Consider the following 57,671-nt stretch of genomic DNA (forward strand, 5'->3'; position numbering starts at 1 on the left):
TCTTCGAATACAAACATCCGCTTCTTGATTTCTTCTGCAAGTTCCGGATCCTGGATTTCAAGTGCATCAAGGATAGTTTTCTCAGTGGCTCTATCCACTCCATTGAGAACTTCAACCACTGCATCTACGCCACCTGTATCCGAGTAATCCTGAGTAACAGTTGAAGAAAGTTTACGTTCAAGAACGGCTTCAATTTCACTGATAACTTCAGGAGAAGTCGACTCCATGGTCGCAATCCGTTTAGCGATGTCCGCTTGTACTTCTTGTGGTAAGGAAGAAAGGATCATACCTGCTTGCTCTGATTCCAAGTAGGACAAAATGAGTGCAATCGTCTGCGGATGTTCGTTTTGTATAAAATTTAAAATCTGGCTTGGTTCGGTCCTTCTAGCAAAGTCAAACGGGCGAACTTGTAGAGATGACGTCAAGCGGTTAATAACTGCTTGTGCGTGTTCTTTGCCCAACGCTTTCTCAAGAACTGTTTTCGCATATCCAATTCCGCCTTGAGAAATATAATCTTGAGCAAGGGCTATGTTGTGAAACTCTTCAATGATTTCTTCTTTGACTGACGACTCGACTTTCCTGACCCCGGAGATCTCGAGTGTTAATCGCTCAATTTCTTCTTCAGTTAGATGCTTGTAAATCGCAGCGGATACTTCAGGACCGAGAGAGATCAAAAGGAGAGCTGCCTTCTGCTTCCCGGACATATCTTTATCTTTTTTTACCATGTCTGACCTCTCCTTAGTCCTCTGCTATCCAAGTGCGTAGCAATTTCGCGAATTCTTCCGGTTTTTCTTTCGCCATTTTTTCAAGTTGTTTTCTGCGCAAGGTTCCTTCAGTTTCAACTTCACCATTGATGTCACTGACTTCAATCGCTTCCAATTGCTCCTCCAGTGCCCGCGCTTCTTCTAATGCAAGTGCTTCATCTTTACGTCGTTTTCTAATATAAATAATAACTAGCGCAATTATTACTAGGACAAGCACTCCACCTACAACATAAACCCACCAAGGAATAACAGTACGTTCTGCATCGAAATCAGCTTGCTTACCGCGAATCGGCTGTATCGATACCGCGATTTTCTCGGCTAGTTGTTCTTCAGTCAGTTCTCCTGCCGAACCTTTGTCGATAGAGGTTCTTACAATCGTTTCAAGAATTTTTTTGACGTCATCTTCAACACCTGGTTCCAAAGATCCAGGGTCATCTGCAGTTGGTGGTTCAACCATTACTTGTAAACCAATGTCTCGGATTTTATAAGGACTTTCGACAATATTTTTACGAATACGATTCACTTCGTTATTGATTGTCTCTTCCACTCGTTCATAATCTCCGCTACCAGTGGAACCTTCAACAATTGTTGTTCGGTTATCGGTCGGATCCTCTCCTTCAGGGATACCGCCTGGTGCAGCACCATCGCCCGTAAATGTTTCTGTTATACGCTGTACACTAAGTGCGATTCCTTCCATACTTTCTTCGTCAACCGGTGTAACCAAATTCTCTTCACGTTTTTCCTGTTGGAAATCGATATCCGTTGTTACAGATACTACGACTTTGTCTTGTCCCATCATGGACCCTAGCATCATTTGAACTTGACGTTGAAGATCCCGTTCAATCGATTTCTTGATCGTCATTTGGTCGGCAACATTTGTGCCGAACTGATTATTCTCTTGGTTCAAATCATAGTATTCGAAGTACTGGTTCATTACTACGATATCTTCCGGAGCTAAGTTTGGAATACTTTTAGAGATCAAGTTGTACAACCCTTTAATCTGTTGTTCACTGAACTGCTGCCCTGGCTCTGTCTGTAAGACAATGGATGCACTGGCTGCTTGCACATCTTCGTTCACGAATACCCCTTGAGTTGGCAGAGTAATCATGACTTTGGCGTCCTGTACCCCTTCAATTCCAGTAATTAGTTTCGCAAGTTCATTTTGCATCGTTGCAAGCTTAATCATATTAAACTCGTTATCAGTGGTTCCGAAGCCTGCGTTTTCAGAGAAGAACGAGTAGTCGATTCTTCCTGAATTCGCTAGTCCTTGAGACTCTATCGAAACTAGTAAATCATCCACTCGCTCAGCAGGCACTAGTATCGAGGTACCACCTGGTGCGATTTTGCTCGGCACAGCTTGTGCATCTAACTCTTCTTTTATTCTACCAATATCCGATCGAGAAAGGTCTTTGTATAACGGAACAAACGTCGTACGAGATAGGAAGAAAGTAAGAAGTGCTGCAACAATGAGAATTGAAGCAGCAGTGCTAATGTACAAGATTTTCTGTTTTTTTGTCCGGTTTGACCAAAACGCTTGTAAGTCGTTTTTGATCTTTGTCACTCTCTCTTTCATTCTGATCCTCCGGTCGGCAAACGTCATCCGTACTCATTCTAATGAATAACGCCATATTTTTCTTACACTGGCATGCGCATAACTTCTTGATAGGCTTCAATTACTTTATTTCGAATTTCCATAGTGGCATTCAATGCGACTGAAGCTTTTTGTGCAGTAATCATTACATTATGTAAATCTACATTTTCACCACGGACCAATTTTTCAGTCATGACATCAGACTGAACTTGAGCAGAATTCACATTTTGGATAGCATCCTTTAAAAAGTTACCGAACTTTTGTTGGGATTCAAATGTTGTAGGTGAGGTTTTTGTTGCATCAGGCGAAAGGCCCGGCGCTACCGCCAAGATTGAAGAAATTGCCATACGCACTCATCCTTTCATCCTCTTATTTTCCAATTTCAAGTGCTTTCATTAACATCGCTTTGTTTGAATTAAGTACCGTAATGTTTGCCTCATACGAACGAGTCGCTGACATCATATCGATTGTTTCTCTCAATGGATCGACATTAGGCATTTCTACGTACCCTTCTGCATTTGCATCTGGGTGTGTAGGATCAAAGACTTGCTTAAACGGAGTTTCTGTATCTTCTTGAATTTTCGATACAGTGACCCCATTGCCGATTCCCCCTCTGTCACGAGTGCCCATCGCTGCATTTAAGAAGTTTGAAAACTGACCTTGTTTCGGCTGAAATGATACAGATTTTCTTTGATAGGGTTGCCACTCACCGTCAACTAGTTTACCTCTAGTTGTATCTACATTCGCCATATTAGAAGATATAACGTCCATACGAAGCCGTTGTGCCGTTAAAGCAGAGGCAGAAGAATTCAAGCTATGGAAGATCGACATGATTACCGTCCTCCCTTTATAACATTATTAAGTGAATTGAACTTGCTGCTAATTCTATCCGCAAGAGCATTGTAATAAATTTGGTTCGCAGCTAGATCCGCTTGTTCCTTATCCATATCCACGCCATTGCCGTTTTGGTTATAACTAAAATTTGCATAGGTATGCTTTGTTCCACCAGTTGCAGTTGGAGCAAACTGTAGGTGTCTCTGATCCGTGCGATAAGCTTCAAGCTGAGCCGTCTTCGCATCGTTTAGGTAATTTTGAAAGTCCACTGTTTTCACTTTGTAATTTGGCGTGTCAACATTCGCCACATTTTGCGAAATTGCTTTAGATTTGTCAGATGAGAAATTGAGTCCTTTTTCTAAAGCGGAAATCGTTCCTCCAAAAAGGTCCATATGATACTCCTCCTACGTATATTTATTAGAAATCTATTAAATTCGACATAATCTATCAAAAGCCAACAATTAATACCCATTGTAGCGGATAGTGAACCATTTTGTCTATACAAATTATATAAAAATACCAGAAGTTTTGCTTACAATTTCGCATTTGTTCACAGGAAATACCCTTTTTATTAGTGCTAATGTACCCTTTATGTACATTACTTAAATCTGAATATTAAATTAATTTTTTGATTAATTTCCTAAGAGTTTTAATATTTGTCTAATATATCCCCTAAATAAATATTATTTACATAAAAAAAACAAGTAAAAGCGAAAACCGCTTTTACTTGCCTTAAATTTATTTTCAACTTGACAGGTTATGATTTTTGTTTTTCAAGCTCTTCTAGGAATTTGCTGTTCAACACTTTGATATAAGTACCTTTCATTCCTAGTGAACGTGATTCAATTACTCCAGCACTTTCAAGCTTACGTAGCGCGTTTACGATAACTGAACGCGTAATTCCAACTCGGTCAGCAATTTTAGAAGCAACTAGAAGTCCTTCATTTCCGTCTAGCTCATTAAAGATATGCTCAATTGCTTCATGTTCACTATATGAAAGTGAGTTGATAGCCATTTGAACGACCGCTTTACTGCGAGCTTCTGTTTCGATTTCTTCAGATTTCTCTCGAAGAATTTCCATTCCAACAACAGTTGCACCGTATTCTGCAAGGATAAGGTCGTCTTCTTTAAAGTCATCGCTCAAACGCGCAAGAATAAGTGTTCCAAGACGTTCACCGCCACCAATGATTGGAACGATTGTTGTTAATCCATTTTTAAAGAGTTCCTGGTTTTCAACAGGGAATACAGTATATTCACTACCAATTCCAATGTTTGGTGATGTTTCACGAATTTCAAAAAGCTGTTTTGTGTAAGCTTCAGGGAATTTACGATCTTCAAACATTTGCTTCATGCGCTCGTTTTCAATTTGGTGATGGATTTCAAGACCAAGTAGCTTTCCTTTTCGACTCACGATGAATGCGTTACAGTCAATTACTTCACTAAGTTGCTCAGCCATTTGTTTGAAGTTCACTTGCTTACCTGCAGTTTCTTGAAGCATGGCATTAATCTTTCTCGTTTTTTCTAACAGTGTCATTATATTTTCCTCCTCATTATTTGGGAACTGATAAGAATATTCTAAAGGTTTTTAATTGTTAATTAAACTATTTTGACTTTGTCACAAGATAAAATGTGACAAATCTTTGTCTTTGACGATTCCTTGTAACTTTTCGTCAACATATGTTGGCGTAATTTTAATACTTGTTGGACCAATGTCTGATGCTTCAAACGAAAGTTCCTCAAGTAGACGTTCTACAATTGTATGAAGTCGTCTTGCACCAATGTTTTCTGTATTGTCATTCACGTCGAATGCAATTTCAGCGATTCGATCGATTGCATCGTCTGTGAACTCTAATAGGACGTCCTCTGTTGCTAGAAGTTTCTCGTATTGTCGAACAAGAGAGAAATCTGGCTCTTTCAAAATCCTGACGAAATCTTCTTTGGATAATTTGTCTAATTCTACACGAATCGGGAATCGACCTTGCAACTCGGGTATAATATCAGACGGTTTAGCCATATGGAAAGCACCAGCAGCTATAAATAAAATATAATCGGTTTTCACCGGTCCATATTTCGTATTCACAGTTGAGCCTTCTACAATTGGTAAAATATCACGTTGAACACCTTCTCGGGAAACATCGGCACTTGATGAGCCGCCACTCTTGCTTGCGATTTTATCCATTTCATCGATGAAGATAATTCCAGATTGCTCCGTTAGCTGGACTGCCTGTCGTGCAATCTCGTCATGATCAATTAGTTTGTCCGCTTCTTCAGCTTCTAATACTCTTCTTGCATCTTTTACAGAAAGTTTTCTTGTTGTTGTTTTTTTCGGCATAAGTGAAGAAAGAGCATCCTGCATATTCGACCCCATTTGTTCCATACCAGAACCTTGAAGCGCATCAAACATGGAAGGCTGTTGGGAAGCAACTTCCACTGTTACTTGCTCTTCTTCAAGCTTTCCTTGTTTCAGCAAGTCAGCAATTTCACTGCGCTTTCGTGTCATCTCTGTAACTTCTTCATGCTCTTCAGCGTCACTCTCATTCTTTTGCCCACCAAACAGCATTTCAAACGGATTTTGCATAGATCCCTTCTTTTTCTTTGAAGGAACAAGCAATTCGACTAAGCGTTCTTCTGCTTGAACTGCTGCTTGGCCTTTCACTTGAGCGCGCTGTTTTTCTTTGATAATCCGGACACCAGTTTCAACGAGGTCACGCACCATGGATTCAACGTCTCGTCCAACGTAACCAACCTCCGTAAACTTCGTTGCTTCGACTTTTACAAAAGGCGCATCCACGAGTTTTGCAATGCGACGCGCGATTTCCGTTTTCCCGACTCCGGTTGGTCCAATCATCAAAATGTTTTTCGGGATGATTTCGTTTTTTTCTTCTTCAGTTAACAAGTTACGTCTATAGCGATTTCGTATCGCAACCGCCACTGCTCTCTTCGCCTTATCTTGCCCAACAATGTAACGATTTAAAAATGCAATCATTTCTTTTGGCGTTAGTTGTTGTGAAGTCATTCCCCAAGCACCTCCACGATAATCTTGTCGTTTGTAAATACACAAATTTCAGAAGCCGTTTCAAGTGCTGCGCGAGCAATCTGTTCAGCAGTCAATGACTCCCCTGCATATTTTGCAAGTGAACGTCCAGCGGCTAAAGCATAGTTTCCACCTGACCCAATCGCTAGAATGCCATCATCAGGCTCGATTACTTCACCTGTACCTGAAACAAGAAGGAGACTCTCTTCGTTCATCACAAGTAGCATTGCCTCTAGTTTACGAAGTATCTGGTCGCCTCGCCATTCTTTTGCAAGTTCTACAGACGCACGCTGTAGATTACCGTTGTACTCTGTCAATTTATCTTCAAATAGATCGAACAGCGTAAATGCATCAGCGACAGACCCCGCAAATCCTGCAAGTACGTTTCCGTTAAATAATCTGCGGACTTTTTTTGCGGTATGTTTCATAACTACACTTTCTCCCATGGTCACTTGACCATCACCAGACATTGCACAAACTCCCTTATGCCGAATGGCAAAAATCGTAGTTGCATGAAATTCCATTTAAATTTCCTCCTAAGCACGCGGATGCGTATTCATATAGGTTCTTCTTAAATGCTCTTTCGTAGTATGGGTGTATATTTGTGTCGAAGACAGATCACTGTGTCCGAGTAGTTCTTGGACAGTTCTCATATCCGCCCCTGCAGATAGTAAATGGGTCGCAAACGTATGACGCAACATATGGGGATAAACATTTGACTGGATAGATGCTCGCTCAACAATGGCATCTAGCACATGCCTGACACCACGTTCAGTAAGAGGGCCACCTCGTAAGTTTACAAATAATCGATCATGTTTAGTACTTTTCATAAGTAAAGTCCGGCTATTTTCAATGTATTGCTCAATCGCCGACTGCGCAAAGCTGCCGAATGGGACATAGCGCTCTTTTCTGCCTTTCCCCATTACGCGAACAATACCAAGATCGTTGTCGATATCACTTAAACAGATTGATGTAAGTTCACTTACTCGAATTCCTGTAGCGTAGAGAATTTCCAGTAATGCTCGATCGCGCATGTCTCTAGGTTTCTCTCCTAGGCATGCAACAAAAAGCTTTTCAAGTTCCTCAACATAAAAAAAAGCAGGAAGCCGTTCTTCCTTTTTAGGGTGGTGCAGTAAACGGAATGCTGTGTCATTAATGTCATATCGGGAATTGGCAAAGCGAAAGAATGAACGAACTGAAGAAATCTTTCTCGAAATGGTTGCTCTCGATAATTCGCGCTCATACAGACGCGACGCAAAAAGCCGTGCTTCTTGATATGTAATGCTCTCTATCGTAAGAATACCTTCAGTTTTTAAGAACTCAAGAAATTCATCTACATCTTTTTCATATTCCGATACAGTGTGGACTGAATAGTTCTTTTCCAAACGAACGTACGTTATATACTCGTTACGCATTTGGATTGTCTTTTCATCCATAAAACACACCTCCCGAAAAATGAATAAATAATCATCATTTAAACGCTTGGCAACTAGCGTATTCGATTACCCAAACTAATTGAAAATGCTGATTACTCCTTAAATTCAAATTCATCCACGGTTTACTATACACGATTTACAGGTATTTCTACAACTATGAGGCACTAGGAAGTCTGACCTCTACACATTCTTTTTCTACATTGCCACTAAAAGTTCACAAAACCCTCATATTCACACAATAAAAAGAAGAAGAAAGGCAATACCTTCCTTCTTTACACATTTCTTATAGTTGGTTGTCCATCTTGAATGTATCAAGTGCTTCGAGTGCCCGATTCGCATGTCTTTCAGCTCGCTCTAGTTTAGAACGGACTCGCTCTCCTAAATCTGGGAATAATCCAAAGTTCACATTCATTGGCTGGAAGTTCTTTGAATCTGCTTCTGTAATATATCTCGCCATGCTTCCTAATGCTGTCTGGTGAGGAAGAACATAGAGCTCTTCACCTAAAGCCAGTCTTGCTGCGTTCATACCTGCCACTAGACCAGCTCCTGCAGACTCTACATATCCTTCAACACCTGTCATTTGACCTGCGAAGAATAGATTTGGATTGGCTTTTAGCTGATAGGTTGGCTGCAACACTCTTGGTGAATTGATGAACGTGTTCCGATGCATCACGCCGTAGCGTACGATTTCAACATTTTCAAGACCTGGTATGAGTCGCAAAACTTCTTTCTGGGCGCCCCATTTCATATGCGTCTGGAATCCGACAATGTTATACAGAGTTCCAGCAGCATCATCTTGGCGAAGCTGTACGACGGCTTTTGGACGTTTACCGGTTTTCGGATCTTCTAATCCAACTGGCTTCATCGGTCCAAATAATAGCGTCTTCTCACCTCGACTCGCAAGAACTTCAACAGGCATACAACTTTCGAAGTACACTTCTTTTTCAAATTCTTTAAGTTCCGCTACTTCCGCATTAACTAACGCATTGTAAAATACATCAAATTCGTCCTCATTCATCGGACAATTGAGATATGCAGCTTCTCCTTTGTCATAACGTGATTTCAAGTACACTTTGTCCATATCGATAGAGTCTTTTTCAACGATAGGTGCTGCCGCATCATAAAAGTATAGATACTCTTCACCCGTCAGCTGGCGAACTTTTTCAGCCAGGGTGGGAGAAGTGAGTGGACCGGTGGCAATCACTGTTATGCCTTCAGGAATCTCCGTTACTTCTTCATTTATGACTTTCACAAGTGGATGATTGCGTACTTTTTCCGTTACGTGTGCTGAGAACTCATGACGATCGACGGCAAGCGCTCCACCAGCAGGAACAGAGCAAGCATCCGCTGCTGCAATAATGATAGAGTCTAGACGTCGCATTTCTTCTTTAATGACGCCTACAGCATTCGTCAGCGCGTTTGCACGTAATGAGTTACTGCAAACGAGCTCTGCGAATTTGTCTGTATGGTGTGCTGGAGTTTGTTGAACAGGTCGCATTTCGTATAAACGGACCTGTACCCCGCGACTTGCAATTTGCCAAGCCGCTTCACTTCCCGCAAGTCCTGCTCCGATGACATTTACAATTGGTGTCACATTGAACCCTTCTCTCTAGCTAAATTATTCTTGTGGTTTCTCTTTATAATCACATTCCGTACATTGGATTTGCAATCCTTTTTTCAGACGTTTTTCAACAAGAGTACTTTCACATTTCGGACATGGTCTAGAAATTGGTTTATCCCAAGAAATATATTCGCATTCAGGATACCGATCACAACCATAGAAAATCCGGTTTTTCTTACTCTTCCGTTCGACGACTTCCCCTTCTTTGCAAAGCGGACATGTTACGCCTATCGGTTTAATAATCGCTTTTGTATTACGGCAATCCGGGAAGTTTGAGCAGGCCATGAACTTACCATAACGACCCATTTTATAGACCATTGGAGACCCACACTTTTCACAATCTTCTCCGGCAGGCTCATCTTTAATCTCAATTTTCTCCATTTCTTCATCTGCGACTTTCAAATGCTTTTCAAAGTCTTTGTAAAACTCATCGATGACCGTAACCCAAGGGATTTCCCCGACTTCTATATGGTCCAGACTTTGTTCCATTTTAGCCGTAAACTCTGCATTGGTGATATCTGAGAAGTATTGGTTGACCGCTGCGTTGACAATCCCACCTAATTCAGTAGGAACAAATCGTTTCGCATCTAAAGTGACATAGCCTCTTTTTTGAATAGTATCCAATGTTGGCGCGTATGTCGATGGTCGTCCTATCCCTAGCTCTTCCAAAGTTTTCACAAGACGTGCCTCGGAATAACGTGGAGGTGGTTGCGTGAAATGTTGTTTCGGATCAATCGACGCACACTTGACCGTTTCCCCTTCCGTAAGCGGAGGTAGGACATTATCCTTTTCTTCTTCCTTATCATCATGACTCTCAATATACACTTTCATGAATCCTTGGAATTTTACCTGTGATCCTGTTGCTCGGAACTGTACGTCGTTGTTCAGTAAGTCTACAGTCACCGTATCAAGGATGGCAGGTGCCATTTGACTTGCAAGAAAACGCGACCAAATGAGTTTGTATAATTTCAACTGATCTTTTGATAAAAACGCTTTCATCGCTTCAGGTGTACGTAGGACAGATGTTGGACGGACGGCTTCGTGAGCGTCTTGTGTCTTCGCAGCTGAAGACTTGCTAGCCGCTTTTGTTTTACGTGTAAACTCTTCACCATACATCGTCTCAATATGCGATTTCGCTTCAGCTTGGGCCGTCTCGGATGTTCTCGTCGAATCCGTTCGCATATACGTAATGAGACCAACGATTCCTTCTTTACCGATTGTAATCCCTTCGTACAATTGCTGGGCAATCATCATCGTTTTCTTCGCACGGAAGTTCAACTTACGTGCTGCCTCTTGCTGTAGAGAAGACGTTGTAAATGGCACAGCAGGATTACGTTTACGTTCTTTCTTCACGACTTGGTGTACCTTAAAGTCATCACCGTCCAAGTTAGAGAGAATCTCGTCGACTTGACTTTTGTCTGTCAGTTTGACTTTCTTACCAGCTGTTCCATAGAAAGAAGCCTCAAAATCACCTTCTTTTTTACTGAACCCCGCACCGATTGACCAATACTCTTCAGGTTCGAAGGATTTAATTTCTTCTTCGCGATCAATAATGAGCTTCAAAGCCACAGATTGAACACGACCTGCTGACAAACCTTTCTTGACTTTCTTCCATAGAATCGGACTGATATTATAGCCAACAAGCCTATCAAGAATACGACGCGCTTGTTGGGCATCTACTAAATCCGTATTGATCGGTCGCGGATTTTTAAACGATTCTTTAATTGCATCTTTTGTAATTTCGTTAAAGACCACGCGACAGTCGGAATGATCATCCACACCAAGCTGATGCGCAAGATGCCAGGCAATTGCTTCCCCTTCTCTGTCGGGGTCAGCCGCGAGAAAGATTTTTTTCGCTTTTTTTGCTTCTTTTTTCAAATCTTGTAGGATCGGGCCTTTTCCCCGAATCGTAATATACTTCGGTTCATAGTTGTTTTCCACATCGACCCCCATTTGACTGCGGGGCAAATCTCTTAAGTGGCCGAGGGATGCGCGCACTTTGTATTTCTTTCCTAAATAGCGTTCAATTGTCTTTGCTTTTGCTGGTGATTCCACGATTACTAGGTAATCTGCCATTCTAATGTGCCCCCCTTAAAGAGGTTCTTTGTATTTATTCATCTAAAAGAATATCTGTTGCAAAATGTATAACAGTTTTCATGGAAAAGCAACTATTTTAGTAAAAAGACATTTCTCTCGTCAAGATTCGACAAGAGATTCCATGATTTGAAAGCCGCTCCAGATCGGTCGTGCTCCTTCATCTAATAATTTGTTCGGCCCTAATGACAATGGCGAGTCTATGGGTCCAGGAACAGCAAATATTTCTTTTCCATGATCGAGTGCATGCTCAATTGTACTCATCGTTCCGCTCTTCACTGCTGATTCTGTAATGACAATGGAGTTGGACAGTCCACTTATAATCCTGTTTCTCATTGGAAACGTCCATTTAGCAGGTGGATGGTATGGCGGATACTCAGTTATTAAAAGGTGCTCTTCTGCAATAGTTGTTGCAAGTTCTTCATTTTCTTTCGGATATAGATGAAGGAATCCATGTCCAAGTACAGCTATTGTCTGACCACCATATTTTATGGCTGCTTGATGAGCCATTGTATCTGCACCTTTCGCAAGTCCTGAAACAATTACAGATCCATGTTGGACGAGTGGTGGGACAATCATCTTCATAGCACAGACCGAGTATCCCCCAGCTTTGCGGGAACCAATTATTGCAACTTTACTTGGTTTTTTCAGTAAACCCGGATCACCTTTTGTATAAAGAACAGCAGGTGGATCTATTAACTGTTTTAGTCTTTCAGGATAATCAGGATGTGTATAAGGAATGGGGATTATTCCTTTTTCGAGAAGCAACTCTAGGAGAGGGAGTGGGGTTAGTTTGGCAAGTTTCAGGTTCAAGTTTGTGCGTTGTTTTTGTGATAAATTAGGAACGTATTTTGGATCATAGTTATTTTCAAGCAATCTAGTAAGCTGGGGATAAGGGACAGGCAATGCGTAGTGAAGTTTCAAAAGCTGATGTTCGTGTGCAGATAGCTTCATTAAATACCTCCTCTTTGTATAGAAAAGATGCAGCGTACTCATTGAATACGCTGCATCTTCTATCTTAGTGGGTTTTACACTTTTCGTATAGCCCTTTTTCTTTAATTACTTTAATCAATGTCTCACCGATAACAGATGGCGTTTCTGCAACCTCTACGCCAGCGTTATTGAGCGCTTTGATTTTTTCGTCAGCCGTTCCTTTACCGCCAGAAATAATGGCACCAGCATGGCCCATACGCTTTCCTGGAGGTGCTGTTTGTCCACCGATGAATCCTACAACCGGTTTCTTCATGTTGGCTTTGATCCACTCAGCTGCTTCTTCTTCAGCAGTTCCGCCGATTTCACCAATCATAACAACTGCGTACGTGTCTTCATCTTCATTAAATTCTTTCAATACGTCGATGAAGTTCGTTCCATTGACTGGGTCTCCACCAATACCAACAGCCGTCGTCTGACCGATACCTGCTTCAGATAGTTGGTGAACCGCTTCGTACGTCAATGTACCAGAGCGTGAAATTACGCCTACGTGACCTTTTGTGTGAATGTAACCTGGCATAATACCAATTTTACATTCTTCTGGTGTAATAACACCAGGACAGTTCGGTCCAACAAGACGTGTCTTTTTACCATCCATGTAACGCACTACTTTCACCATGTCCAAAACAGGAATGTGCTCTGTAATACAGATTGCCATATCAAGTTCAGCGTCTACCGCTTCCATGATTGCATCTGCTGCGAAAGGTGCTGGTACGTAGATTACGGAAACATTAGCGCCAGTTTCTTTGACAGCTTCTTCCATTGTATTGAATACAGGAACGCCATCAACTTCAGTGCCGCCTTTACCTGGTGTTACACCTGCAACGATTTTAGTTCCGTATTCAAGCATTTGCTGGGTATGAAATTTTGCAGTCCCGCCAGTGATACCTTGGACGACTACTTTTGTATTTTTATCGATATAAATACTCATCGTTTGTCCCTGCCTTTCTTAGCCTACGATTTCAACAATCTTTTGCGCGCCGTCTGCCATTGAGCCAGCTGCAATAATATTAAGCCCTGATTCGTTCAACAAAGCTTTACCTCTTTCCACGTTTGTTCCCTCAAGGCGAACAACTAGTGGTACTTCAAGGCCGACTTCTTTCGCTGCAGTGATAACACCTTCAGCGATCACGTCGCACTTCATAATTCCGCCAAAGATGTTAACGAAAATCCCTTTAACATGCTCATCTGAAAGGATGATTTTGAACGCTTCAGTTACTTTTTCAGCAGTCGCGCCGCCCCCAACGTCAAGGAAGTTTGCGGGTGATCCGCCGTAGTAATTGATCGTATCCATTGTAGCCATAGCAAGTCCAGCACCATTGACCATGCAGCCGATGTTGCCGTCTAGTGAAATATAGCTCAAGTCATACTTGGAAGCTTCGATTTCTTTTGCGTCTTCTTCTTCGAAGTCACGCAACTCAACGATGTCCTTATGACGGAACAACGCATTGTCGTCAAAGTTGAATTTCGCATCAAGTGCAAGCACCTGGTCATCACCTGTTACAACAAGTGGATTAATTTCAACGATGGATGCATCTTTTTCTACGAATACTTGGTAAAGACCTGTCATGAATTTCGCTGCTTTGTTCACAAGATGTGCAGGAATGTTCATGTTGAATGCCATACGGCGTGCTTGGAATCCTGTCAATCCAGATACCGGATCAATGACTTCGTGGAAAATCTTTTCAGGAGTCGCTTCTGCAACTTCTTCAATATCCATTCCGCCTTCTTCAGAACCCATAAGTGTTACACGGTCCGTAGCTCGGTCTACAACAAGACTGATGTAGTATTCCTTTTTGATGTCTGCGCCTTCTTCAATAAGTAAACGCTTGACTTCTTTTCCTTCTGGACCCGTTTGGTGAGTCACCAACGTTTTGCCAAGAAGTTCTTTTGCGTAAGCACGTACTTCGTCAAGATTTTTAGCAATTTTGACTCCGCCTGCTTTTCCGCGACCACCTGCATGAATTTGCGCTTTCACGACAAATACTTCAGTGCCAAGTTCTTTCGCTGCTTTTACTGCCTCTTCTGGAGAAAATGCTGCAATCCCTTTTGAAGCTGCAACTCCATAATCACGAAGCAGTTGTTTCCCTTGATATTCATGGATATTCATCTTATATCCTCCAATCAAACTGATAACTATTCTTTACTGCGTACTCTATTGTAGTAAACTTGTCATACTATGTCCATATTTGTACTCGTAAAGTGCGAAATTTCTGTTCTACTACAGTCTTAAACTGTTTATTTTCCGCTTTTTGAACGATCTAATCTGTAAACATAGGCCAGAACTTCCGACACCGCTTGATATAGCTGGTCAGGAATCGTCTCATTTACTTCTAACTGACCGAGTAATTCTACTAGACTTGGATCTTCTTGTATAGGAACACCATGTTCTCGAGCTTTCTCGAGTATATTCTCCGCAATTTGACCTTTTCCTTTGGCCGTCACTTTCGGTGCTTCGTTGAGCTCAGGCAAATAGGTCAACGCGACCGCTTCACGGCGCTTATATCGCTTTTCACTCATATCCGGAAATCGACTCCTTGCGTTCCGCTACCTGTAGACAAGCTAGACTTAGTCGGAGTAATCACTTCTTCTTGGAATTGTTTAAAACGGACAGCGGAAAGACGATATCCTTCCTCATCTAATCCTTCTGCTAGTCTATCTTCAAGGACCGCTCCGAGCATTTTCAATGTAGGATCTTCATTGAAAATAGTTAATGTCACGACTTTGTTTTGTACTTGCATATCGACCACTGTTTTGTGGATTGCTTCTAGATCTAAGTAAAACAAGACACGCGCATGATCCGGATCAATCTTTCCATCTTCTTTCATCCGCCCATTCCACTCAATCGTTGCGTCAATTCACTTCCCCTGTAAGTGAAGTGGAACTTGCATGATTATCTGCTGTTGTACACCAGATTCAGTCGATTGTAGAGGCTGACCATTCAATCTTGAAACGACTGTTTCTGCTGCTTCCCGTAGAGCTGTTCCTGCCATACCTTCTTGCAAAAGTGCAACAAGCTGAGGTTTTAGGGAATCCTGAATTTGTGATATATGCAGTTCTTTTGATGCAAGACCCGCTTCGTAGTGAACACCCAGCTTTACTAAAACAGATTGTATCGCTTGTTTAATAGTACTGCCTGAAAGTTCTTCACTTGTTGCCGCTTCTGCTGCAGCTATGAAGGATTGAATGACCGGCGCATTCGATTGCATAGCTTGTTTAACAAGTGCAGGGAGTTTGTCTAGCCCCCCTTGAGCATCCAGTGCTGCTTGTAACAGAGCCGGCATCCCCGTTTGCAATGGAGTGGAACTTGAATTCACAGACGACTGAGCGGGATTTTGGCTAGGTAACATTTGTTTTGTAGCTTCACTGAATAATGTCTCACTAAACTTCGCAAGTAAGGCGCTTGCCGTCTCATTAGTTCGAGAATGAGCTGATAAAAAATTCGTTAACTGGCCTTTAACGCCTACAGGCAATTCCGTTTGTTGAATGATTCGTTGGAGTTCTGCGGATGCTCCTACAGGTAACTTAGTTGCACCTGTCATTACTTGTTGAAGTGCTGTTAATAACTGCTTAGCGTCTATTTTAAGAGCATTTTCCGATGGTATCGAGGTACCCAAAGTAGTATTGGTTTGTTGCGCCGCTTGTTTTTCAACAGTCGGCATTTGAGATTGGGTGTTTTGAGATGAACTGACAAGCTTCGCTAACACAGTAGGTAGATTGGCAAGGGATGTTTGTGCTGGTAAGATACCTGCTGCTTTCAGTAGTTGAACAGCTTGGAACCGAAGTTCAGGAGGAGCTGATTTGTCCAGTGCAGCCGAAAGTGTTTGCGCCAACAGTTTTCCCCCATTAGCTTCCATTAAAGGCTGTTTTATTTGCTGAAGAATCGTTTGGATATCCATCTTTTGAGTGCTGGGTATTTTGTTATCCGAACTGACTGCCTGCTGAAGTGCATCAAGGACACCTTGAAGTCCCTCTTTCGTTTCAACTCCCATCATCGCATGAAACAGTTGGGGGGTTATAGGTAGCTTGAGGGACACTAGCTTCCCTATAGATTGAAGGGCTTCCTGCTGTTGTCCAGGTGATGTTTGCTTCAGAAGTGTTTCACCTGCAATCAATGATTCTCGCGTGATAGGAATTTGCTGCTTCATGAAAAAGTCCACAAGTTTACGCATTTCAGGTGTCTTAGTAAGTTGTAAGGTGTCGAGCAAACTGCCGATTTTCGCACTTTGACTCTCCCCTTGCGTATGTGGCCCAGAGATTAGTTTCAACTGCAATTCAGGTTCAGTCGCCTTCACTTGAAAATAATAAGAATCTCCTGCCTTTAGCGGGACTTCTAATTTTGCATTCAGCTTTTGGTTACCAATTTGGACTTCTGCCATTTCACCTGGATATAGTTGTTTAATCGTCCCATGGAAAAGTTGTCCTTCTCTTAGTTGAGCGGGTTGTGATGGCTGTACATTTCCTATGTTGGCTGGGTTGAGATTTTGTGTTATTGACGGATTGTTCATCTGTTAGCCGCCTTTCTTGCGATCATTGTCTTGATCGGTTCAAATGTTTTCCGATGGTGAATGCTTGGACCATAATCCTGGAGCGCATCCAAGTGTTCTGGCGTACCATATCCTGCATGTTTATCAAAACGATACATTGGATATTCGCCGTGTAATTCATCCATCAACTGATCTCTTGTCGTTTTCGCAAGTATGGAAGCAGCAGCTATCGCTAAACTTTGAGCATCTCCTTTAACAATCGAGGCAGATGGACAGCTTACAGTTAGTGGCATCGCATCTGCAAGGACTTGATCGGGTTCAATAGGCAATGTGCGAATTGCCTGTTCCATCGATTCGCGTGTCGCTGCATAAATATTGATTTCATCGATTCGCTTTGCTGATTGCACATGAACAGACCAAGCTACCGAGATTCGTTTGATAATTTCTGCAAGGCGTTCACGTTCTTTCTTAGGGATTTGTTTAGAATCATCCAATCCGATCAGCTCGTCTGCTTCAAGTGGAAGAATAACAGCTGCTGTCACAACAGGACCTGCTAAAGGTCCCCTTCCAGCTTCGTCAGTCCCCGCTACTTGAGCACCTTCAAATGGCGCATACGAAGCATCAAACTGCTGTTTCTCTATGTGGCTAGCCATAGCAGCGCAGCGTTTATCATACGCTCTATTCCAGCTAATAAGCGCTTGTTGTACTCCTTTACGTTCATCCTTTGTCAACTCTGCCATCCACGGCTCAGGCTCGTTCGTTTCTTTTAGTCGTAATTTAATCGCTTGTATTGTTTTCACACGCTCACCTTCCATCCCTCTTCAACTCCATACTTCATTTATCGGCTACTCCACTGATTTTTAGATATACAAAAGCCGAAGCCGGGTGCCGGCTCCGGCTAGATCACTCTTGTTCTTCAGTCCAGTCGAATGTTAACCTTCCAAAATTACCTGTTCTGACATCTTGTATGATTAGCTCTGCAACTTTATCGTAGTCAATTTCTCCACCAGTTGTATACGCTTTACGCCGTGCTCCCACTGCTTCGAACAGCTCTGCTGTGTTGTCCTCTACAGTATCAAAGCCATATCGTTCTTCTAACCGCTCTGAATAACGATTGGATAAGAATGTTAATCCGTACATCGCTAAATCTTCCATGTTTACAATCGTATCTTTAATAGCACCCGTCAGCGCAAGTTTTTGACCTGTCTCAGGATCTTCAAACTTTGGCCATAGAATTCCCGGTGTATCGAGAAGCTCTAATTCTTTTTCGTACTTAATCCATTGCTGAGCTTTTGTGACGCCTGGCTTGTTTCCTGTTTTCGCTATGTTCTTATGAGCAAGTCTATTGATCAGCGTTGATTTTCCAACGTTCGGAATTCCAACAATCATCGCTCGAATTGCACCTGGTCTGATCCCACGCTTTTTCATCCGCTCAATTTTAGGCGCTAACACTTCTTTAGCTACCTTCGTTACTGCCTGTAGTCCTTTGCCTTCAAACGAGTTAATTGCGACTGCACGAATGCCTTGCTCATCAAAATATCGGATCCATTTAGCAGTTTCATGTTCATCCGCCAAATCCATTTTGTTTAGTATTAGTATTCTTGGTTTTTGATGAATGACTTCATCAATCATCGGGTTCCGAGAAGACAATGGAAGCCGTGCATCTACAAGTTCAAATACAATATCTACAAGTTTCAACTGTTCAGTTACTTCTCTTCGGGCTTTCGCCATGTGACCGGGAAACCATTGAATGGTCATCTGCTCCCCCTACTTTCTCAATCCACTAGTCCGATATCATCCATCGGCCAGAAAACAAATTTTGTTGTACCTATAATTTCATCAATATCAACGGCACCAATATGCCGTGAGTCATTACTTTTTCTTCGATTATCCCCCATTACAAACACATGCCCTTCAGGAACGGTTTGCTGTTGAATCTTCTCTTCCAACGTAAAGTCTTCAGTTAGTGTGCCTTCTGTAATTTCTTTTTTATATGCATCCAGATAAGGTTCTGGATACGCTTGATCATTTATATAAAGAACATCATCTTTATACTCCACGGTATCACCAGGTAGTCCAATGACGCGTTTAATATAATCTTTCTGTTCAGGTGCATGGAATACAACTATATCGAAACGATCAGGCTTGCCAATCGAATAACTGATTTTGTTCACAATCATTTTGTCGCCGTCTTCCAGTGTTGGCATCATGGATACTCCATCTACAACAATCGGCGTGAAGAGAAAAACACGAATGACCGCTGCAATTCCAAATGCAATAAGTAGCGCTTTCACCCATTCATAGGTTTCATTTTTCTTTTTCTTTTCATCCATGCCAATGCCCCCTGTAGTCTATTAAACCTATTGTACCTTCAATTCGACTTAGAGGCAAAAAGAAAGGAGGCCGTATAAACGGTCTCCTGATCTTTCTATGCTTATCGAAGTTCTTTGATACGTGCAGCTTTTCCGCGTAGGTTGCGAAGGTAGTACAACTTCGCACGACGTACTTTACCACGACGAGTGACTTCTAATTTTGCGATTTTTGGTGTGTGTACAGGGAATGTACGCTCCACGCCAACACCGTTAGAGATTTTGCGAACTGTGAATGACTCACTGATTCCGCCTCCACGACGCTTAATAACGACACCTTCAAATAGCTGAATACGCTCGCGCGTTCCTTCAACGATTTTTACGTGCAAACGCACTGTGTCTCCCGGACGGAATGCCGGTAGATCGCTTTTAAGCTGATCTTTTGTAATATCTGCAATTAGTTGTTGCATGATTTTTTCTCTCCTATCCTTAGAGGCTCTTGCGATGAAAGACCGCAGCGGAACATCAGTTAAGTATGTGCTTACATAGAAGCACGTATATCATATTAGCATAAACCGTAGTTGTGTGCAACATTCACCGGTTAGATTTCAGTCGCTTCAATATCTTTTCTTGTTCAGGAGACAACGACATGTTGTCTAACAAATCAGGGCGACGTTCGAGTGTACGTTTAAGTGATTGCTCCGTACGCCACTTGTCAATTTCACCATGGTTGCCCGATAGTAAAACATCTGGCACAGAAAGACCTTTATAGGTAGCTGGACGTGTATAGTGCGGATGCTCAAGCATTCCAGTTGAAAAAGAATCTTCCACGGAAGAAACATTATTCCCTAGCACTCCCGGAAGCAAGCGCACGACGCTATCAATAATCGCCATCGATGCAATTTCACCGCCAGTTAATACAAAATCTCCGAGTGAGAGTTCGTCTGTCACAAGATGTTCGCGAATCCTCTCATCATATCCTTCATAATGGCCACAGATGAAAACAAGGTTCTCCTCTAACGCCAGCTCCTCAGCTTTAGCCTGGGTGAAACGTTCTCCCTGGGGACACATCAGAATGACTCGAGGCGGCTTTGTAGCATCCTTTGTGACAGCTTCAACCGCATTGAAGAGCGGTTCTGGCTTCAATACCATCCCCGCACCACCACCATACGGATAATCATCCACTTTGTGATGCTTATTCTCGGAGTAGTTTCGGAAATCAGTAACTGAAAATGAGACAGCTTTGTTCTCTTGGGCTTTCTTCAGAATCGAAGTATGGAGGACCCCTTCGAACATTTCTGGAAACAACGAGAGAATATTGATGTTCATCATGAAAGAAGCCCTTCCATGACCTCAATCGTAATTTTCTTATTTTTGATATCGATTTCTTTGACGATCTCTTCAATATAAGGAATGTAGTGGGGTTTCCCTTGAGCTGGTGTAACTGTCCACACATCGTTTGCGCCGGTTTCTAATATGTCTGTAACGGTGCCGATTGAGTCCCCTTCGAGAGTGACAACATCGCATCCTATAATTTCGTGATAATAGAATTCGTTTTCCTCGAGTTCACCAAGTTGTTTCTCTGATATTTTCAGCATCCCGGTTTTGTATTTTTCTACATGGCTAAGGTTGAAGTGATTTTCAAAAGTGAGCAAGTAGAAATTTTTGTGACGGCGGGATCCAGAGATTTTGAGCTTTATCGGTGTAGTTTCGTTTGGCATGAACAGGGATAGTTCACTACCGACTGCAAAGCGCTCTTCAGGAAAGTCTGTCCGAGGTGTGACACGAACTTCACCTTGTACTCCGTGCGTATTGACGAGTTGCCCGACGTTAAACCATTGCATGGTTCATTCACTTCCTTTGTTCATTTATAGGGTGTTAAAAATTCATTGATATAGAAAAAGAGAGGAACCGAGGCTCCTCCCTTTACGCAGTGTTAGTCAACGATATCAAGGTAAACTCGTTTACCTCGGTGGCTGCCTGCAGCTGATGTAACAATTGTCCGTATCGCATCTGCGACACGTCCTTGCTTTCCAATGATCTTCCCCATATCTTCAGGGTGGACAGAAAGTTTGTAGGCAACCCGATTCGTTTGCTCATCCTGTTCGACGTGAATCGCTTCGGGATAATCGACTAACGGTTTTACGATTGTCTTAATCAGCTGCTCCATCAGCGCACCTCCTGATTACTTGCTAAGTTTTACGTTATGGAATTTCTCCATGATGCCTTGTTCTGACAACAAGTTACGAACTGTATCAGATGGCTTAGCGCCTTTCTGCATCCAATCCAAAACTTTTGCTTCGTCAATTTTCACTTCAGCCGGCTTTGTAAGCGGGTTGTAAGTTCCAACTGTTTCGATTTGACGGCCATCACGAGGAGCTCGTGAATCTGCTACTACGATACGATAGAAAGGTGATTTCTTTGCACCCATACGTTTAAGACGAATTTTTACTGACATTTTTAGTTGCACCTCCGAATAGTTTCACACAAGATAGTATATTATCAAGCTTTTTGTTGTTTGTAAAGTGTTTTTTCTTAACACCTTGTTTTTTGAATGGAATTACTTAAAAAAAGCATCCATTCCCGGCATTTTCATCTTCTTTTTACCACGTTGTTGTGCCCCGGTCATCTGCTTGACCATCTTTTTCATTTCTTCAAACTGCTTCAGTAATCGGTTGACCTCCTGGATCGAAGTGCCTGATCCTTTTGCAATTCTTTTTTTACGACTTGCGTTAATCATCTCAGGGGTAGTGCGTTCTTGCGTTGTCATCGAATAGATGACTGCTTCCACTTTCCCCATTTGGCTCTCATCGACTTTGGCATTGTCGAGGCCTTTGATTTTATTAAAACCTGGCATCATTTTCAAAATCTCGTCAAGTGGCCCCATTTGCTTCACTTGTTGCAACTGGTCTAGGAAATCATCCAAAGTAAAGGTTTGTGTGCGAAGCTTTTGTTCAAGTTCTTTCGCTTTGTCTTCATCGACATTTTCCTGAGCTTTTTCAATGAGAGACATCACATCACCCATGCCAAGAATCCGTGAGGCCATACGTTCAGGATGGAACGGCTCAAGCGCATCCATTTTTTCACCCATACCGACATATTTGATGGGCTTTTGAGTAACTGAACGAATTGAAAGTGCTGCACCACCACGTGTATCTCCATCAAGCTTTGTAAGAGCGACACCTGTAATACCAATCGCATCATCAAAGTTTTTTGCTACGTTTACTGCATCTTGACCAGTCATAGCGTCTACAACGAGGAATACCTCATCAGGCGATGAAAGTTCACGAATATCTTTCAACTCTTGCATAAGAGTTTCATCAATGTGCAATCGTCCTGCCGTATCAATAATTACAACGTCATTGTGATCCTCATCTGCTTTTTTGAATGCTTGGCGAACAATTTCCACGGGTGAGATATCTGTCCCCATAGAAAAAACAGGAATCGTCAATTGCTTCCCTATCGTTTCCAACTGCTGGATTGCTGCAGGACGATAAACGTCTGCTGCGACGAGTAATGGAGATTTGTTGTTCCGCTTTCGCAACGAATTTGCAAGTTTCCCAGATGTCGTTGTTTTACCGGCACCTTGTAAACCAACCATCATAATGACAGTTGGAGACTTACGAGCAAACTGAATAGCTGTTTGCTCTTCTCCCATCAACTTTGTGAGTTCATCTTTTACAATTTTCACGACTTGTTGCCCCGGCGTCAGACTCTTCATGACGTCTTGACCAACCGAACGCTCACTTACTGTCTTTACAAACTCTTTTACGACTTTCAAATTGACATCCGCTTCGATTAATGCAAAGCGGACTTCTCTCATCATTTCTTTTACATCAGCTTCACTAATTTTACCCTTGCCTGTGATTTTCTGAAGCGTCCCTTGCAGGCGCTGCGCTAATCCTTCAAAAGCCATGCATAGAGCCCCCCTAGTCGTGTTCTTTAATTTGTTGTAATAAAATTTGCACTTCATCTGTCAGCGCTTTTTCAGTGGAAAGTCGCTGTTCGATCTGCTCGATTAACTCTGAGCGTTCTTGAAATTTATTGAACAACGAAAGTTTTGCTTCATAGTCTTCAAGCATCGCTTCTGTTCTGCGGACATTATCATAGACAGCTTGTCTGGACACTTCGTACTCCTCCGCAATTTCGCCTAATGACAAATCATCGAGGTAATACAGTTCCATATAAATTCGCTGCTTATCAGTCAACAGCGATTGGTAAAAATCAAAGAGGAAGTTAACACGGGTTGTTTTCTCTAGCATGCACAATTCCTCCTCAGACCTTCTCTTAATAGTAGCCCTTACCTCATTCTCCGTCAAGGTATTTTACTTGTCTTCAACTTCCTGATCGGCCTCTAATTCCAGTCCGTCAGCAAAAAGACCGTACACATACTTCTCAGGGTCGAAAGGCTGTAAATCATCTATACCTTCACCTAACCCTACAAACTTAACAGGGATGTTCAACTTGTTACGGATTGCTAGAACGATACCACCTTTTGCAGTTCCATCAAGCTTTGTAAGAACAATCCCTGTCACGTTTGTAGCTTCTTTAAACGTTTCAGCTTGGATTAATGCATTTTGCCCAGTTGTCGCATCAAGTGCGAGTAGCACTTCATGAGGAGCACCTGGAATTTCTCGATCTATGACGCGGTGAACTTTTTGCAATTCATTCATCAAGTTCACTTTGTTTTGTAAACGACCAGCTGTATCGCAAATCAGGACATCAACATTGCGTTTTTTTGCAGCACTAACGGCATCAAACATAACAGCAGCAGGATCCGATCCTTCAGACTGCCGAATCACTTCAACCCCAGCACGTTCTCCCCAAACAACAAGTTGGTCAATAGCTCCGGCGCGGAATGTATCACCCGCTGCAAGCATGACGGTCTTTCCTTCAGCTTTCAAGCGGGAAGCTAGTTTACCAATTGTCGTAGTTTTTCCTACGCCATTTACTCCTACCATGAGCAGGACTGTGATTCCGTCTTCTTGGATATCTAAGCTGTTGTCACTTTCACCTTGAGAATTATAGATTTCAACAAGTTTTTCAGAGATAACCGTTTGAATTCCAGCTGTATCTTTAATATTCTTACGTTGAACTTCAACCTTCAGTAGGTCGATCAATTCCATTACTGTTTCATATCCAACATCCGCTTGTAGCAAGACCTCTTCTAATTCCTCGAAAAACTCTTCATCGATTTCACGGAAACGGGCAACCAAATCATTCACTTTAGACGTGAATGAATCGCGAGTTTTAGTTAACCCCTCTTTGAATTTACCCGTTACTGAATCATTCGTGCCTGTGATTTTTTCTTTCATTTTCTTAAAAAAAGACATCATTCTCACATTCCTTTATAAAATTATCGTGTGCTTAACGCAGTTTCCGGAACCTCGGACATTTTTACTGATATGAGTCGGGATACGCCAGATTCTTGCATCGTAATTCCGTACAAAACATCGGCTCCTTCCATCGTCCCTTTTCGGTGAGTAATGACGATGAACTGAGTATCCTCAGAAAACTTTTTCAAATAACGGCTATACCGAATGACATTTGCTTCATCCAATGCCGCCTCGACTTCGTCCAATATACAAAATGGTACTGGACGTACTTCGATAATGGAAAATAACAACGTAATTGCTGTCAAAGCACGTTCTCCTCCTGAAAGAAGGCTCAGATTCTGAAGCTTTTTTCCCGGTGGACGAGCGATGATATCCACACCCGTTTCGAGTAGGTTCTCCGGATCTGTTAAAACTAGATCTGCTTCCCCACCGCCAAACATTTCCTTGAAAACGGTACGAAAACGTTGTTGTACCGCGTCAAACGTGGACTTGAATCTCGTTTTCATTTCCATATCCATTTCTGACATCGCTTCTTCTAGAGTCGTTTTCGCTTCAAGTAAATCGTTTCGTTGGTCAGTAAGGAAAGTATGTCTTTCGAGCACTTCTTTGTACTCTTCGACAGCTCCCGGATTCACTGGACCTAAGGATTCAACCTCTCGTTTCAACTGTTCCACACGAGATTTCACATCGGACGCATTGAAATCTTCAGGAACTTCATAATCAGGGTGAAGTCCGTAGTCTTCAAGCAAACGGATGAGCACGGACTCCAACTTCACTTCATTTCTAGAAAACGCGACATTCAAATTGCCAAGTTCAGAAGAAATCATCCGAATCTGGTCAGAAATCTGTTTTAGTGCGGTCTCCTGCTCGTCACAAGAATGTGCAAGTTGATCCCGTTCCGTCCGCTTAGCGAGTAGTTCTGATTTCACTTCAGTTACAATATTTGTCTCTGCAGCTATTCGTTGTTCAATTTCTTCAGGTGTTAGAACTTCTCCTTCTTCTTGACCTGACAAAAATTGAAGTTCTTCTTCCGTTTGAACAAATTTGCGTTTTGCATCTTGGAGTTCTTGTTCCGCCGAGGTTGCAAGAGACGATCGGTTGGTCACTTGTTCACGCAAAATCGCAGTTTCCTCCCGCAGTTCACTATAACGCTCCCGAAGTGCTTGCTCTTCGTTGCGACGATCTGCAGCGAGACGTTCTAGAGAAGCAACTGAAGTTTGAATTTCTTGTTGCTGTGCTGTCAAACGGTCACGCTGTAGCTGAAGTTCCTCTCGTTTCACAAACAATGAACTACGCGTATCCTCGGATCCTTTTCGCCCTGCTTCAATCGTTTTCCATTCAGAATCAGCAGTTCGGATTTCAAAAGTCGTCTCTTGAAGACTTGAGTCGAGACGAGTAATCGCGAGCTGTAGTTCATCCGTGTTTTGCGCGGCTACCGAAGCTTTTTGCATCTCACCAGCAATCGTCAGTTTGATAGCACTTAACTTTTCCTCCGCGGCACCAATCGAACGATTCAACTGATCAAGTTGACTCGTTAATGTTTCTAGTTCAGCTTTACGGGAGAATACGGTCGATTGTACTTTTGAACCCCCTCCTGTAAGTGAACCTCCAGCATTCACAACATCCCCATCGAGTGTGACAATTCGGAATCGATAGCCAGAAAGTTTAGCGATTTCAGATGCACCATTCAGTGTTTTTGCAACTATGGATGCTCCGAGCAAATTCGCCGTAACATTTCGATAAGCTGATTGCACTGTTACAAGTTGGTCAGCTGTACCAACAAAGTCGGGGTGATGATTGACTTTGGATAAAACATCTTTCGGAACAAAGCGAGCCTTCATCACATCGAGCGGCAAGAACGTTGCGCGCCCTGCATTCTTCTTTTTCAAGAAGCCGATGGCAGCTCTTGCATCTCGCTCAGTTGTCGCGATAATATGTTGCATCGCACCGCCGAGCGCGGTCTCTACAGCTTTGATATATTTTTTATCGACAGATATCAATTCTGCTACAGCGCCTTCTATTCCTTGGAGTGTTCCCGCTTGTTTAGCCACAAGCACTTCTTTAACACCCGAATAAAATCCAGAAAAATCAGCTTCCATACTCTTTAAAGCGCGAAGTCTTCCTTGTAGTTCGTAGCGCTTATTAACAGCTTGCTGATGCATTGTTTTCGTTTCTTCAAGCTGGGTCTCTGTTTTTTTAAGCTGCGTTCGATTCGTTGCTACCTGTTTCGTCGCTTCCTCCATATTTCGCTTAAGCTTGCCAAGTTCAGCAGTTTGCTGTTCTTTCAGTTCATGAAGTGTGTTGAGTTGAGATCGAAGCGCTTCCGTTTGCTTGCCAGTCTTTTCCGATGAATACTGCTCACCTGTGAGACGTTCTTCAATATGTTTCAACTCATTGCGAACAGTGGCTTCTTCGTTTAACACTTCAATATATGTCGATTTAAGATTTTCAATTTCTTGTTCAGTTTCAGCAAGTGAACGTTTCAATTTTTTTGAAATCGACGTCATTTCTTCGGTCTTACTAGATAATTGAAGTTCAGTTTCATGATTATGTTCTGTGAGTTCTGCTTTTTTCGCTTCCAGTTGGAAAAGCAGTTGCTTTAAACTTTCCAAATCCGCTGTTAGACGCTTAGAGCGATCTTTGACGTTGCGTTGTTTTTCCAGCGAAAGAAGTCGTCGTCCTTCCCACTTCTCAGCTTCAGAACTTGAAACAACATGCTGTTCTTGAAGTTCTGAAATCTTTTTATCTAAAACAGAAAGTAAAGATTTAGCTTGTTGCAGTTGTTGCTCAGCGATATTCGCTTCTTTTTCCAGTTCAAGTTTGTTTTTTGTCTTAATTTCCACAACTGTTTTGTTATTCAACAGTTCCGTTTGTAGGTAGGATGCCTCAACATTGAGAAGACGCACATCGGCTTCTCTCAGTTCAGTCACAAGCTTCCCATGACGCTCAGCAGCGCGGGCATTCGCAGCGAGCGGTTCCATCCGGTCATCCAGTTCTTTTAAGATATCTAAAATACGATCCAGATTATCATCTGTTTCAATAAGCTTGAATTCTGCTTTCTTTTTACGCATCCGATATTTCAAGACGCCTGCAGCTTCGTCAAATATGCTTCTCCGGTCTTCAGGTCGACTATTCAAGATTTCGTCAACCCGGCCTTGTGAGATGATTGAAAATGCTTCTTTCCCTAGACCCGAGTCTACGAAAACATCGTTAATGTCTTTTAGACGACATGCCTGCCCGTTCAGTTGAAACGAACTCTCTCCCGAACGGAACACTCGTCTACTTACACTGATTTCAGTATAATCGAGCGGAAATAGCCCTGTTGTGTTATCTAAAACCAATGTCACTTCTGCAAAGTTCAAAGGTTTCCTAGAATCACTGCCGGCAAAAATAACATCTTGCATTTTTGCACCTCGCAACGATTTGGCAGATTGCTCACCGAGTACCCAGCGAATAGCATCGATGATATTACTTTTTCCACTCCCATTTGGACCAACGACGGCCGTGACACCAGGTACAAATTCAATGGATACTTTTTCCGCAAATGATTTAAATCCGATAATTTCAAGACGTTTTAAAAACACGTTTAGCTCTCCTCTTTCGTATGCTCATCCAGTAACTGCTGGATCGCCTGACGAGCCGCTTCCTGTTCAGCTTCTTTTTTCGATCTCCCAATACCTTCTCCAAGTTTTGCATCTCCAAGCTGTACGTACGTGAGAAACTTTTTCGCATGTGCAGGACCTGATTCTTCAACAATCCGATAGTTAAGCTGCCCATGATTTGTCTGTTGGACAATTTCTTGTAATCGGCTTTTGTAATCCATCACATGCGAAAAAGCTCCAAGTCCAATTTTTGGGAACACCGTACGTTCTAGAAAATCAATTGACACTTCAAATCCTTGATCGAGATATAGGGCTCCAATGAATGCTTCGAACACATCTGCTAGTAGGGCAGGTCGTGTGCGTCCGCCAGTTAGCTCTTCGCCTTTTCCTAAAAGGATATAATCTCCAAAGTTAAGTTCGGTAGAGAACGTCACGAGAGACGGTTCACAAACAATTGCTGCACGTAACTTCGTCAGCTCTCCTTCACTTTTGTTCGGTTCAGTTGCAAACAAATATTGCGACACAGCCAGTTCAAGCACAGCATCTCCTAAAAACTCCAACCGTTCGTTGTCCGAGAATTTCTTGCCTCGATGCTCATTCACATAGGATGAATGGGTAAAGGCATTGTACAGCAAGAGTACATTCTCAAAGCGAACTCCAAGTCGTTCTTGCAGTTCCTCAAACTTTTTCCGAACCGCTACTGGTAAAACGGTCTTAGCTGGCTTATCTTTAACTTTTTTATTCGTCGTCATTCAATAAATCCGCCCTTCTTTAACAAGTTCCTCTTTATTCTACCCTGTCCGCTAGCGTAGTGCAAAATAGAAAAGAGACACTCCCGACCTTATGTGAAGGGTCGAAAGAGTCTCTGTGCTATACTCATTTAGTTTTTTCTTCGATATATGAGACAGCACTTCCAACAGTACTGATTTTTTCAGCATCATCATCAGAAATTTCCATGTCGAATTCGTCTTCTAGTTCCATAACCAATTCAACAACATCCAATGAGTCTGCACCAAGATCATCAGTGAAAGAAGCTTCTGGTTTCACTTCGCTTTCATCGACACCCAAACGGTCGACAACTACCTTTGTAACACGCTCTAAGACTGTAGCCAATATATTTCACCTCCTTTCAAAGTAAAAAGCGGAAGTAGCCGTTTAGGGCGACGGGCGTTGGAGGAAGGAAACAGCAGGACGCTCTTTGTCCTGTTTTTCCTTCCGAAACGACCCCGAGCCCTGGCTACTGTAGCTGGATTAAGAGATTAGCGTAGGCAGCCTGGTTAGGGGCGACAGGTGCTGGAAGAGAAACCGTCAAGGTGCTCTTTACCTTGTCGGTTTCTCTGAAGCAACCCCGAGCCCCTGGCTGCCGGAGCTAGATCGTAAAAAGCGGATGCAGCCGGTTAGGGCGACAGGCGCTGGAGGAATTGAACAACAGGACGCTCTTTGTCCTGTTTTCATATTCCGAAGCGACCCCGAGCCTCTGGCCACCGGAGCTGGATCGTAAAAAGCGGATACAACCGTTTAGGACGACAGGCGCTGGAGGAATTGAACAACAGGACGCTCTTTGTCCTGTTTTCATACTCCAAAGAGACCCCTAGCCTCTGGCCACCGTTGATTTCCGTTGCAGGTGGACGCTTTCCGAGGGGCATGATCTCTGCCTCCTCAGTCGCGTTGCTCCTTGCGGGGTCTTCGATCTTCGCATTCCCCTCAGGAGTCGCCACCTTCCCCATCAATCAACTAGCATCAAGTTAAAAAATTCCAATTCATGAGATTAAAAACGCACCCATCTTACATCACCATACCGCCATCTACATTCAATACTTGTCCAGTTACATAGGACGCATCATTTGATAAGAAGAAAGCAACGGCTTTTGCGACATCTTCTGGGCGCCCTAACGATCCTAATGGAATCCCGCTGAGCAACTGATTTTTCGTGTCATCGCCTAATGCATCTGTCATATCTGTTGTGATGAATCCAGGTGCTACTGCATTGACCGTGATTCCACGAGATGCAAGTTCTTTTGCTGTCGTTTTCGTCAGACCGATTACGCCAGCCTTCGCAGCTACATAGTTTGCTTGACCTGGGTTACCTGCAATTCCAACAACAGATGCCATATTCACGATACGACCTGACCGTTGCTTCATCATCTGTCTAGATACCGCTTTCGTGCATAAGAAAACACCTTTTAAATTCGTATCGACAACCGCGTCCCACTCGTCTTCTTTCATACGCATGAGCAAATTATCTTTCGTAATCCCTGCGTTATTGACGAGGAGGTCAATCGACCCGAATGTCTCAAGGGTTTGATCCATAAGGGCTTTCACACTTTCCGACGAGGTCACATCCGCTTGAACAGCAATCGCTTTTCCGCCATTTGCTTCGATTTCCTGAACGACTTGCTCAGCTCGCTCCTGACTTCCGCTGTAGTTAACCGTCACATTTGCCCCTTCACGAGCGAGTAATAATGCTACTTCACGCCCAATCCCTCTAGACGCACCTGTTACGACCGCCGTTTTCCCTGCAAACTTCCCCATTACGACCACTCCTTCGACGCTTCTACCACTGCATTTAGTGTCTCTTCATCGTATACTGGCCAAACCGTTGCACTTCTGTCTATTTTACGAACAAGTCCGCTCAACACCTTACCAGGACCACACTCTATGAATTGCGTTACCCCTAATTCAAGCATTTGACGAACGGATTCTTCCCATCGGACAGGTGACGATAACTGTTCGATCAGCAAACGTTTTACTTCACTACTTTCTGTTACGGGTTGAGCCGTTACATTAGCGATGACTGGAACTTTTGCTTCATTCATATCTATACTTTCTAGCACTTCACCGAGTTTCCCTGCTGCTGGACGCATTAGTTCTGAATGGAACGGACCACTAACCTCAAGCATGAGGGCACGTTTAGCTCCTGCCTCTTTCAAGCGGATACACGCCTCATCCACTCCTGCTTTTGTTCCAGAAATAACAACTTGTCCTGGGCAGTTGAGATTTGCTGGCTGAACTAGATTCCCTTCAGCAGTGACCGCTTTCGTCACCTCAGTCAGTGTTTCTAATTCAAGTCCAAGGATCGCTGCCATTGCCCCTTCGCCTGCAGGCATTGCTTCGTTCATGTATAATCCACGTTTGTGCACCGTTTTCACTGCATCTTCAAAGGTAAGAACCCCTGATGCGTAAAGCGCTGTATACTCTCCCAGACTATGACCTGCCGTATAAGAAGCCTGAATTCCCGCCTCTTTCAAACGGTCAGATATCATTGCCCCAACAGTTAACAATGCTGGTTGAGCATTATATGTGACTGTCAATTCTTCCTGTGGTCCGTCTGTTATTAATCCGCTTAATCCGAATCCTAATTCGCGATCTGCTGTTTCTAAAAATTGCTGACTTCCATCTTGTGCTGCTAATTCAACACCCATGCCCACTTTTTGGGAGCCTTGTCCTGGGAATAGAAACGCTACCTTTGTCATCGTGTCTCCTCCTTTTTAATGGTTTCACGAATTGTTTCACTCACGTGATGTTCCGCCATGATACGTGCCTGACGGATTGCATTTTTCACTGCATTTGCATTGGAGGATCCATGTGCTTTTATTACCGGGGCGTTCAGACCGAATAGCCCTGCTCCACCATACTCTGTATAATCCATTTGCTTTTTCAAGCCACGCAAATCGTCTTTTACAAGTGCTGCAGAGATTTTCGTTTTAATGGAAGATGCAAACACATCTTTAATCATAGAAAACAAGCCTGAAGCTGTTCCTTCAATCGTTTTCAATACCATATTACCTGTAAACCCATCCGTCACGGCTACATCTGTGGTACCTGTCAACAAATCACGGGCCTCAATATTGCCGATAAAGTTAAGTGGTGCTTTCATCAATTCATCGTATGTAGCTTTTGTTAGGTCGTTACCTTTTCCTGCTTCTGTCCCGATATTCAACAAGCCAACTCGCGGATTTTGAATACCACGAACTTTTTCTGCATAAATACTTCCCATAATTGCATATTGAACGAGTTGACTCGGTTTCGCGTCCGCATTCGCTCCAACATCAAGCAAAACAAATCCCTCACCGCCAATCGTCGGAAGAGTCGGTGCAAGAGCAGGCCTTTCAATACCGTCAATTCGACCGACGATAAATAACCCAGCAGCCATCAATGCACCTGTGTTTCCTGCTGATACACAAGCATCTGCTTCACCGTCATTCACAGCTTTCGCCATGCGGACCATAGATGCATCTTTTTTTCGTCGGACCGCTCTTACAGGTTCATCATCCGATGTAATGACCTCGCTACAAGGATAGACGGTTAAACGGTCATGTGCTGTTAAATAAGGCTTCATTTTTTCCTCGTCGCCAAATAGCTGTATATGTATATCGTTATATTCTTGAAGACTTTGCATTACGCCTGCGATGATTTCTTTAGGGGCATGGTCGCCACCCATCGCGTCTACTGCGATTTTCATTCAACTTCCTCCTGACTCGTTCCAGTGGAGCGATACATTTGAAATTCACCACTGAAGACCGTCTCATCTCCAACTGTGGAGGTCACTTCGACAAGAGTCCGTTTGTCCTTTTTTTCACGGACAATAGCTCGAGCTATGACACGATCTCCTGCTTTAACTGGCTTGACAAAGTGTAGCACAGACTTCGCCGTAAGTGCGAGCTCATCGTCAAGAACAGCAACGGCAAGTGAATTCGCTTGTCCGAACAAATGGTGTCCACGGGCAATACCACTTTTTTGGAACACATGATGTGGTGTAATATCAAGAATCGATATCGCTTTGCTATCCATTTCGATATCAATGATTTCTCCGATCACTTCTTCTTGTTGCAGCGCTTTTACTTTATCCGCAATTGTTTCAGTAGCCGCAGTCCTCATGCGTTCCCTCAATTCAGGAATTCCACATTCAAGACGATCCAGCCGAATGGTCTGCACGCTCACGTTGAAGTGCTGTGCGATTTCTTCATCCGTTAAAAAAGGAGTAGCATCCAACAGCTGTGCCAGCTGATGCTGACGATCTTTTTTAGGTACTCGCAACATAGTCACTCCTCACGTTTAGCACTTGGTAATAGTAACAGTATATAAAGATAAAAAAAAGAATGCAAGAGGAGACATTCTCTTTGCATTCCAAAGTTCTCATTGTCCAACTACTTTTTTAAATATAGTTGCCGTATTCAGTTGTTAATCAATGCGCTCATTTTGCAATACCCCTGATTCTTCCACAGTTGTGCGGAGGCTCTTATAATCAGAATCTGTCCAAAACGAATCCATTTCCAACAACTGTTCGGCGTCTTGCCGAGCTGTTTCCAACGCACGATAATCATGAATTAAATCAGCCATTTTAAATTCGGGCAATCCACTTTGCTTCCTCCCGAAAAAGTCACCCGACCCACGAAGCTCAAGATCTTTTTCAGCCAATAAAAAACCATCATTCGTTTCAGCCATCGTCATCATGCGCTCTTTACCTTCTTCAGTCTTCGGATCTGCTAATAGCACACAATACGATTGATCCGCACCACGACCGACACGACCTCTCAATTGATGGAGCTGAGCAAGACCGAATCGTGTCGCGTCATAAATTAGCATGAATGTCGCATTCGGTACGTTTACCCCTACTTCGACAACAGTCGTCGACACTAAGCAATCAGTTTTGCCTTCACTGAAATCACGCATGACCTCATCTTTTTCATCGGAGTGCAGTCTTCCGTGCATGAGCCCCACTGTAAAACGACCTGCAAAATACGTCGATAGCTGGCCGAAAACATCAACAGCATTCTGAACGTCCAACGTATCCGATTCCTCTATGAGCGGACAAATGACATACGCTTGCCTACCCGCTTGCAATTCTTTTTCCATTCGACGGAGAACAGGTGCAAGTGAATCTTCTTTCAACCAGTGGGTTTCAATCTCTTTTCGTCCTGCCGGCATTTCATCCAACAAAGAAACATCCATTTCACCGAACACGGTAATTGCCAACGTCCTCGGAATTGGTGTAGCTGTCATAAAGAGAACATCTGGACTTTCTCCTTTGTCACGAAGAACTCGACGCTGTTCGACCCCGAAACGGTGTTGCTCATCCGTGATGACCAGACCAAGCCTACGGAAGTTCACATCTGGCTGAATAAGTGCATGCGTACCAATCAGCAGATCGATTTCTCCACTTTCAAGTCGAGCTATGATTTCACGTCTCGCTTTCCCCTTCGTAGATCCAGACAAGAACGCGACCGTTACGCCAACTGGCTCGAGCCAACTAGACAATGTCTCTGCATGTTGCTCCGCCAAAATTTCTGTTGGAGCCATGAGAGCCCCTTGGAAACCTGCCGTGATGGCGGCATATAACGCAATGGCTGCTACAACCGTCTTGCCGGAACCGACATCTCCTTGAAGCAGACGGTTCATACGTAATGGGCTTTTCATCTCTGCACATAACTCATTGACCACCCGCTTTTGAGCGCCTGTCAGCTCAAACGGCAGACTAGAGATGAATTGCTTCAACTTCTCCAGATCATACATTATAGTAGTGCCTTTACCTGCCGCTTTACGCACTTTCTTGAGCGCAGCCATTTTCAACTGAAAGTGCAACAACTCCTCATACACAACACGACGTCGTGCCTGTTTCACGTCTTCTGGACTGTTCGGAAAGTGAACCATCTCAAGCGTTTCCGCTATTCCTGGAAGTTTATAAGAGTCAAGTAATCGTATAGGCAACGTTTCTGGAATTTCTTGCACGACCACGTCTAGCGCTGTCCTCATCCACCGTCGGAACGTCGGTTGTTTAACAACGCCCTTCAAGCTGTAAATGGGTTCAAAGTCTGCCTGTTCAATTTTAGGCCCGTCTTTAAAATTGCTCACATTAATGAGCTGCCTACCTCTATCCCATTTTCCTGTAATGGTCACAATTTGTCCCGGATTCAGTCGGTCTTTTAAATATTGTTGGTTGAAAAATACAGCTTTAACAAGATGGTTTCCGACTAACAACTGAACTTGCATACGAGAACGTTTCTTCCCGGTAAACAGGACGGATGGAACACTCTCCACCCGTCCTTCGATCGTTACGCGTTCCGCGTGGGGGGTTTCAGACAAGTCCTTCAGCCTAAAATCCTCATGCCTGTACGGAAACATCATAACTAATTCTTCAATTGTTTCGACACCTAGCTTTTCCAGCTGCTCGCCAGCTGACTTGCCAATTCCTTTTAGTAAGGTAACGGGCTCACTTAGTGACCGTGTCACGTGATTCCTTGTCCTTACCAAATATTTCTGCTTCCAATGCTTTGCCTGTAGGGGTAGCAGCGAGTCCACCTTTCGCGGTTTCACGCAAAGCAGATGGCATCGATTGACCGATTTTATGCATGGCTTCAATAACTTCATCAGTCGGAATTACACTCACGACTCCAGCAAGTGCCATGTCGGCACCAACAAGTGCTTTGGCTGCTCCCATTGCATTACGCTTTACGCAAGGCACCTCGACGAGCCCTGCGACTGGATCGCAGACGAGACCAAGCATATTTTTCATCACAATCGAAAAGGCTTCCGCACTTTGTTGCGGCGTCCCTCCAGCCATTTCAACAATAGCTGCAGCCGCCATCGATGCAGCAGATCCCGTCTCAGCTTGACAACCACCTGCAGCACCGGAAATGGATGCATTATTCGCTACGATAAATCCGAATGCACCAGTTGTGAATAAATAATTGACCATCTGTTCATGTGTCGGATTTAATTTGTTTTTCACCGCAAACAACGTACCTGGCACAATTCCTGCAGCACCCGCAGTAGGAGTTGCGCAAATCAATCCCATTGCAGCGTTCACTTCATTCGTTGCGACCGCTTTACTGACTGCATCGAGCAATAGTTCTCCGGATAAAGATTTACCCGTTTTCATGTAATTTTGAATAAGAACTGCATCGCCACCTGTTAACCCGGATGAAGAGTGGACACCTTTCAATCCCTCTTCCACAGAATTCTCCATGACTGCTAAGTTGTTTTCCATTTGTGCAACTATATCTTCACGTGATCTACGCGTTAATAACATTTCTTGACGGATCATTATCTCTGAAATCGGTTGTTGCTCTTTTTCAGCAACCTCGACAAGTTCTTTTACGTTTGAAAACAAAATATCCATTTTAACTGCCCCCTTAGTTCGCCAATGTCGATACTTGTGTAACATTCGGAAGTGCACGCAATTCTTCAATCAGCTCATCATTGACGACTTGATCGACCTCGATGACCATAAGCGCCATTTTCCCTTTTTCTTTACGCCCAACTTCCATATGAGCAATATTCATATCTTGCGCAGCAATTGCGTTCGATACATTAGCAATAACTCCCGCACGATCATCATGGACAACGAGTAATGCTGGGAAATGACCCGATAAGCGAAGTGGAAAACCATTCAGCTCGACCACTTCCATCGTGCCCCCACCAATTGAGATTCCAATGAGTTCCATAACGCCTTCTTTATCTCCGATGACTAGTTTTGCAGTATTCGGATGGTCCATCTCTTCTTCTTCGGCGATGAATTCAAAAGACATGCCCAACCTTTCAGCATCTTCAAACGCCGTGCGGATTCTCTCGTCGAATGTATCGTATCCAAGAAGTCCGCCGATAATCGCAACATCTGTTCCATGGCCTTTATAAGTCTCTGCGAACGAACCATATAAGTGAATCGTCGCCCATTCTGGTTGACGTCCAAACAAATCTCTCGCTACAAGCCCAATACGTGCAGCTCCTGCTGTATGTGATGATGAGGGTCCAATCATGACTGGCCCAATAATTTCAAAAACAGATCTGAATTTCAACAATAACTCCCCCTTTTACCCATATTCCTAGTATCCATTCTACACGAACAGCTGCTAGAAAACAAAATTCATAACTACTTAATAAACGGACAAAAAGCGTCAACGACTAGGAGTCGTGACGCTTTTCATGTTCCGTTATTCCACTGACAAAATATAAGGGTATAACGGCTGTTTCCCGTTATACAATTCAATTTCGACGTGGTCGAACTGACCTTCAATATAAGCAACCATCTGTTTTGCATCTTGTTCAGAAACGTCTTCACCGTAAATCACTGTTACGATTTCATCATCTTCTGTGATCATATCGTCAATCAATGACTTCATTGTCGTTTCTAGTGAAGGTGTAGCTACTGTAATTTTCCCGTTCGATATGGCCATGTAATCATCTGTATGGATCGAAACGCCATCAATCGAAGTATCTCTCACTGCTGTAGTTACCTGACCGGTTTTCACAACAGAAGCTGCTGCGTTCATGGATTTTGCATTCGTCGTCACGTCTGCTTCAGGGTTAAACGTTAAAATGGCTGCGAGCCCTTCAGGTACAGACTTCGTTGGAACGACTGCCGCTTCAATTCCAATCACTTCAGCCGCTTGTTCAGCTGCTAACACGATATTCTTATTGTTCGGCAAGATCAGAACACGTTCCGCCCCTACTTCTTGAATCGCCTTGACAATATCTTCAGTAGAAGGGTTCATCGTTTGACCGCCTTCAATTACGTAGGAGGCCCCGATACTTCTTAGCAATTCTGCAATTCCTTCACCCATTGCAACCGTTACGATTGCATAAGGGGCTTTCTTTGCAGTTGAATTTTTACGTGCTGATTGATCCCCCACAATGTCCATGTGCTGTTGACGCATGTTCTCTATTTTAATATTGATGAGGGAACCATACTGTTGACCGCAAGATAATGCATTCCCTGGGTTTTCTGTATGGATATGTACTTTCGCAATTTCCTCATCAGAGATGACAAGTAACGAGTCGCCCATTTCATTCAACTGGAGTCTGAAGTCATTTTCATCGAAAGGATGATCCTTCGTTTTTTCGTCTTCAAATCTCACCATGAACTCCGTACAATAACCAAACTCAATATCAGCAGTATCCATGAAACCTTGTACATTCCGATGGTGTTCTGCACTTACGAGTTCGTCCATTGACTGGACAACTGTACGTTCCGGCAATTCTTCACCTTTAAGACAAGCCAAAAACCCTTCGTAAACGTACACGAGACCTTGTCCACCACTATCTACAACGCCTACCTCTTTCAAGACTGGCAATAGATCTGGTGTTCTTTTGAGTGAAGCTTTTGCTTCTTTCAGAACCGCTTCCATTAACTGAATGAGATCCGTTTCCGTCGCTGCTGTTTTCACTGCAACAGCTGCCGCATCTTTTGCAACAGTTAAAATCGTGCCTTCCACGGGCTTCATTACGGCCTTATAAGCCGTTTCCACACCATATCGGAGCGCTTCAGCAAATTCACTTGCGGTTAACGATTCTTTTTCTTCGACTGATTTTCCAAAACCACGGAATAATTGCGACAAAATTACACCAGAATTTCCACGAGCACCCATTAATAATCCTTTGGACAATGCTTGTGAAGTCTTCCCAAGGTGTTCAGAAACGTTCGCTTCTGTCTCTTTTGCACCCGAAGTCATCGATAAATTCATATTAGTTCCAGTGTCCCCATCAGGAACTGGGAATACATTCAGGGAATCCACATAATCCGCATTTTGTTTAAGGTGGTATGCGCCCATCTTCACCATCTCTGCAAACTGTAGTCCATCCATCAACTTCATAGAACTGTGTTCCTCCTTCACGGGTTCGTCACACGAACGCCCTGTACATAAATATTGACGGAACCGATTTTCATCCCGAGTGATTTTTTAAGTGTATACTGTACTTTGGATTGTACTTGGTAGGCAACTTCAGTAATTTTTGTCCCGTAACCGACAATAATATACAAATCAATTTGTGTATCAGCACCTGCGTTTCTAACGATGACACCTCTACCGAAGTTCTCTTTTCTCAGAATTTCTGTCAGTCCGTCCCGAATTTGATGTCTAGAGGCCATTCCTACAACCCCGTAGCACTCTATTGTAGCTTCACCGACGATCCGGGCGATTGTCTCATTCGTTATATCAATTTTCCCATAATCGTTTTCCATTTGAATTGACATGCCGTTATCCCTCCTGAATCCAGTTTCACTGTTCATATTGTACTATATACAAGCCTATAAGAAAAGAAAGCAAGCGTTTTCTTTAACGTGTAAAGGAAAATTGCTTGAGAGAACAGAGAAAAAAGCTTGCATGGGATAGACGGATATGATAAATTAATCTAGTATGCGAATTATAAGTGAAACGCTTAATCATCATTCGCGAGGAGGTAATAAAATGGCTAAGGAATGTGTAATTACTGGTCGCAAAGCACGTGCAGGGAATAATCGTTCCCACGCAATGAACTCTAGCAAACGTACTTGGGGTGCGAACCTTCAAAAAGTCCGTATTCTTGTAAACGGCAAGCCGAAGCGTGTTTGGGTATCTGCCCGCGCACTTAAATCAGGTAAAGTTCAACGCGTATAATAGACCGCAACGAATAAAAACGCCAGGCTGAAATTCAGCCCGGCGTTTTTTCATGTCGCTTTTTTCGCTTCTTAGATGCTGTAGAGGTCGATTTCGCTTTCGCTGTATCCTCCTTAGAAAACACGACCATGCACTTTCGTACAATTCCACTTACAAACTTAGGCAATGTAAAAGTATAAATCCGCAACTCCCCACTCCTTTCAGGAATCTGAGCTCCTTACCATTAAACATATGCCTGCTTTCATGGAGATAGTACAAGATGGTGCAATAATCTCGTTGCTTGTGAAGCGAGTATCTCCAAGATGGATATCTTCAGAGAAGACTTCATATTTCACACCTGTCAGCGTCAATCCCTTCACAACCTCCGTTATACTAAAGAAAGATAGATACGGAAACTGCTCATTCTTCCTAATGATATGAGGACCTTTTTGAAGAAGTGTCAGCTCATTTTGTCTGTTCGCTAGGGTCAATTGTGTGGATGGATTCTGCGCAGCATTGCGAACTAAGAGTTGTACTGCGGAAAACATATGGTCTAGACGTCCCCCTGTTACTCCTGTCAAAATAATCTTATCCGGGTTCTTTGAATAAGCAAGGTTCAATGCCAGTTCAGTATCGGTCTCATCTTTTTCGGGAGGTCGTTTTTCAATGACACAACCTGTTGCTTCAACTCTTTTCATTTCCTCTTCACAGACCGAATCGAAGTCTCCAACCGCTGCCAATGGAACGATTCCTGCATCTAGCAATTGGAGAGTGCCACGATCTGCCCCTATGAACTCTGTCTCTTCATCTAAAAAGAGAGCCAGAGGGATAATTTCTTCCTCTGGCCCCCCTGCACATATTATGATCGTCTTCACTTGGTTTGCGCCTTTTCCCCTGCAGTACGGATACTTTGGATTGCTGCAGCACGGTCATCCTGATTATAAACCGCTGACCCTGCAACAAATACAGTTGCGCCTGCCTCTACACACGTCCCAATCGTTTCGGGTGTGATTCCTCCGTCAATTTCTATCTCAATGGAGAGATTACGCTCTTTAATAATATCAGAGAGTTGTTTGACTTTAGGAACGACAGAAGTTATGAACTTCTGTCCGCCAAATCCAGGATTCACTGTCATGAATAGAACAAGGTCAATATCCTCAAGCACATGGAGAATCGTTTCAACAGGAGTATGTGGATTTAACACAACTCCTGGTTTCACTCCGTGAGAACGGATTAGCTGAATCGTTCTGTGCAGATGACGACATGCCTCAACGTGAACCGTAATGTAATCCGCTCCTGCTTTTGCAAATTGCTCAATGTAGCGATCTGGTTCTTCAATCATCAAGTGCACATCTAATGGCAAGGTTGTAACGGGGCGGATTGCTTCAACAATTAAAGGTCCAATTGTAATATTCGGGACAAAATGACCGTCCATCACATCGACGTGAATCCAATCTGCGCCTCCTTGCTCCACTTCTTTTATTTCTTCCCCAAGCTTTGCAAAATCCGCTGATAAGATAGAGGGTGCTATTTTTAACATTCTATTCAATACCTCGGCTTTCTATCAGATATTTCCTGCAAGAACTGCAAGTAATGATTATATCGGCTTTGAAGGATCTCGCCGGATTCCACCTGTCTTTTCACTTCACAAGAAGGTTCTTTCAAGTGCAGGCATCCTCTAAATTTACATTGTTCCGAGGCTTCAAGGAACTCAGGAAAACAGCTTCCCAATTCCTGTTTTTCAAGGGTTTCAAATTCCAAAGAACTAAACCCAGGTGTATCTGCCACTAAACCACCACCCACTTCATGTAATTCAACATGACGTGTTGTATGTTTACCTCGTCCAAGTGATTCCGAAATCTCACCTGTTTCAAGGGATAGATTAGGTAATAACGTATTCAACAATGTCGATTTTCCAACCCCAGATTGACCAGCAAGAACAGTAGTCTGTCCCTCTAAATAAGGACGTAACTTTTCCAAGAGCCCGGGTTCGTCAATAGAAGTCATCAGGACCGAGTAACCGATCGACCGGTAATACGCAGCCGTCTCTTCAGCTGCCTGCAACTCAGCTTCATCCGCTTTATCTTTTTTGGTTAAACAGATAACGGGCTCAATGTGATGAGATTCAACAAGGACAAGAAAGCGATCCAACAAGTTAGAACTGAACGTTGGCTCTACGATAGAGACAGCGAGTAGCGCCAAGTCAATATTGGAGACAGGCGGGCGTACTAATTCATTTTTTCGTGGATGAACTTCAGTAATCGTCGCATCTTCTTCCCCTTCTTGCACGTACGTTACCCAGTCTCCGACAAGCGGAGTGATCTTCCGCTTTCGAAATACGCCTCTTCCTCTACAGCGCACCGTACCTCCATCGTACTTCACATAATAAAACCCACTAATCGCTTTTCTAATTTGACCTTCCGGCATCCTATCCCCATCCTTATTGAACATCTTTGTAGTCAAACGTCCTTTCTTCGATAATTGTTGTTCCTCGAAGAATTTTATAGCCGCCTCGTTGACCTTCTTCCAGCTCTACGGTAATTTGTTCCTCTTTGTCCTCTGTTATTTCAAATTCCTTTACTGGATCAGTCATGGAATTCTTACGGTCTTGAATGTAGATACGAACAGTTTGAGGGACTCGCTCTTCTTCCCCATCATCAGATGATCCATCATCCTCCAACACTTCGTAAGGAATTTTGACACGCTTCACGAAAGTTTTAACGGGCTTTTTAGCTGGCCCTTTCGAAACCGTTACGTTGACTTTCGATCCGATAGGTAGCGACTGACTAGCAGAGGGATCTTGTTTCATAACCTGTCCTTCAGGAATGGTGTCCGAATTACTCTTTTTGACGACAATGATATTGAAACCGGAAGAAGTTGCATAAGCATTCAACTGATCGTCAGTGAAGCCGATCAAACTTTCCAACGTTCTCGTCTCCGGGCCTTTACTTACAGTAAAAACAACATCCGTTTCACTCGGAACTACTTCTGAATCCGGCTCAGGATCTTGACTCAAGATGGTTCCCTCAGGCCGATCATCATAAATCTCTTCTGAGTTAACAGACTTGAATTCATAAGTTTCCAGTCGTTCTTTAATGGAATTATAATCTCTATCCGTGTAATCACTAAAGGTCATCGTTTCTTTACCTGTACTAATGTACAACTTGACCTTACTACCTTTATCACGCTCTTTGTTTGCTTCCGGTATCGTTCGGAAAACTTCACCTTTTTCATATTCCTCAGATGGTTGCGGAACTTTGTCGTCAACAACAAAACCACTATCTTCAAGGAGTGCGATTGCATCTGCCTCATCTTTACCTAATACGTCAGGTACAGTCACTTTTTGATCGAACACACCAGTAATATAAAGGACTGCGATTGCAGCAGCGATTAGAATCGCAATGCTAGCAAAAATTGGCCACTTTTTACGTTTTTTCTTTTGAGGGACAGGTTCAGGTTTCACCGGCTCTGGCTCTATTCGAACCGGCTCCATTTTCACCGTCTGTTCAGAATCCAGTAAATTCGGTGCATCTTTAATAACAGGAAGTGCTCGTGTTTCGTCCTCATCGAACGGAATCGTGAATTTTGGTTCGTTGGAACGGGACGGGTTAAGCGCTGTCAGCAAGTCCTCATACATTTCATCCGCTGAGACATATCGATGTCTAGCGTCTTTTGCGGTTGCTTTTAAAATAATATTTTCCACACTTTGCGGGATCATCGGGAAATCAGCTCTCACAGAGGGAGTTTCTTCTTGAAGATGCTTGAGTGCAATCGCCACTGCTGATTCCGCTGAGAATGGGAGCTTCCCTGTTAGTAATTCGTAAAAGACAATGCCTAACGAGTACACGTCAGATTTCTTAGTTGCCATACCACCTCGTGCTTGTTCTGGTGATAGATAATGAACGGTTCCAAGCACGGAATTCGTTTTCGTATGGGATGTTGCTGTAAGCGCCATCGCAATTCCGAAGTCTGTGATCTTCACATTTCCGTCTTCATCCATTAGAATATTTTGCGGCTTCACATCACGATGAATAATTCCATTATGATGAGCATTGGAAATGGCTGAAACAAGCTGTAACATAATGGGGATCGCTTTTTCAGGTTCGAGTGGACCGTTTTCTAAAATAAAGCGCTTTAGTGTCAGTCCTTTCACATATTCCATCACTAAGTAATGAAGCTCTCCTTCTTCTCCCACATCAAAAATATTGACGATGTTCGCGTGGGTTAAACTGGTAGCAGAAAGCGCTTCACGTTGAAATCTGCGTTTCAACTCTTCTTCGTTCGCAAAATCATAGTTCAAAACTTTAATGGCTACATCCCGGTCCAAAATAACATCATGTGCTACGTATACTTTTGACATTCCACCTTCACCGATTGTGCCGATGATATCATAGCGGTCTCCAATTCGATTACCAATCATAGGGCACCTACTCCTGGATTTGAAGGAGCAAGCAATACCGCAGTAATGTTGTCCTCCCCACCTCTTTCGTTAGCCACATCAATAAGTCGAATCACTTTTTCTTCTAGTGTGTTTTTAGCAACAATGATTTCCCTCATCATTTCAGCCTCTACTTTGTTACTTAGACCATCTGTGCACAATAACAAATAATCTCCTTGAGTAAATGGTACATGATAAAATTCAGGCTCGATGTCCCGCTCAGAACCGACAGCCCGCATAATCCAATTTCGTTGAGGATGTACTTCCGCTTCTTCTTCTGTGATTTCGCCACTGGCTAGGAGTGCATTTACGTAAGAATGATCCATAGTCTGCTGAGTAATAGTTTCAGAACTTACTGAGTAGACCCGGCTATCCCCAACGTGTGCGATGTAACAACTTCCTTCTGCAATGACTACCGCTTCTAGCGTTGTTCCCATTCCTTCATGTTCAGGAGACGATTGTGCTTTTTCAAAAATTAGCTGGTTCACTTTACGAATGATTGAATTTAGCCATACAATCCATGTCTCCTTGGATTGTGGTAGATCAGAACCTAATTTGCTGAAATGCTCTCCTATTAAGGAGACAGCCATTGCACTTGCGACATCACCACTACGATGACCACCCATACCGTCAGCAATGACAGCGAGTGCATAGCCGTTATCGAGTACAAATACAGCAGCTTGGTCTTCGTTGAACGTGCGTTTTCTACCTATATCGGTTCGTACACTGAAATGCATTGCCCTTCCCCCATCCCTGTACGTCTTTTTAGTCGTTACTAGCTGGTTTTTGCAAGGTAGCTGCAAAAAATCCATCACTACCAAAGTGTTGCGGCAATACTTGTAGCATGCCGTTCGGTGTCGCGAGTCCAGCTTCTTCGAAGAATTCCGGAACCAATTTCACAGCTTCAGGATGACGCTCTAAAAATTGCAGAACAACTCCATCATTTTCGGTTTTATCGACAGTACATGTACTATAGACAATTTTCCCACCTGGCTTGACGAGTGTCCAAGCTGTTTCAAGTAACTCTGCTTGGATTTTTGTGAGTGATTCAAGGTCCGCTTCTGTCTTGTTATATTTAATCTCCGGCTTTCTACGGATAACACCAAGCCCACTACATGGTGCATCTACTAAAATCCGGTCGAAAGTGTTCGGTGCATACGTGTCATTTAGTTCACGACTATCCCCACTTGAAGTCCAGATTGACTTAAGGCCCAATCTCTCAGCATTTTCTTCGATCAACTCCAGTTTGTGCTCATGCAGATCGTGCGCATGAACTTCTCCTGTATCCGCTAAATGTTCAGCGATTTGCGTCGTTTTTCCACCAGGTGCTGCACACATATCTAGTACTTTCATTCCTGGATGCACATCAAGAGCATAAACAGGTAGCATTGAGCTTTCATCTTGAATAGTGAGCCAGCCTTTTGTATACGTATATGTGTTTGCGATATTACCTGAGTGACAATAAACCGCTTCTGGTACGACTTTACCTAATTCAACTTTTGCCCCTTCGCTTTTTAACTGGTGTAACGCTTTTTCAATAGTTGTCTGTACGGTGTTGATACGTGCAGTATTCGTAGGGGGCACATTGTTCGCTTGCGCCATCTCAGCTGTATCTTTCATGCCATACTGATCAATCCAACGACGGATCAGCCATTCCGGATGACTTGTTTCAAGCGATAGTCGTTTAACATCATCCTGTTCTTCACTAATAGGATGGACGCCTTGACGTAATACTGATCGAAGGACACCGTTTACGAGTCCTGTCGTTCCTTTATGACCACGTCGCTTGGCAATTTCTACAGCTTCATTGACCGCTGCGTGTGGCGGTATTTTTGTTAGGTAGACAATTTGATAGAGCGACATGCGTAGCAGGTCCCGAACCCAATCATCCAGCTTCCCTTTAATAAATGGCTCTAGATAATAGTCTAATGTAAGACGATATTGTAAGGTGCCGTACGTTAAATTCGTCAATAACGGCTTATCTTGGTCTTTAATGGCATACGTTTTCATGGTACGTGTTAATAATAAGTTACTGTATGCTTGGTTACGGCTGACTTCTAACAGAATGGAAAGTGCCGCATCGCGGACGTTTCCTTTCCATATGTCCTTCTTCTTTGCTGTCATAGGAACAGATCTCCTTTTTTCCACTGGCTACCTGATCCGTTTAAAAAGACGGTTGCAGTCATGCGTTTTTTTCCTGAAGGCTGTAACTCCGTAATCGAAACAGCTGTGTCATCACCGGACTTCACAAGAATGTGTTCCTTTGTTAACTCTATGATTTCACCTGGTTTACCATCTATTGTAGTCGGTATCATTTCCGTCTTCCAAACTTTCACGTTTTCACCGCCGAATGTCGTATAAGCTGTCGGCCATGGTGTGAGCCCTCTTACTTGGTTATGAATCTCCGTTCCTTTACGTGTCCAGTCAATCCGTTCTTGTTCGCGTGAAATGTTTTTCGCAAATGTGACAAGTGCTTCATCTTGTGGAATGCTTGCATTCGTCCCTTCCAAAATAGAAGGCAATGTCTCTTTTAACAACTTTTCTCCAGTAAGTGATAATTTTTCAAACATACTCCCTGTATCATCGGTTGATAAAATCGGTGATGTCGCTTGTGAAATGATGTCACCTGCATCGAGTTTTTCTACCATATACATAATCGTTACACCCGTTTCTGTGCACCCATCCATGACTGCTTGATGAATTGGTGCTCCACCACGATACGCTGGAAGCAAGGAAGCGTGGACATTGATACACCCTAATCTAGGAACATCAAGCAATTCTTTTGGCAAAATCTGACCAAATGCCGCGGTGACGATCAAGTCCGGAGCAAGCGCTTTTATCTCTTCCAACTCAGCGGAGCCTTTCAATTTTTCAGGTTGAATGACAGGAAGCCCTAGACGCAATGCTTCCGCTTTCACAGGAGGTGGTGTCAAGACGCGCTTTCGGCCAACAGGTCTATCAGGTTGAGTCACAACTCCGACAATTGAATACCCTTCTTCATGAAGCATACTTAAAATAGGGGCTGAAAAATCAGGAGTTCCCATAAATAAAAGCTTATTCAATCCCTTCACCGTCCTTCTCAAGTTGAACAAGTTCTTCGTCCAATTCTTCAAATTCAGAAGCATCGACAATTCGGCTGATTTTCTTATTGAACAAAATGCCATCTAAGTGATCAATTTCATGCATAATGGCACGTGCTTCAAAGCTTTCAGCTTCCAATTCATAAAGCGAGCCATCGCGTTCTTGGGCTTCTACTCGGACAAAGAAAGGTCTTTTCACTTCACCGTACAAATCTGGGAAGCTGAGGCAGCCTTCCAAGTCCACATCTTCTCCACCAATTGCTGTAATGATTGGATTGATAAGTTCAATAGGTGGATCTCCTTCGCCGATATCCACAATTGCAGCGCGGATCGAGTGACCGACTTGCGGTGCTGCTATTCCTACGCCATCAGCAGCAATCATCGTTTCCATCATATCGTCCAACAACCGATGTAAGCTCCGGTCAAATTTCGTCACTTCTTTAGTTTTCGTTTCTAATATTTCAGCTGGATATTTAACAATTTCTAGTACAGTCAAACAAATTCCTCTTTTCTTGTTCCTACTCAGTAAATTACGACAGGTGATTTATCAACAGAAAGCAGTAATCCATCTTTTATCCAATCTGTTCGGTAAAAGCGAATGAGTGCTTGTAGCGTCTCTGTCAGTTTCGGTTCTTTTTTGTATTTTATCAAACATTGATAGCGATATCTATTATTCACCCGACTTATGGCAGAAGCTGTCGGACCGATAATGACGCTTTCCGGACTTAACCCGTCAGCCAAAAATCGCACTGCTTTTTCAGCATATCCCACAACTTTCATTAAGTCTTCATGGCTAAATTGAACATTGACGATGTAGTAAAACGGCGGGTACCCAAATTGCTTCCTAGTACTCATCTCCATCTGATAAAACGGTTCATACACTTGAGCTTTAGCAAGTTCAATCGCGTAGTGTTCGGGGGTGTACGTTTGGACAAATACTTCCCCTTCCAAATCATGACGTCCTGCCCTACCACTCACTTGTGTCAGCAATTGGAACGTTTTTTCCGCAGCTCTGAAATCTGCCAGATGGAGAGTGGTATCCGCCGCTAAGACACCGACCAACGTGATATTCGGAAAATCGAGTCCTTTGGCTATCATTTGTGTTCCGAGTAAAATATCCGCTTGTCCTTCACTGAATTTCTGGAGCAGTCGAGCATGCGAGCCTTTTTGCCGAGTCGTATCAACATCCATACGAAGCACGCGCGCTTCTGGAAAGAGTTTTGTAATTTCTTCCTCCGCTTTTTGTGTGCCCGTACCGAAAAATCGAATGTGCTCACTTTCGCATTCAGGACAGATATGAGGCACTCGTTCTTCATGACCACAGTAATGACATTTTAAATTCTCTGTAGCTCGATGGTAAGTCAAAGAAATATCACAGTTCGGACATTGAATAGTTGTCCCACAATCTCTACATAAAACAAACGAAGAGAATCCACGTTTGTTTAAAAACAGTACTGTCTGTTCGCCCTTCTCCAATCGATCCCGAATAGCTTCCGCCAATGGGACTGAAAACATCGAACGGTTACCTTCTTTCAGTTCAGCACGCATATCCACAATATTGACGTTCGGTAGCTCCTGGTCTTTTGCGCGCGTTGGCAATTCAAGTAGACGGTACACATCTTTTGACGCGCGCGCATAGGATTCAAGCGCAGGAGTTGCACTGCCGAGAATAACGGGACAGTGATTGAATTGTGCCCGCCAGATCGCTACATCTCGTGCATGATAGCGTGGTGAATCTTCCTGCTTATACGTCGACTCATGTTCTTCATCTAGAATAATGATTCCTAGTTTTTCAAACGGTGCGAAAATAGCAGAGCGTGCTCCAACGACCACTTTCACTTCCTTACGATGAATTTTACGCCATTCATCATATTTTTCACCTGCAGACAATGCACTGTGCATGACTGCGACTTGAGCGCCAAATCGCTCCTTGAATCTAGAGGTCATTTGAGGTGTCAATGAAATCTCAGGGACAAGTACAATTGCTTCCTTGCCAGCTGATAGGACTTCTTGGATAGAGCGCAAGTAAACTTCCGTTTTGCCACTCCCTGTTATTCCATGTAATAGGAAAGTGGTGTCTGTACCAGATTGAAATGCATCAAGTACTTCATCTACAGCGTTTTGCTGATAAGAAGTGAGTTGTTTCGGAATGGCAGTATCCCGTAATTCCAAGGCATCCGGTTCACGATACACTTCCAACTTTTTTTCTTGTGCAGCCCCTTTTTCAATTACTGTTTTCAGAACTGGGGCAGATACATTTGCTTTCGCCATCAATTTTCCTGCTTCAATCGCTTGTCCAGCGTACGCCACCATCCACTCCATCAGTTCACGCTGTTTGACTGCCTGCTTACTAAGCGCACCGATCAGTTGGTGAAGAATTTCTGCACTTTCTATATGAATCATACGGACTCTTTTGACCGTTGTTTGTTGCTTGACGAGGGTATCTACATGCACCGCACCTGATTTAGTGTACACTTTCAATTGTTTCAATAGCTCAGGTGTGTCAGCATTTTTCAAAGGAATACGATCTCGTTTTTGAAGCATCTTCAAGAATGACTCATCTGTAATTGCTTGGAGGTCCTCCACTTGGATATACTTCTCGTACTTTGCACGCATTGCTGCTGGGAGCATAACTTGAAGTGCTTCAATACGATAGGCAAGTGTATCTGTAGCAAGCCACTCTGAAAGCTCAAGTAACTCCTTAGAAAGGATTGGTTCAAAATCGATAAGCTCTTCTAAAGGTTTTATCTTACTAATGTCCAAGTCACTTTCTTCTTTCAACGCAATGACATACCCTACAACTTTCCGTGGACCAAATGGCACTTTCACGCGCATCCCAGGTTCAACAAATCCAGAAAACAGCTCAGGGATTTTGTAGTCAAATGGACGATCTATCGGATACGCTGCGACGTCCACGATCACTTCAGCGATCATAGGGAATCTTGTCCTTCATGAACAATTGTTGTGAGTAGTTGTTTTGCAAGCTCTTTTTTCTCCATAGCCGGGAGCGACAGCTCAACACCTGACCTTGAAATTAAAGTTACGACGTTGGCATCACTGCCAAATCCTCCTTCAGGATCTGTAACATCATTGACTATAATCCAATCGAGATTTTTCGACGCTAACTTCCCTTTTCCATATGTAACGGCATCTGTCGTTTCTGCCGCAAACCCGATGAGCCGTTGTGTTGTTTTCATTTCACCTAACGTTTTCAAAATATCGGTTGTCCGTTCCAGCTCTAACGAAGCAGCACCTTCTTTTTTCTTCATCTTTTGGTCATGTACTGTTTTTGGACGATAATCCGCAACCGCAGCAGATTTCACGACGTAATCCGCATCCGTATATTGACCCAACACGGCATCAAGCATTTCAGCTGCACTCTCGACACGAATAAGCTCTACACCTGTTGGCGGAGCAAGCGACACAGGTCCTGAAATAAGAACCGTCTCAGCTCCTAGTTCAACCGCAGCTTGTGCCATCGCATACCCCATCTTGCCACTAGAAAAATTTGAAATGTATCGGACCGGATCAATCCGCTCTAATGTCGGACCTGCTGTTACGACGACTTTTTTTCCAGCTAGCGGAAGCTTCTGTGTTTCATTGAAAAACGAATCGACTAATTCTACAATGCGCTCAGGCTCTTCCAGACGGCCTTTGCCAACATATCCACATGCTAAAAAGCCCTCGGATGGTTCGATGAATCGAACACCATCTCGATGGAGGCGATCAATGTTCCGAAGAACCGCTGGATGCTCATACATATGGACATTCATTGCAGGGGCAATCCAAACAGGAGCTGTCGCTGCAAGTAACAGGGTAGAAGCCATATCATCTGCGATGCCATTTGCTAGTTTACCGATGAAATTCGCAGTAGTCGGTGCAACAATAATGAGATCTGCCCAATCCGCGAGGTCAATATGCGCAATGACTGACGAATCTTTTTCATCGAACGTGTCGAAATAGACATCGTTCCGAGACATCACTTGAAACGATAACGGCTGAACAAACTCCATCGCAGAGCGGGTCATCACCACTTTCACCTGCGCTCCGGATTGACTCAATTTACTAACCAGTGCTACGGCTTTGTAGACAGCAATGCCACCAGTCACACAAAGCAAAATTTTTTTATTGGCTAACAACGTCTTCATCCTCCCCGAAAATGACAAACTCCCAAAGAAAGTACATTTTCTAAGGGAGCCTCCATATGTGTATTCAACTCAAGTACGTTTAAATTTCGTCCTCATAGACAACGGAAGCGTCCGTCTTGCGTTTGTGAAGCATGCCTGCTGCGACTTCTTCAAGTGCTTTACCGACATTTTTATGTGATGTGTAGGAAACGAGTTGCTCATCTTTCTTTTCTTGCATTTCGCGAGCTCTCTTTGCAGCAAGTGAAACGAGTGTGTACTTTGAATCGATCTTCTCTTTTAGTGAATCTACAGATGGATATAACATTGTCTTATTCCCCTTCCAACATGGCTAAATATCGTTCTTCAACACGTTCTCTTCGGCAGTGCTCAGCTGTGACAATTGCATTGATGCGATCACAGGCTTTTGTTACTTCATCATTTTCTACTACATAATCATACAAGTCCATCATCTCTAACTCGTCACGCGCTTTAGCGACACGTGATGCAATAACTTCCAGAACTTCAGTCCCTCGGCCCACGAGCCGTTGCTCTAAATGCGAAAGACTTGGTGGGGCTAAGAAAATGAATAGCCCGTCCGGCATTTTCTCCCGCACTTGTGCAGCACCGACTACTTCAATTTCCAAGAAGACATCTCTTCCGGAATCGAGAGTTTCGTTGACATAATCAAGTGGTGTCCCGTAATAGTTTCCAACATACTCCGCATGCTCAAGAAGTTTACCTTCTTCAATCAGTGTTTCGAATACTTCACGTGGACGGAAAAAATAATCGACCCCATCCACTTCGCCTTCTCTTGGCAGACGTGTCGTCATCGATATCGAATATTCATAATTGGTGTCCGGCTGTGTAAATAGCTCTTTCCGGACAGTTCCTTTTCCGACTCCCGATGGGCCAGAAAGAACAATCAAAAGTCCTCGTTGTTTAAACATGCGATCCCTCTTCTAATATAGTCTCTCCATTCAAATCATCCCTAATCCAGTTCGATCCGAAGTTTGTATTCGTATTATACCATATGTTTGACGCGTAATGCTAAAATGGAGGAAACGAAAAGAAAGAGGAATTCACATGGCATTTGACGGGTTATTCACAACCGCGATGAAACGCGAACTACAAACTATTGAAAACGGGAGAATCACAAAGATTCACCAACCAAACGCACAAGAAACCGTATTCATTATCCGTGCGGGCGGTCAAAACCGAAAATTACTTTTTTCAGTGCATCCATCCTATGCACGCGTACAATTTACCGAAGAAACGATTCAAAACCCAAAAGAGCCTCCTATGTTTTGCATGACACTGCGAAAACACCTTGAAGGAGGAACCATTACAGCTGTTGAGCAAATGGGAACGGATCGAATCTTGAAGTTTACCATCCGCTCCAAAAACGAAATTGGGGACGACATGGAACGCGCAATCATATTTGAGATCATGGGTCGTCACAGCAACTTTTTACTCATTGATCCTGAGCGAAATATGATTATCGATAGCATGAAACATTTGCCTCCGAGCGTAAACAGCTACCGCACAATCATGCCTGGGCAACCGTATATTCCGGCTCCACCACAAGATAAACGGAATCCCTTTACACTCACACAAGAAGTGTTTGAACAGTTGCTCCCAACTTTTGATACTCCGAAAGCCGTTGTCCAAGAGCTATCAGGATTTTCACCCGTTCATGCTGAGGAACTCTTGTATCGAATAAATAGTTCAACAGGGAAATCCGCATTCCAGATTTATCAATCATTTGTCCAAATATTTTCCGTTGGCCCAATCCATCCGAACACGTTAGAAAAAGACGGGAAGTTATTATTTTCTGCAGCTGAGCTAACTTTCGTACAAGGAGCAGAGATTGTTTATCCAACCCTTGGTGAATTGCTAGACAAAGTCTACTTTGCTCGTGCAGTTCGGGAACGGGTTAAAGCTCAAGCGGCCGATTTAGAGCGCTGGCTGGATAACGAAATTGCGAAATTGAAATTAAAAGTACAAAAGCTAGAAAAAGAACGAAACGATGCAGGACGTCTAGATACTTTCCAACTGTATGGTGAACTTCTCACTGCTAACAGTTACGCGATTGAAAAGGGACAGAAAGAAGCGATTGTTGATAACTATTACGAGCAAGGAACGACTGTCACCATTCAGCTCGATCCACGTAAATCCGTGATTGACAATGCGCAGCGCTATTTTTCAAAGTATACAAAAGCGAAAAATGCCTTGATTCAACTCGCAAGTCAATTAGAAAAAGCACACGAGGACATCGAGTACTTTGAAATGGTGAAACAGCAGGTCATGCAAGCATCTACTGATGATATCGATGAAATCCGGGATGAACTTGCGGAACTCGGACTCATGAAAGCTCGAAAAGGCAAGAAGAAAGTGAAGCCTAAGAAGCCCATGCCGGAATCGTATGAGTCTTCAGACGGTGTTAAAATCTCAGTCGGAAAAAATAATCGTCAAAATGATTGGCTGACTTCTAAACTTGCTGCGCGGAATCACATTTGGCTTCACACAAAAGATATACCTGGATCCCACGTTGTGATACACGATGAAGACCCGAGTGAAAAAACGATTCAAGAAGCCGCGACACTCGCTTCCTACTTCAGTAAAGCTCGTGGATCTGCTTCTGTTCCTGTCGATTTCACAGAAGTTCGTCACGTGAAAAAGCCCAATGGTTCAAAACCTGGATTTGTCATCTATTTTGAGCAAAAGACGATTTTTGTTACGCCCGATGAAGAAGTCGTACGACAATTGAAAGCATAACCTAAACTAGCTTGGCTCATCGCCTTGCTGGTTTTTATTACGTTGTTTGGAGTGGTTGCTCATAAATACCGGAATTCGCTCATAAATTCGTGAAAGTGATCATAAACCGTCGAAAACGCTCATAACCCACAAAATATGATCATAAATCACACATTGCGCTCATAAACTCCAAAAAGTGATCATAAACTGACAAAACTGCTCATAAACCAACACTCCCTTACAAATATCTCCTCTAATCGCCGCGTAACTACATAGGAATTCACTTCTTCCCATCGATCGACACTCATCGAATGCTGTCGATTAAAAAATCTCCATAAAAAAAGAAGCACAGCGTAAAACGCCAGCTTCCGTCATTTATTGCAATTTGCCTGATTTTAATTTTTGGTGCCAGTCTTGGAGAGAGACAAGGGATTCTTCGCGGATTGCTCCTGAACGAGTTGCGACTTCAGCGAGGGCATTGAAATCAGTAAGGCTTGTGTAGGTTAAACCTGCTTTTTCAAAAGCTTGGTCTGCACTTTCCAATCCGTATGTAAAGATGGAGACAACACCTTCTACTTGAACGCCAGCTTCTTGCAATGCATCAGCTGCTGTCAAACTACTACCACCAGTAGAAATTAAATCTTCCACAATAACAGCACGGTCTTCCGGCTTCACTTTCCCTTCGATCTGCTTGCTTCGTCCATGACCTTTTGCTTTCGAACGGACATAAACCATCGGTAACCCTAAAATATCTGCAATCCACGCTGCATGAGGAATTCCTGCTGTTGCAGTACCCGCAATGACAGTTGTTTCTGGATAATTTGCTTTGATAGATGCTGCCATTCCCTCTGCAATTCGTCTTCTACCACCAGGGTCTGACATGATGAGACGGTTGTCACAATAGATAGGTGATTGAATGCCTGATGCCCATGTGAAAGGCTCATCTGGACTAAGAGTTACTGCCCCTACATGCAATAGAATTTTCGCGATTTCCTGTTTTGTCATCATTCACTCAGTCCTTTCCACTGTCGTGCAATTTCATTGTATGCTGCTAACGGATCTTTAGCCCCTGTAATCGAGCGACCAACCACAATATGTGTCGAGCCCATTTTTTTCGCTTCCGATGGTGTCGCGATACGTTTCTGATCATGTGCTGCGTCATTTGCAAGACGTATTCCTGGAGTCACTTTTAGAAATTCCCGTCCACATACTTCTGCAATAGAACCAGCTTCTAAAACGGAACATACCACACCGTCCAACTGTGAAGCTTGAGCAAGTTTTGCATAGTGAAGAACTGAATCGTTTAATGAGGTCTGAATAAGTTGCTCCCGCTGCATCTGTTCTTCCGTTGTCGAGGTCAACTGTGTAACCGCAATGATCGATGGACGTTTACTCCCTACTGCAGTTCCTATATCCAATCCTTCAAGAGCTGCATCCATCATAAATGAGCCACCCGCCGCATGGACATTCACTAAATCCGCACCAACTGAAGCTAATGATGTCATCGCTGATTTCACAGTATTCGGGATATCATGTAATTTCAAATCCAAAAACACGTCAAACCCTTGCTCTTTTAAACGATAAACAATACTCGGACCTTCCTTGTAAAAAAGTTGCATCCCTACTTTGACAAATGTTCCGCTTCCAAATGGTTTTAAAAAGGACAATGCGGCTTCTTGATGTTCGAAATCCAATGCAATGATTGGGGATGTGTTCATACCGCATGACTCCTTCCGATTAATTCTGTAATAGTTTCTAGCCCTAGTTCGTCTAATAAGGCTGGCAAAGCATGAATGATTTCAGGACAAACAAATGGATTCACAAAGTTTGCTGTGCCGACTGCTACCGCACTTGCTCCGGCTGATAAAAAATCGATGACGTCACCTGCATCTGTTACCCCGCCCATACCGATGATCGGAATATTAACCGCTTTACTCACTTCATACACCATTCGGATGGCAACCGGTTTCACTGCAGGTCCAGAAAGTCCGCCAGTCCCGTTTGCAATGACCGGCTTCCCTGTTTTCCGGTCAAGGCGCATACCTACTAATGTATTGATCATCGTAATTCCATCAGCTCCAGCAGCCTCAACTGCTTTCGCAATCACGGTAATGTCAGATACATTTGGCGATAGTTTTACATAAACAGGAACACTTGATACAGCCTTCACAGCTGACGTTAACTCTGCAGCAAGTTTCGGGTCCGTACCAAACGCAATTCCGCCACACTTTACGTTCGGACAGGAAATGTTTAATTCTAACGCGTTGACATTTGGTGCCTTTGAAATTGCCTCAGCAACTTGTACATAGTCTTCCGTTTCAGAGCCAGCTACGTTCGCTATAATCGGAACATCATGTTGCTGCAGTCGTGTTAACTCTTCTGCCATCACACGTTCCAATCCCGGATTTTGAAGCCCGATGGCATTCAGCATCCCTGCAGCCGTTTCCGCTACACGTGGAGTTGGATTGCCAAATCGTGTCTCTAGCGTCGTTGCTTTTATCATAATTGCCCCAAGCTGTGACAAATCATACAAATTTCCATACTCTTTACCAAACCCGAAACACCCAGAAGCAGGCATGATCGGATTTTTTAGTGACAAACCAGGTAATTCAACAGCTAATCGATTCATATCGCAACCACCCCCGCCGGAAATACAGGTCCATCAGAGCAAACTTTGACGTAAGGCATGTCTTGCCCCGTTTGTGTTTCACATACACATGCGAAGCAAGCACCAATGCCGCAGCCCATGCGCTGTTCAAACGATAAGAATCCCTGTTTATCATGAAATGTTTGCTGCACTGCGTGAAGCATTGGAGTTGGACCACACGTATAATACGTTGTGAAATCGACAGGATTTCGTGCTAGCGAATCTGTGACAAATCCTTGTTCCCCTGCACTGCCATCTGCTGTCACGATTCTCGTCTCACCGAGTGCTGCAAACTCATCTTCATAAAATACAGCAGTAGCTGTTTGAAATCCTAGAATATGTACACAGTGCACTCCTTTGGCTGTCAGTTCTTTTGACAATTGATACAAAGGAGGTACTCCAATTCCGCCACCAATCAGAAGGGCTGTTTCACCCGGTGCTGAATTGTCAGCAGAAAAGCCATTTCCAAGCGGTCCAAGCACATCGACTTCTACACCGATTTGTTTTGCAGCAAGTAACTGTGTACCCCTGCCTTCAGCGCGGAAAATGAGTGTCATCTGTTCTTTTTCTTTATCAAAGGAAGCAATGGAAATCGGTCGTCTCAGTAATGGTTCAAATGTATCCGTTACACGGATGTGAACAAATTGACCAGGTGAAGCGATTTCTTTTACTAAGCTACCTTCAAGCACCATTTCAATAATATTATCGGCGATTTGACGTGTTGCGCATATAGTCATTCTGTTCTGCACAATCATGCAAGAACCCCCTTCTATTTCTCTGGATTGTTGCAATTCTCACTGTTGTTCTGAAAAGACTGTTTCTCCTCCGTACAGTGTCAGTACTGGCCATCCCGTGCATGTAACTCCTGTAAACGGTGTGTTTTTTCCTTTCGATAAAAACGTAGTTGGGTCAATGGGTTGCTCAGTCGTCAAATCGAGCATAACAAGATCAGCGATAGCCCCTTCTTCAATCGAACCATATGGGAGTGCAAATACGTCACATGGCTTTTTCGTAAACCAGTCAATCAGTTGCTTTAATGTCCAGTCTCCGTTTTTCACGAAGTGTGTATAGAGTAATGGGAAGGCAGTTTCAAAACCAGTGATGCCAAATGGTGCTTTTATGAATCCTGCAGCCTTTTCTTCCGCACTATGTGGAGCATGATCTGTTGCGATGAAA

At 43.3% G+C, this 57,671-nt stretch carries 60 protein-coding genes (2 of these 60 cut by a window edge); 2 read left to right on the forward strand and 58 right to left on the reverse strand.

Going from position 1 to position 57,671, the window contains the following annotated elements; genetic code table 11:
- The 40 genes from fliG to N693_RS0112230 form a co-directional block, all read right to left on the reverse strand.
- Positions 1-725 carry the 5' portion of a flagellar motor switch protein FliG gene (gene fliG / locus N693_RS0112030; protein WP_025785050.1) on the reverse strand. The gene continues 289 nt to the left of window position 1, outside the view, so the window shows 725 of its 1,014 coding nt (coding positions 1-725); the start codon lies at positions 723-725; the stop codon falls past the left edge of the window.
- 13 nt (positions 726-738) lie between these two features.
- Entirely contained in the window at positions 739-2,337 is a 1,599-nt protein-coding gene (fliF, locus tag N693_RS0112035) for a flagellar basal-body MS-ring/collar protein FliF (RefSeq protein WP_025785051.1), read from the reverse strand.
- A gap of 62 nt (positions 2,338-2,399) precedes the next feature.
- Positions 2,400-2,702: a flagellar hook-basal body complex protein FliE gene (gene fliE, locus N693_RS0112040; protein WP_025785052.1), complete on the reverse strand. Its 303-nt coding sequence runs from the start codon at positions 2,700-2,702 to the stop codon at positions 2,400-2,402.
- Positions 2,703-2,724: 22 nt separating this feature from the next.
- On the reverse strand, positions 2,725-3,186 hold the full coding sequence (flgC, locus tag N693_RS0112045) for a flagellar basal body rod protein FlgC (RefSeq protein WP_025785053.1): 462 nt from the start codon (positions 3,184-3,186) through the stop codon (positions 2,725-2,727).
- Positions 3,187-3,188: 2 nt separating this feature from the next.
- Positions 3,189-3,581, reverse strand: coding sequence for a flagellar basal body rod protein FlgB (flgB, locus tag N693_RS0112050; RefSeq protein WP_025785054.1), 393 nt, complete (start codon positions 3,579-3,581; stop codon positions 3,189-3,191).
- Positions 3,582-3,946: 365 nt separating this feature from the next.
- Positions 3,947-4,723: a GTP-sensing pleiotropic transcriptional regulator CodY gene (codY, locus tag N693_RS0112055; RefSeq protein ID WP_025785055.1), complete on the reverse strand. Its 777-nt coding sequence runs from the start codon at positions 4,721-4,723 to the stop codon at positions 3,947-3,949.
- Positions 4,724-4,804: 81 nt separating this feature from the next.
- Positions 4,805-6,205: an ATP-dependent protease ATPase subunit HslU gene (hslU, locus tag N693_RS0112060; protein ID WP_025785056.1), complete on the reverse strand. Its 1,401-nt coding sequence runs from the start codon at positions 6,203-6,205 to the stop codon at positions 4,805-4,807.
- Complete coding sequence (gene hslV / locus N693_RS0112065) at positions 6,202-6,747, reverse strand: ATP-dependent protease subunit HslV (protein WP_025785057.1); 546 nt, start codon at positions 6,745-6,747, stop codon at positions 6,202-6,204. Before hslV ends, hslU begins: the two co-directional genes overlap by 4 nt.
- 12 nt (positions 6,748-6,759) lie before the next feature.
- Positions 6,760-7,659, reverse strand: coding sequence for a tyrosine recombinase XerC (gene xerC, locus N693_RS0112070; RefSeq protein WP_025785058.1), 900 nt, complete (start codon positions 7,657-7,659; stop codon positions 6,760-6,762).
- Between the two features lie 283 nt (positions 7,660-7,942).
- Complete coding sequence (trmFO, locus tag N693_RS0112075; RefSeq protein ID WP_025785059.1) at positions 7,943-9,253, reverse strand: FADH(2)-oxidizing methylenetetrahydrofolate--tRNA-(uracil(54)-C(5))-methyltransferase TrmFO; 1,311 nt, start codon at positions 9,251-9,253, stop codon at positions 7,943-7,945.
- Between the two features lie 24 nt (positions 9,254-9,277).
- The gene (gene topA / locus N693_RS0112080) at positions 9,278-11,356 is read right to left on the reverse strand and encodes a type I DNA topoisomerase (RefSeq protein WP_025785060.1); all 2,079 of its coding nucleotides are present in this window, start codon (positions 11,354-11,356) and stop codon (positions 9,278-9,280) included.
- 120 nt (positions 11,357-11,476) lie between these two features.
- A complete protein-coding gene (gene dprA / locus N693_RS0112085; protein ID WP_025785061.1) occupies positions 11,477-12,328 on the reverse strand; it encodes a DNA-processing protein DprA in 852 nt (283 codons plus the stop codon).
- Between the two features lie 64 nt (positions 12,329-12,392).
- Complete coding sequence (sucD, locus tag N693_RS0112090) at positions 12,393-13,295, reverse strand: succinate--CoA ligase subunit alpha (protein ID WP_025785062.1); 903 nt, start codon at positions 13,293-13,295, stop codon at positions 12,393-12,395.
- An 18-nt stretch (positions 13,296-13,313) separates the two neighbouring features.
- Positions 13,314-14,474, reverse strand: coding sequence for an ADP-forming succinate--CoA ligase subunit beta (gene sucC, locus N693_RS0112095; RefSeq protein ID WP_025785063.1), 1,161 nt, complete (start codon positions 14,472-14,474; stop codon positions 13,314-13,316).
- A gap of 128 nt (positions 14,475-14,602) precedes the next feature.
- Positions 14,603-14,884 carry an EscU/YscU/HrcU family type III secretion system export apparatus switch protein gene (locus tag N693_RS0112100; RefSeq protein ID WP_025785064.1) on the reverse strand — a complete coding sequence of 94 codons (282 nt, stop codon included), beginning with the start codon at positions 14,882-14,884 and terminating at the stop codon, positions 14,603-14,605.
- Positions 14,881-15,192, reverse strand: coding sequence for a hypothetical protein (locus N693_RS0112105; protein WP_025785065.1), 312 nt, complete (start codon positions 15,190-15,192; stop codon positions 14,881-14,883). Before N693_RS0112105 ends, N693_RS0112100 begins: the two co-directional genes overlap by 4 nt.
- Before the next feature lie 30 nt (positions 15,193-15,222).
- On the reverse strand, positions 15,223-16,872 hold the full coding sequence (locus N693_RS0112110) for a hypothetical protein (RefSeq protein WP_025785066.1): 1,650 nt from the start codon (positions 16,870-16,872) through the stop codon (positions 15,223-15,225).
- Positions 16,869-17,666, reverse strand: a complete 798-nt coding sequence (locus N693_RS0112115) for a ribonuclease HII (RefSeq protein ID WP_371257562.1) — start codon at positions 17,664-17,666, stop codon at positions 16,869-16,871. The genes N693_RS0112110 and N693_RS0112115 overlap by 4 nt, the downstream gene beginning before the upstream one ends.
- A gap of 88 nt (positions 17,667-17,754) precedes the next feature.
- Positions 17,755-18,609 carry a ribosome biogenesis GTPase YlqF gene (gene ylqF, locus N693_RS0112120; RefSeq protein ID WP_025785068.1) on the reverse strand — a complete coding sequence of 285 codons (855 nt, stop codon included), beginning with the start codon at positions 18,607-18,609 and terminating at the stop codon, positions 17,755-17,757.
- 17 nt (positions 18,610-18,626) lie between these two features.
- Positions 18,627-19,184, reverse strand: coding sequence for a signal peptidase I (gene lepB, locus N693_RS0112125; RefSeq protein ID WP_025785069.1), 558 nt, complete (start codon positions 19,182-19,184; stop codon positions 18,627-18,629).
- A 101-nt stretch (positions 19,185-19,285) separates the two neighbouring features.
- Entirely contained in the window at positions 19,286-19,630 is a 345-nt protein-coding gene (rplS, locus tag N693_RS0112130) for a 50S ribosomal protein L19 (RefSeq protein WP_025785070.1), read from the reverse strand.
- A 124-nt stretch (positions 19,631-19,754) separates the two neighbouring features.
- Positions 19,755-20,489, reverse strand: coding sequence for a tRNA (guanosine(37)-N1)-methyltransferase TrmD (trmD, locus tag N693_RS0112135; RefSeq protein WP_025785071.1), 735 nt, complete (start codon positions 20,487-20,489; stop codon positions 19,755-19,757).
- Positions 20,489-21,004 carry a ribosome maturation factor RimM gene (gene rimM / locus N693_RS0112140; protein WP_025785072.1) on the reverse strand — a complete coding sequence of 172 codons (516 nt, stop codon included), beginning with the start codon at positions 21,002-21,004 and terminating at the stop codon, positions 20,489-20,491. The genes trmD and rimM overlap by 1 nt, the downstream gene beginning before the upstream one ends.
- A gap of 92 nt (positions 21,005-21,096) precedes the next feature.
- Positions 21,097-21,330 carry a KH domain-containing protein gene (locus N693_RS0112145; RefSeq protein ID WP_025785073.1) on the reverse strand — a complete coding sequence of 78 codons (234 nt, stop codon included), beginning with the start codon at positions 21,328-21,330 and terminating at the stop codon, positions 21,097-21,099.
- A 15-nt stretch (positions 21,331-21,345) separates the two neighbouring features.
- Positions 21,346-21,618, reverse strand: a complete 273-nt coding sequence (gene rpsP, locus N693_RS0112150; RefSeq protein WP_025785075.1) for a 30S ribosomal protein S16 — start codon at positions 21,616-21,618, stop codon at positions 21,346-21,348.
- A 102-nt stretch (positions 21,619-21,720) separates the two neighbouring features.
- A complete protein-coding gene (gene ffh, locus N693_RS0112155; protein WP_025785078.1) occupies positions 21,721-23,076 on the reverse strand; it encodes a signal recognition particle protein in 1,356 nt (451 codons plus the stop codon).
- Between the two features lie 13 nt (positions 23,077-23,089).
- The gene (locus N693_RS0112160; protein WP_025785080.1) at positions 23,090-23,422 is read right to left on the reverse strand and encodes a putative DNA-binding protein; all 333 of its coding nucleotides are present in this window, start codon (positions 23,420-23,422) and stop codon (positions 23,090-23,092) included.
- Between the two features lie 63 nt (positions 23,423-23,485).
- Positions 23,486-24,493 carry a signal recognition particle-docking protein FtsY gene (gene ftsY, locus N693_RS0112165; protein ID WP_025785081.1) on the reverse strand — a complete coding sequence of 336 codons (1,008 nt, stop codon included), beginning with the start codon at positions 24,491-24,493 and terminating at the stop codon, positions 23,486-23,488.
- A gap of 23 nt (positions 24,494-24,516) precedes the next feature.
- Positions 24,517-28,080, reverse strand: coding sequence for a chromosome segregation protein SMC (gene smc, locus N693_RS0112170; RefSeq protein ID WP_025785082.1), 3,564 nt, complete (start codon positions 28,078-28,080; stop codon positions 24,517-24,519).
- Between the two features lie 2 nt (positions 28,081-28,082).
- A complete protein-coding gene (gene rnc, locus N693_RS0112175; RefSeq protein WP_025785084.1) occupies positions 28,083-28,850 on the reverse strand; it encodes a ribonuclease III in 768 nt (255 codons plus the stop codon).
- Positions 28,851-28,974: 124 nt separating this feature from the next.
- Complete coding sequence (locus N693_RS0112180) at positions 28,975-29,211, reverse strand: acyl carrier protein (RefSeq protein WP_025785086.1); 237 nt, start codon at positions 29,209-29,211, stop codon at positions 28,975-28,977.
- Positions 29,212-29,883: 672 nt separating this feature from the next.
- A complete protein-coding gene (gene fabG / locus N693_RS0112190) occupies positions 29,884-30,630 on the reverse strand; it encodes a 3-oxoacyl-[acyl-carrier-protein] reductase (protein ID WP_025785091.1) in 747 nt (248 codons plus the stop codon).
- Complete coding sequence (gene fabD / locus N693_RS0112195) at positions 30,630-31,571, reverse strand: ACP S-malonyltransferase (RefSeq protein WP_025785093.1); 942 nt, start codon at positions 31,569-31,571, stop codon at positions 30,630-30,632. The genes fabG and fabD overlap by 1 nt, the downstream gene beginning before the upstream one ends.
- Complete coding sequence (plsX, locus tag N693_RS0112200) at positions 31,568-32,560, reverse strand: phosphate acyltransferase PlsX (RefSeq protein WP_025785094.1); 993 nt, start codon at positions 32,558-32,560, stop codon at positions 31,568-31,570. The genes fabD and plsX overlap by 4 nt, the downstream gene beginning before the upstream one ends.
- Positions 32,557-33,135, reverse strand: a complete 579-nt coding sequence (gene fapR, locus N693_RS0112205; protein ID WP_025785095.1) for a transcription factor FapR — start codon at positions 33,133-33,135, stop codon at positions 32,557-32,559. The genes plsX and fapR overlap by 4 nt, the downstream gene beginning before the upstream one ends.
- Positions 33,136-33,279: 144 nt before the next feature.
- The gene (recG, locus tag N693_RS0112210; protein ID WP_025785096.1) at positions 33,280-35,328 is read right to left on the reverse strand and encodes an ATP-dependent DNA helicase RecG; all 2,049 of its coding nucleotides are present in this window, start codon (positions 35,326-35,328) and stop codon (positions 33,280-33,282) included.
- Positions 35,309-36,217 carry an L-serine ammonia-lyase, iron-sulfur-dependent, subunit alpha gene (sdaAA, locus tag N693_RS0112215; RefSeq protein WP_025785097.1) on the reverse strand — a complete coding sequence of 303 codons (909 nt, stop codon included), beginning with the start codon at positions 36,215-36,217 and terminating at the stop codon, positions 35,309-35,311. The genes recG and sdaAA overlap by 20 nt, the downstream gene beginning before the upstream one ends.
- 13 nt (positions 36,218-36,230) lie before the next feature.
- Complete coding sequence (gene sdaAB / locus N693_RS0112220) at positions 36,231-36,893, reverse strand: L-serine ammonia-lyase, iron-sulfur-dependent subunit beta (RefSeq protein WP_025785098.1); 663 nt, start codon at positions 36,891-36,893, stop codon at positions 36,231-36,233.
- Between the two features lie 135 nt (positions 36,894-37,028).
- On the reverse strand, positions 37,029-38,687 hold the full coding sequence (locus N693_RS0112225) for a DAK2 domain-containing protein (protein ID WP_025785099.1): 1,659 nt from the start codon (positions 38,685-38,687) through the stop codon (positions 37,029-37,031).
- 17 nt (positions 38,688-38,704) lie between these two features.
- A complete protein-coding gene (locus N693_RS0112230; RefSeq protein ID WP_025785100.1) occupies positions 38,705-39,067 on the reverse strand; it encodes an Asp23/Gls24 family envelope stress response protein in 363 nt (120 codons plus the stop codon).
- 214 nt (positions 39,068-39,281) lie between these two features.
- Here N693_RS0112230 and rpmB point away from each other — a divergent pair, with 214 nt between their 5' ends.
- Positions 39,282-39,470 carry a 50S ribosomal protein L28 gene (gene rpmB / locus N693_RS0112235; protein ID WP_025785101.1) on the forward strand — a complete coding sequence of 63 codons (189 nt, stop codon included), beginning with the start codon at positions 39,282-39,284 and terminating at the stop codon, positions 39,468-39,470.
- Positions 39,471-39,504: 34 nt separating this feature from the next.
- On the opposite strand, the gene spoVM is transcribed toward rpmB, so the two are convergent.
- From spoVM to gmk, 13 genes are all read right to left on the reverse strand, one after another.
- Entirely contained in the window at positions 39,505-39,657 is a 153-nt protein-coding gene (gene spoVM / locus N693_RS20240; protein ID WP_156028917.1) for a stage V sporulation protein SpoVM, read from the reverse strand.
- Between the two features lie 13 nt (positions 39,658-39,670).
- On the reverse strand, positions 39,671-40,324 hold the full coding sequence (locus tag N693_RS0112245; RefSeq protein ID WP_025785102.1) for a thiamine diphosphokinase: 654 nt from the start codon (positions 40,322-40,324) through the stop codon (positions 39,671-39,673).
- On the reverse strand, positions 40,321-40,989 hold the full coding sequence (gene rpe, locus N693_RS0112250) for a ribulose-phosphate 3-epimerase (protein ID WP_025785103.1): 669 nt from the start codon (positions 40,987-40,989) through the stop codon (positions 40,321-40,323). Before rpe ends, N693_RS0112245 begins: the two co-directional genes overlap by 4 nt.
- 5 nt (positions 40,990-40,994) lie before the next feature.
- Positions 40,995-41,876 carry a ribosome small subunit-dependent GTPase A gene (rsgA, locus tag N693_RS0112255; RefSeq protein ID WP_025785104.1) on the reverse strand — a complete coding sequence of 294 codons (882 nt, stop codon included), beginning with the start codon at positions 41,874-41,876 and terminating at the stop codon, positions 40,995-40,997.
- A 13-nt stretch (positions 41,877-41,889) separates the two neighbouring features.
- Complete coding sequence (pknB, locus tag N693_RS0112260; protein WP_025785105.1) at positions 41,890-43,869, reverse strand: Stk1 family PASTA domain-containing Ser/Thr kinase; 1,980 nt, start codon at positions 43,867-43,869, stop codon at positions 41,890-41,892.
- Positions 43,866-44,624 (reverse strand): Stp1/IreP family PP2C-type Ser/Thr phosphatase, encoded by a 759-nt coding sequence (locus N693_RS0112265; RefSeq protein ID WP_025785106.1) that lies wholly within the window; start codon positions 44,622-44,624, stop codon positions 43,866-43,868. The genes pknB and N693_RS0112265 overlap by 4 nt, the downstream gene beginning before the upstream one ends.
- Before the next feature lie 28 nt (positions 44,625-44,652).
- A complete protein-coding gene (rsmB, locus tag N693_RS0112270; protein WP_025785107.1) occupies positions 44,653-46,011 on the reverse strand; it encodes a 16S rRNA (cytosine(967)-C(5))-methyltransferase RsmB in 1,359 nt (452 codons plus the stop codon).
- Positions 46,008-46,949 carry a methionyl-tRNA formyltransferase gene (gene fmt, locus N693_RS0112275; RefSeq protein ID WP_025785108.1) on the reverse strand — a complete coding sequence of 314 codons (942 nt, stop codon included), beginning with the start codon at positions 46,947-46,949 and terminating at the stop codon, positions 46,008-46,010. Before fmt ends, rsmB begins: the two co-directional genes overlap by 4 nt.
- Positions 46,942-47,463, reverse strand: a complete 522-nt coding sequence (def, locus tag N693_RS0112280) for a peptide deformylase (RefSeq protein WP_025785109.1) — start codon at positions 47,461-47,463, stop codon at positions 46,942-46,944. Before def ends, fmt begins: the two co-directional genes overlap by 8 nt.
- A 26-nt stretch (positions 47,464-47,489) precedes the next feature.
- Complete coding sequence (priA, locus tag N693_RS0112285) at positions 47,490-49,901, reverse strand: primosomal protein N' (protein ID WP_025785110.1); 2,412 nt, start codon at positions 49,899-49,901, stop codon at positions 47,490-47,492.
- Positions 49,898-51,106, reverse strand: a complete 1,209-nt coding sequence (gene coaBC, locus N693_RS0112290) for a bifunctional phosphopantothenoylcysteine decarboxylase/phosphopantothenate--cysteine ligase CoaBC (protein ID WP_025785111.1) — start codon at positions 51,104-51,106, stop codon at positions 49,898-49,900. The genes priA and coaBC overlap by 4 nt, the downstream gene beginning before the upstream one ends.
- An 88-nt stretch (positions 51,107-51,194) precedes the next feature.
- Entirely contained in the window at positions 51,195-51,419 is a 225-nt protein-coding gene (gene rpoZ, locus N693_RS0112295) for a DNA-directed RNA polymerase subunit omega (protein ID WP_025785112.1), read from the reverse strand.
- A gap of 4 nt (positions 51,420-51,423) precedes the next feature.
- Positions 51,424-52,041 carry a guanylate kinase gene (gene gmk, locus N693_RS0112300; protein ID WP_025785113.1) on the reverse strand — a complete coding sequence of 206 codons (618 nt, stop codon included), beginning with the start codon at positions 52,039-52,041 and terminating at the stop codon, positions 51,424-51,426.
- A gap of 136 nt (positions 52,042-52,177) precedes the next feature.
- Here gmk and N693_RS0112305 point away from each other — a divergent pair, with 136 nt between their 5' ends.
- Positions 52,178-53,869: an NFACT family protein gene (locus N693_RS0112305; protein WP_025785114.1), complete on the forward strand. Its 1,692-nt coding sequence runs from the start codon at positions 52,178-52,180 to the stop codon at positions 53,867-53,869.
- 354 nt (positions 53,870-54,223) lie between these two features.
- Here N693_RS0112305 and pyrE read toward each other — a convergent pair whose 3' ends face one another.
- The 5 genes in view from pyrE to N693_RS0112330 are tightly spaced (at most 39 nt apart) and all read right to left on the reverse strand, a layout consistent with a single transcriptional unit that may run on beyond the window.
- Complete coding sequence (pyrE, locus tag N693_RS0112310; protein WP_025785115.1) at positions 54,224-54,856, reverse strand: orotate phosphoribosyltransferase; 633 nt, start codon at positions 54,854-54,856, stop codon at positions 54,224-54,226.
- Complete coding sequence (gene pyrF, locus N693_RS0112315; RefSeq protein ID WP_025785116.1) at positions 54,853-55,566, reverse strand: orotidine-5'-phosphate decarboxylase; 714 nt, start codon at positions 55,564-55,566, stop codon at positions 54,853-54,855. Before pyrF ends, pyrE begins: the two co-directional genes overlap by 4 nt.
- On the reverse strand, positions 55,563-56,477 hold the full coding sequence (locus tag N693_RS0112320) for a dihydroorotate dehydrogenase (RefSeq protein WP_025785117.1): 915 nt from the start codon (positions 56,475-56,477) through the stop codon (positions 55,563-55,565). The genes pyrF and N693_RS0112320 overlap by 4 nt, the downstream gene beginning before the upstream one ends.
- Positions 56,474-57,250 (reverse strand): dihydroorotate dehydrogenase electron transfer subunit, encoded by a 777-nt coding sequence (locus N693_RS0112325; protein ID WP_025785118.1) that lies wholly within the window; start codon positions 57,248-57,250, stop codon positions 56,474-56,476. The genes N693_RS0112320 and N693_RS0112325 overlap by 4 nt, the downstream gene beginning before the upstream one ends.
- Positions 57,251-57,289: 39 nt before the next feature.
- Positions 57,290-57,671 carry the 3' portion of a dihydroorotase gene (locus N693_RS0112330; protein ID WP_025785119.1) on the reverse strand. 893 nt of this gene lie beyond the right edge of the window, so 382 of the gene's 1,275 nt are visible here — the last part of the coding sequence; its start codon lies off the right edge, out of view; it ends in the stop codon at positions 57,290-57,292.

Origin of the sequence: Sporosarcina sp. D27 (assembly GCF_000586555.1) — a bacterium.
Classification (GTDB): domain Bacteria; phylum Bacillota; class Bacilli; order Bacillales_A; family Planococcaceae; genus Sporosarcina.

What these genes read in the sequence shown, in the direction of transcription:
- N693_RS0112160 (WP_025785080.1), bottom strand. Translation starts at nt 23,422, where the DNA reads ATGCTAGAGAAAACAACCCGTGTTAACTTCCTCTTTGATTTTTACCAA.
- plsX (WP_025785094.1), bottom strand. Translation starts at nt 32,560, where the DNA reads ATGAAAATCGCAGTAGACGCGATGGGTGGCGACCATGCCCCTAAAGAA.
- rplS (WP_025785070.1), bottom strand. Translation starts at nt 19,630, where the DNA reads ATGCAACAACTAATTGCAGATATTACAAAAGATCAGCTTAAAAGCGAT.
- N693_RS0112225 (WP_025785099.1), bottom strand. Translation starts at nt 38,687, where the DNA reads ATGAAGTTGATGGATGGACTACAGTTTGCAGAGATGGTGAAGATGGGC.
- fabD (WP_025785093.1), bottom strand. Translation starts at nt 31,571, where the DNA reads ATGACAAAGGTAGCGTTTCTATTCCCAGGACAAGGCTCCCAAAAAGTG.
- sucD (WP_025785062.1), bottom strand. Translation starts at nt 13,295, where the DNA reads ATGAGTATTTATATCGATAAAAATACAAAAGTAGTCGTCCAAGGTATC.
- ffh (WP_025785078.1), bottom strand. Translation starts at nt 23,076, where the DNA reads ATGGCTTTTGAAGGATTAGCGCAGCGCCTGCAAGGGACGCTTCAGAAA.
- fliF (WP_025785051.1), bottom strand. Translation starts at nt 2,337, where the DNA reads ATGAAAGAGAGAGTGACAAAGATCAAAAACGACTTACAAGCGTTTTGG.
- rnc (WP_025785084.1), bottom strand. Translation starts at nt 28,850, where the DNA reads ATGACGACGAATAAAAAAGTTAAAGATAAGCCAGCTAAGACCGTTTTA.
- hslV (WP_025785057.1), bottom strand. Translation starts at nt 6,747, where the DNA reads ATGGAATTTCATGCAACTACGATTTTTGCCATTCGGCATAAGGGAGTT.
- N693_RS0112305 (WP_025785114.1), top strand. Translation starts at nt 52,178, where the DNA reads ATGGCATTTGACGGGTTATTCACAACCGCGATGAAACGCGAACTACAA.
- pyrF (WP_025785116.1), bottom strand. Translation starts at nt 55,566, where the DNA reads ATGAACACATCCCCAATCATTGCATTGGATTTCGAACATCAAGAAGCC.
- N693_RS0112105 (WP_025785065.1), bottom strand. Translation starts at nt 15,192, where the DNA reads ATGAAAGAAGATGGAAAGATTGATCCGGATCATGCGCGTGTCTTGTTT.
- rpoZ (WP_025785112.1), bottom strand. Translation starts at nt 51,419, where the DNA reads ATGTTATATCCATCTGTAGATTCACTAAAAGAGAAGATCGATTCAAAG.
- dprA (WP_025785061.1), bottom strand. Translation starts at nt 12,328, where the DNA reads ATGAAGCTATCTGCACACGAACATCAGCTTTTGAAACTTCACTACGCA.
- pknB (WP_025785105.1), bottom strand. Translation starts at nt 43,869, where the DNA reads ATGATTGGTAATCGAATTGGAGACCGCTATGATATCATCGGCACAATC.
- ftsY (WP_025785081.1), bottom strand. Translation starts at nt 24,493, where the DNA reads ATGTCTTTTTTTAAGAAAATGAAAGAAAAAATCACAGGCACGAATGAT.
- N693_RS0112325 (WP_025785118.1), bottom strand. Translation starts at nt 57,250, where the DNA reads ATGATTGTGCAGAACAGAATGACTATATGCGCAACACGTCAAATCGCC.
- fliE (WP_025785052.1), bottom strand. Translation starts at nt 2,702, where the DNA reads ATGGCAATTTCTTCAATCTTGGCGGTAGCGCCGGGCCTTTCGCCTGAT.
- rpe (WP_025785103.1), bottom strand. Translation starts at nt 40,989, where the DNA reads ATGTTAAAAATAGCACCCTCTATCTTATCAGCGGATTTTGCAAAGCTT.
- sucC (WP_025785063.1), bottom strand. Translation starts at nt 14,474, where the DNA reads ATGAATATCCATGAATATCAAGGGAAACAACTGCTTCGTGATTATGGA.
- trmD (WP_025785071.1), bottom strand. Translation starts at nt 20,489, where the DNA reads ATGAACATCAATATTCTCTCGTTGTTTCCAGAAATGTTCGAAGGGGTC.
- lepB (WP_025785069.1), bottom strand. Translation starts at nt 19,184, where the DNA reads ATGGATGAAAAGAAAAAGAAAAATGAAACCTATGAATGGGTGAAAGCG.
- fabG (WP_025785091.1), bottom strand. Translation starts at nt 30,630, where the DNA reads ATGGGGAAGTTTGCAGGGAAAACGGCGGTCGTAACAGGTGCGTCTAGA.
- rimM (WP_025785072.1), bottom strand. Translation starts at nt 21,004, where the DNA reads ATGCAATGGTTTAACGTCGGGCAACTCGTCAATACGCACGGAGTACAA.
- N693_RS0112265 (WP_025785106.1), bottom strand. Translation starts at nt 44,624, where the DNA reads ATGCATTTCAGTGTACGAACCGATATAGGTAGAAAACGCACGTTCAAC.
- rpsP (WP_025785075.1), bottom strand. Translation starts at nt 21,618, where the DNA reads ATGTCAGTAAAAATTCGTCTTAAACGTATGGGTGCAAAGAAATCACCT.
- N693_RS0112320 (WP_025785117.1), bottom strand. Translation starts at nt 56,477, where the DNA reads ATGAATCGATTAGCTGTTGAATTACCTGGTTTGTCACTAAAAAATCCG.
- sdaAA (WP_025785097.1), bottom strand. Translation starts at nt 36,217, where the DNA reads ATGGATATTTTGTTTTCAAACGTAAAAGAACTTGTCGAGGTTGCTGAA.
- ylqF (WP_025785068.1), bottom strand. Translation starts at nt 18,609, where the DNA reads ATGACCATTCAATGGTTTCCCGGTCACATGGCGAAAGCCCGAAGAGAA.
- rpmB (WP_025785101.1), top strand. Translation starts at nt 39,282, where the DNA reads ATGGCTAAGGAATGTGTAATTACTGGTCGCAAAGCACGTGCAGGGAAT.
- priA (WP_025785110.1), bottom strand. Translation starts at nt 49,901, where the DNA reads ATGATCGCTGAAGTGATCGTGGACGTCGCAGCGTATCCGATAGATCGT.
- pyrE (WP_025785115.1), bottom strand. Translation starts at nt 54,856, where the DNA reads ATGATGACAAAACAGGAAATCGCGAAAATTCTATTGCATGTAGGGGCA.
- gmk (WP_025785113.1), bottom strand. Translation starts at nt 52,041, where the DNA reads ATGTTTAAACAACGAGGACTTTTGATTGTTCTTTCTGGCCCATCGGGA.
- topA (WP_025785060.1), bottom strand. Translation starts at nt 11,356, where the DNA reads ATGGCAGATTACCTAGTAATCGTGGAATCACCAGCAAAAGCAAAGACA.
- N693_RS0112100 (WP_025785064.1), bottom strand. Translation starts at nt 14,884, where the DNA reads ATGAGTGAAAAGCGATATAAGCGCCGTGAAGCGGTCGCGTTGACCTAT.
- codY (WP_025785055.1), bottom strand. Translation starts at nt 4,723, where the DNA reads ATGACACTGTTAGAAAAAACGAGAAAGATTAATGCCATGCTTCAAGAA.
- N693_RS0112145 (WP_025785073.1), bottom strand. Translation starts at nt 21,330, where the DNA reads ATGGAGCAGCTGATTAAGACAATCGTAAAACCGTTAGTCGATTATCCC.
- flgC (WP_025785053.1), bottom strand. Translation starts at nt 3,186, where the DNA reads ATGTCGATCTTCCATAGCTTGAATTCTTCTGCCTCTGCTTTAACGGCA.
- rsmB (WP_025785107.1), bottom strand. Translation starts at nt 46,011, where the DNA reads ATGACAGCAAAGAAGAAGGACATATGGAAAGGAAACGTCCGCGATGCG.
- xerC (WP_025785058.1), bottom strand. Translation starts at nt 7,659, where the DNA reads ATGGATGAAAAGACAATCCAAATGCGTAACGAGTATATAACGTACGTT.
- N693_RS0112230 (WP_025785100.1), bottom strand. Translation starts at nt 39,067, where the DNA reads ATGTCAATTCAAATGGAAAACGATTATGGGAAAATTGATATAACGAAT.
- N693_RS0112115 (WP_371257562.1), bottom strand. Translation starts at nt 17,666, where the DNA reads ATGGAAGGTGAGCGTGTGAAAACAATACAAGCGATTAAATTACGACTA.
- hslU (WP_025785056.1), bottom strand. Translation starts at nt 6,205, where the DNA reads ATGACTTCACAACAACTAACGCCAAAAGAAATGATTGCATTTTTAAAT.
- rsgA (WP_025785104.1), bottom strand. Translation starts at nt 41,876, where the DNA reads ATGCCGGAAGGTCAAATTAGAAAAGCGATTAGTGGGTTTTATTATGTG.
- flgB (WP_025785054.1), bottom strand. Translation starts at nt 3,581, where the DNA reads ATGGACCTTTTTGGAGGAACGATTTCCGCTTTAGAAAAAGGACTCAAT.
- N693_RS0112110 (WP_025785066.1), bottom strand. Translation starts at nt 16,872, where the DNA reads ATGAACAATCCGTCAATAACACAAAATCTCAACCCAGCCAACATAGGA.